57 protein-coding genes and 2 pseudogenes (1 of these 59 running past the window's edge) are annotated in these 54,911 nt (G+C 66.9%); 40 read left to right on the top strand and 19 right to left on the bottom strand.

Annotation, left to right across the window (positions count from 1 at the left end):
* From ACDP63_RS05915 to ACDP63_RS05895, 5 genes are all read right to left on the bottom strand, one after another.
* Positions 1-212, bottom strand: partial view of an acetyl-CoA C-acetyltransferase gene (locus ACDP63_RS05915; protein WP_024843663.1) — the beginning only. It extends 1,000 nt beyond the left edge of the window; the window shows 212 of its 1,212 coding nt (coding positions 1-212); its start codon is at positions 210-212; its stop codon lies beyond the left edge, outside the window.
* A complete protein-coding gene (locus tag ACDP63_RS05910) occupies positions 209-850 on the bottom strand; it encodes a glutathione S-transferase family protein (RefSeq protein ID WP_024843662.1) in 642 nt (213 codons plus the stop codon). The genes ACDP63_RS05915 and ACDP63_RS05910 overlap by 4 nt, the downstream gene beginning before the upstream one ends.
* 267 nt (positions 851-1,117) lie before the next feature.
* A complete protein-coding gene (locus ACDP63_RS05905; RefSeq protein ID WP_024843661.1) occupies positions 1,118-2,896 on the bottom strand; it encodes an acyl-CoA dehydrogenase C-terminal domain-containing protein in 1,779 nt (592 codons plus the stop codon).
* A 23-nt stretch (positions 2,897-2,919) separates the two neighbouring features.
* The gene (locus ACDP63_RS05900; RefSeq protein WP_024843660.1) at positions 2,920-3,309 is read right to left on the bottom strand and encodes a MerR family transcriptional regulator; all 390 of its coding nucleotides are present in this window, start codon (positions 3,307-3,309) and stop codon (positions 2,920-2,922) included.
* 91 nt (positions 3,310-3,400) lie between these two features.
* Complete coding sequence (locus tag ACDP63_RS05895) at positions 3,401-3,811, bottom strand: MerR family transcriptional regulator (RefSeq protein ID WP_024843659.1); 411 nt, start codon at positions 3,809-3,811, stop codon at positions 3,401-3,403.
* 137 nt (positions 3,812-3,948) lie between these two features.
* Here ACDP63_RS05895 and ACDP63_RS05890 point away from each other — a divergent pair, with 137 nt between their 5' ends.
* Genes ACDP63_RS05890 through ACDP63_RS05880 form a run of 3 tightly spaced genes read left to right on the top strand, consistent with a single transcriptional unit; the run spans position 3,949 to position 6,227 of the window.
* The gene (locus tag ACDP63_RS05890) at positions 3,949-4,392 is read left to right on the top strand and encodes a PaaI family thioesterase (RefSeq protein WP_024843658.1); all 444 of its coding nucleotides are present in this window, start codon (positions 3,949-3,951) and stop codon (positions 4,390-4,392) included.
* A 1-nt stretch (position 4,393) separates the two neighbouring features.
* Positions 4,394-4,897: a PaaI family thioesterase gene (locus ACDP63_RS05885; RefSeq protein WP_024843657.1), complete on the top strand. Its 504-nt coding sequence runs from the start codon at positions 4,394-4,396 to the stop codon at positions 4,895-4,897.
* A complete protein-coding gene (locus ACDP63_RS05880; protein WP_024843656.1) occupies positions 4,890-6,227 on the top strand; it encodes an MATE family efflux transporter in 1,338 nt (445 codons plus the stop codon). Before ACDP63_RS05885 ends, ACDP63_RS05880 begins: the two co-directional genes overlap by 8 nt.
* Before the next feature lie 46 nt (positions 6,228-6,273).
* Here the strand turns inward: ACDP63_RS05880 and ACDP63_RS05875 are convergent, their stop codons facing one another.
* Positions 6,274-6,588 (bottom strand): DUF1476 domain-containing protein, encoded by a 315-nt coding sequence (locus ACDP63_RS05875; protein WP_024843655.1) that lies wholly within the window; start codon positions 6,586-6,588, stop codon positions 6,274-6,276.
* A 147-nt stretch (positions 6,589-6,735) separates the two neighbouring features.
* Between ACDP63_RS05875 and purC the strand changes: the two genes are divergently transcribed.
* From purC to rnr, 9 genes are all read left to right on the top strand, one after another.
* Entirely contained in the window at positions 6,736-7,500 is a 765-nt protein-coding gene (purC, locus tag ACDP63_RS05870) for a phosphoribosylaminoimidazolesuccinocarboxamide synthase (RefSeq protein ID WP_024843654.1), read from the top strand.
* Between the two features lie 11 nt (positions 7,501-7,511).
* Complete coding sequence (gene purS, locus ACDP63_RS05865; RefSeq protein ID WP_024843653.1) at positions 7,512-7,751, top strand: phosphoribosylformylglycinamidine synthase subunit PurS; 240 nt, start codon at positions 7,512-7,514, stop codon at positions 7,749-7,751.
* 100 nt (positions 7,752-7,851) lie between these two features.
* Positions 7,852-8,724, top strand: a complete 873-nt coding sequence (locus ACDP63_RS05860; RefSeq protein WP_024843652.1) for a LysR family transcriptional regulator — start codon at positions 7,852-7,854, stop codon at positions 8,722-8,724.
* A gap of 75 nt (positions 8,725-8,799) precedes the next feature.
* Positions 8,800-9,279: a formate dehydrogenase subunit gamma gene (locus tag ACDP63_RS05855; RefSeq protein ID WP_024843651.1), complete on the top strand. Its 480-nt coding sequence runs from the start codon at positions 8,800-8,802 to the stop codon at positions 9,277-9,279.
* Positions 9,276-10,802, top strand: coding sequence for an NADH-ubiquinone oxidoreductase-F iron-sulfur binding region domain-containing protein (locus ACDP63_RS05850; protein ID WP_024843650.1), 1,527 nt, complete (start codon positions 9,276-9,278; stop codon positions 10,800-10,802). Before ACDP63_RS05855 ends, ACDP63_RS05850 begins: the two co-directional genes overlap by 4 nt.
* Positions 10,799-13,678 carry a formate dehydrogenase subunit alpha gene (gene fdhF, locus ACDP63_RS05845; RefSeq protein ID WP_024843649.1) on the top strand — a complete coding sequence of 960 codons (2,880 nt, stop codon included), beginning with the start codon at positions 10,799-10,801 and terminating at the stop codon, positions 13,676-13,678. The genes ACDP63_RS05850 and fdhF overlap by 4 nt, the downstream gene beginning before the upstream one ends.
* Before the next feature lie 4 nt (positions 13,679-13,682).
* On the top strand, positions 13,683-14,501 hold the full coding sequence (fdhD, locus tag ACDP63_RS05840) for a formate dehydrogenase accessory sulfurtransferase FdhD (RefSeq protein ID WP_024843648.1): 819 nt from the start codon (positions 13,683-13,685) through the stop codon (positions 14,499-14,501).
* Between the two features lie 6 nt (positions 14,502-14,507).
* Positions 14,508-14,729, top strand: a complete 222-nt coding sequence (locus ACDP63_RS05835; protein ID WP_024843647.1) for a formate dehydrogenase subunit delta — start codon at positions 14,508-14,510, stop codon at positions 14,727-14,729.
* A 44-nt stretch (positions 14,730-14,773) separates the two neighbouring features.
* The gene (rnr, locus tag ACDP63_RS05830; protein ID WP_024843646.1) at positions 14,774-17,038 is read left to right on the top strand and encodes a ribonuclease R; all 2,265 of its coding nucleotides are present in this window, start codon (positions 14,774-14,776) and stop codon (positions 17,036-17,038) included.
* A gap of 213 nt (positions 17,039-17,251) precedes the next feature.
* Here rnr and ACDP63_RS05825 read toward each other — a convergent pair whose 3' ends face one another.
* Positions 17,252-18,850, bottom strand: a complete 1,599-nt coding sequence (locus ACDP63_RS05825) for a phosphoenolpyruvate carboxykinase (RefSeq protein WP_024843645.1) — start codon at positions 18,848-18,850, stop codon at positions 17,252-17,254.
* A 225-nt stretch (positions 18,851-19,075) separates the two neighbouring features.
* Between ACDP63_RS05825 and ACDP63_RS05820 the strand changes: the two genes are divergently transcribed.
* The 6 genes from ACDP63_RS05820 (at position 19,076) to ACDP63_RS05795 (ending at position 22,373) form a co-directional block, all read left to right on the top strand.
* Complete coding sequence (locus ACDP63_RS05820; RefSeq protein ID WP_024843644.1) at positions 19,076-19,504, top strand: HPr kinase/phosphorylase; 429 nt, start codon at positions 19,076-19,078, stop codon at positions 19,502-19,504.
* Between the two features lie 9 nt (positions 19,505-19,513).
* Entirely contained in the window at positions 19,514-20,473 is a 960-nt protein-coding gene (gene rapZ, locus ACDP63_RS05815; protein ID WP_028709969.1) for an RNase adapter RapZ, read from the top strand.
* Between the two features lie 24 nt (positions 20,474-20,497).
* Positions 20,498-20,923 carry a PTS sugar transporter subunit IIA gene (locus ACDP63_RS05810; protein WP_409927852.1) on the top strand — a complete coding sequence of 142 codons (426 nt, stop codon included), beginning with the start codon at positions 20,498-20,500 and terminating at the stop codon, positions 20,921-20,923.
* Positions 20,920-21,210: an HPr family phosphocarrier protein gene (locus ACDP63_RS05805; protein WP_024843641.1), complete on the top strand. Its 291-nt coding sequence runs from the start codon at positions 20,920-20,922 to the stop codon at positions 21,208-21,210. The genes ACDP63_RS05810 and ACDP63_RS05805 overlap by 4 nt, the downstream gene beginning before the upstream one ends.
* Positions 21,211-21,219: 9 nt before the next feature.
* Complete coding sequence (locus tag ACDP63_RS05800) at positions 21,220-21,831, top strand: TetR/AcrR family transcriptional regulator (protein WP_024843640.1); 612 nt, start codon at positions 21,220-21,222, stop codon at positions 21,829-21,831.
* A gap of 98 nt (positions 21,832-21,929) precedes the next feature.
* Positions 21,930-22,373, top strand: coding sequence for a DUF2852 domain-containing protein (locus ACDP63_RS05795; protein WP_024843639.1), 444 nt, complete (start codon positions 21,930-21,932; stop codon positions 22,371-22,373).
* A gap of 33 nt (positions 22,374-22,406) precedes the next feature.
* Here the strand turns inward: ACDP63_RS05795 and ACDP63_RS05790 are convergent, their stop codons facing one another.
* From ACDP63_RS05790 to ACDP63_RS05770, 5 genes are read right to left on the bottom strand one after another with little or no spacing between them, the layout of a single operon-like run.
* Positions 22,407-23,786 carry a glutamate--cysteine ligase gene (locus ACDP63_RS05790; RefSeq protein ID WP_024843638.1) on the bottom strand — a complete coding sequence of 460 codons (1,380 nt, stop codon included), beginning with the start codon at positions 23,784-23,786 and terminating at the stop codon, positions 22,407-22,409.
* Between the two features lie 50 nt (positions 23,787-23,836).
* On the bottom strand, positions 23,837-24,352 hold the full coding sequence (locus ACDP63_RS05785; RefSeq protein WP_028709970.1) for a hypothetical protein: 516 nt from the start codon (positions 24,350-24,352) through the stop codon (positions 23,837-23,839).
* A complete protein-coding gene (locus tag ACDP63_RS05780) occupies positions 24,352-24,768 on the bottom strand; it encodes a GNAT family N-acetyltransferase (RefSeq protein ID WP_024843636.1) in 417 nt (138 codons plus the stop codon). Before ACDP63_RS05780 ends, ACDP63_RS05785 begins: the two co-directional genes overlap by 1 nt.
* Positions 24,765-25,913, bottom strand: coding sequence for a succinyl-diaminopimelate desuccinylase (dapE, locus tag ACDP63_RS05775; RefSeq protein WP_114669227.1), 1,149 nt, complete (start codon positions 25,911-25,913; stop codon positions 24,765-24,767). The genes ACDP63_RS05780 and dapE overlap by 4 nt, the downstream gene beginning before the upstream one ends.
* Before the next feature lie 28 nt (positions 25,914-25,941).
* Positions 25,942-26,715, bottom strand: a complete 774-nt coding sequence (locus ACDP63_RS05770; protein WP_028709971.1) for a sulfite exporter TauE/SafE family protein — start codon at positions 26,713-26,715, stop codon at positions 25,942-25,944.
* 155 nt (positions 26,716-26,870) lie between these two features.
* On the opposite strand from ACDP63_RS05770, the gene ACDP63_RS05765 reads away from it, so the two are divergent.
* From ACDP63_RS05765 to ACDP63_RS05755, 3 genes are all read left to right on the top strand, one after another.
* Positions 26,871-28,526, top strand: coding sequence for an acyl-CoA dehydrogenase family protein (locus ACDP63_RS05765; protein ID WP_024845458.1), 1,656 nt, complete (start codon positions 26,871-26,873; stop codon positions 28,524-28,526).
* A 77-nt stretch (positions 28,527-28,603) separates the two neighbouring features.
* Complete coding sequence (locus ACDP63_RS05760; protein WP_024845459.1) at positions 28,604-29,023, top strand: META domain-containing protein; 420 nt, start codon at positions 28,604-28,606, stop codon at positions 29,021-29,023.
* Positions 29,024-29,048: 25 nt separating this feature from the next.
* Positions 29,049-29,432: an META domain-containing protein gene (locus ACDP63_RS05755; RefSeq protein ID WP_024845460.1), complete on the top strand. Its 384-nt coding sequence runs from the start codon at positions 29,049-29,051 to the stop codon at positions 29,430-29,432.
* On the opposite strand, the gene recO is transcribed toward ACDP63_RS05755, so the two are convergent.
* Entirely contained in the window at positions 29,401-30,129 is a 729-nt protein-coding gene (recO, locus tag ACDP63_RS05750) for a DNA repair protein RecO (RefSeq protein ID WP_024845461.1), read from the bottom strand. The two genes, ACDP63_RS05755 and recO, sit on opposite strands and share 32 nt — an antisense overlap.
* 63 nt (positions 30,130-30,192) lie before the next feature.
* Here recO and ade point away from each other — a divergent pair, with 63 nt between their 5' ends.
* Positions 30,193-31,968 carry an adenine deaminase gene (gene ade / locus ACDP63_RS05745; protein ID WP_409927851.1) on the top strand — a complete coding sequence of 592 codons (1,776 nt, stop codon included), beginning with the start codon at positions 30,193-30,195 and terminating at the stop codon, positions 31,966-31,968.
* A 111-nt stretch (positions 31,969-32,079) separates the two neighbouring features.
* Here the strand turns inward: ade and ACDP63_RS05740 are convergent, their stop codons facing one another.
* The 3 genes from ACDP63_RS05740 to ACDP63_RS05730 are packed head-to-tail and all read right to left on the bottom strand — an operon-like array spanning position 32,080 to position 34,405.
* Positions 32,080-32,418 (bottom strand): hypothetical protein, encoded by a 339-nt coding sequence (locus tag ACDP63_RS05740; RefSeq protein WP_024845463.1) that lies wholly within the window; start codon positions 32,416-32,418, stop codon positions 32,080-32,082.
* A complete protein-coding gene (locus ACDP63_RS05735; RefSeq protein ID WP_256233525.1) occupies positions 32,418-32,552 on the bottom strand; it encodes a hypothetical protein in 135 nt (44 codons plus the stop codon). Before ACDP63_RS05735 ends, ACDP63_RS05740 begins: the two co-directional genes overlap by 1 nt.
* On the bottom strand, positions 32,549-34,405 hold the full coding sequence (locus ACDP63_RS05730; protein ID WP_024845464.1) for an extracellular solute-binding protein: 1,857 nt from the start codon (positions 34,403-34,405) through the stop codon (positions 32,549-32,551). Before ACDP63_RS05730 ends, ACDP63_RS05735 begins: the two co-directional genes overlap by 4 nt.
* A 396-nt stretch (positions 34,406-34,801) precedes the next feature.
* Between ACDP63_RS05730 and ACDP63_RS05725 the strand changes: the two genes are divergently transcribed.
* The 3 genes and pseudogenes from ACDP63_RS05725 (at position 34,802) to tnpB (ending at position 36,352) form a co-directional block, all read left to right on the top strand.
* The gene (locus ACDP63_RS05725; RefSeq protein WP_409927850.1) at positions 34,802-35,584 is read left to right on the top strand and encodes a 3-hydroxybutyrate dehydrogenase; all 783 of its coding nucleotides are present in this window, start codon (positions 34,802-34,804) and stop codon (positions 35,582-35,584) included.
* Between the two features lie 82 nt (positions 35,585-35,666).
* Positions 35,667-36,011: pseudogene (locus ACDP63_RS05720) on the top strand (transposase); the annotation flags it as partial.
* A complete protein-coding gene (gene tnpB / locus ACDP63_RS05715; protein ID WP_409927849.1) occupies positions 35,948-36,352 on the top strand; it encodes an IS66 family insertion sequence element accessory protein TnpB in 405 nt (134 codons plus the stop codon). The pseudogene ACDP63_RS05720 and the gene tnpB, both read left to right, overlap by 64 nt.
* A 269-nt stretch (positions 36,353-36,621) precedes the next feature.
* Here the strand turns inward: tnpB and ACDP63_RS05710 are convergent, their stop codons facing one another.
* Entirely contained in the window at positions 36,622-37,398 is a 777-nt protein-coding gene (locus ACDP63_RS05710; RefSeq protein WP_028710828.1) for an enoyl-CoA hydratase-related protein, read from the bottom strand.
* A gap of 7 nt (positions 37,399-37,405) precedes the next feature.
* Positions 37,406-38,428 carry a zinc-binding dehydrogenase gene (locus ACDP63_RS05705; RefSeq protein WP_024845467.1) on the bottom strand — a complete coding sequence of 341 codons (1,023 nt, stop codon included), beginning with the start codon at positions 38,426-38,428 and terminating at the stop codon, positions 37,406-37,408.
* A 167-nt stretch (positions 38,429-38,595) separates the two neighbouring features.
* Between ACDP63_RS05705 and ACDP63_RS05700 the strand changes: the two genes are divergently transcribed.
* Positions 38,596-39,762, top strand: a complete 1,167-nt coding sequence (locus ACDP63_RS05700) for an acyl-CoA dehydrogenase family protein (protein ID WP_024845468.1) — start codon at positions 38,596-38,598, stop codon at positions 39,760-39,762.
* Between the two features lie 18 nt (positions 39,763-39,780).
* Here the strand turns inward: ACDP63_RS05700 and ACDP63_RS05695 are convergent, their stop codons facing one another.
* On the bottom strand, positions 39,781-40,206 hold the full coding sequence (locus tag ACDP63_RS05695; protein ID WP_231486884.1) for a MarR family winged helix-turn-helix transcriptional regulator: 426 nt from the start codon (positions 40,204-40,206) through the stop codon (positions 39,781-39,783).
* Between the two features lie 163 nt (positions 40,207-40,369).
* On the opposite strand from ACDP63_RS05695, the gene ACDP63_RS05690 reads away from it, so the two are divergent.
* The 14 genes and pseudogenes from ACDP63_RS05690 to ACDP63_RS05625 all read left to right on the top strand — a co-directional run.
* Positions 40,370-41,272, top strand: a complete 903-nt coding sequence (locus ACDP63_RS05690; RefSeq protein ID WP_309473517.1) for an SDR family NAD(P)-dependent oxidoreductase — start codon at positions 40,370-40,372, stop codon at positions 41,270-41,272.
* An 11-nt stretch (positions 41,273-41,283) separates the two neighbouring features.
* A complete protein-coding gene (badI, locus tag ACDP63_RS05685; protein ID WP_024845471.1) occupies positions 41,284-42,066 on the top strand; it encodes a 2-ketocyclohexanecarboxyl-CoA hydrolase in 783 nt (260 codons plus the stop codon).
* 34 nt (positions 42,067-42,100) lie between these two features.
* Positions 42,101-43,324, top strand: a complete 1,224-nt coding sequence (locus ACDP63_RS05680; RefSeq protein ID WP_177209314.1) for an ABC transporter substrate-binding protein — start codon at positions 42,101-42,103, stop codon at positions 43,322-43,324.
* Between the two features lie 60 nt (positions 43,325-43,384).
* A complete protein-coding gene (locus tag ACDP63_RS05675; RefSeq protein ID WP_167521706.1) occupies positions 43,385-44,257 on the top strand; it encodes a branched-chain amino acid ABC transporter permease in 873 nt (290 codons plus the stop codon).
* Positions 44,254-45,225, top strand: a complete 972-nt coding sequence (locus ACDP63_RS05670; RefSeq protein WP_028710831.1) for a branched-chain amino acid ABC transporter permease — start codon at positions 44,254-44,256, stop codon at positions 45,223-45,225. Before ACDP63_RS05675 ends, ACDP63_RS05670 begins: the two co-directional genes overlap by 4 nt.
* Entirely contained in the window at positions 45,225-45,971 is a 747-nt protein-coding gene (locus ACDP63_RS05665; RefSeq protein ID WP_024845473.1) for an ABC transporter ATP-binding protein, read from the top strand. Before ACDP63_RS05670 ends, ACDP63_RS05665 begins: the two co-directional genes overlap by 1 nt.
* Complete coding sequence (locus tag ACDP63_RS05660) at positions 45,971-46,684, top strand: ABC transporter ATP-binding protein (protein WP_024845474.1); 714 nt, start codon at positions 45,971-45,973, stop codon at positions 46,682-46,684. The genes ACDP63_RS05665 and ACDP63_RS05660 overlap by 1 nt, the downstream gene beginning before the upstream one ends.
* Positions 46,685-46,692: 8 nt before the next feature.
* Positions 46,693-47,850, top strand: a complete 1,158-nt coding sequence (gene aliB / locus ACDP63_RS05655; protein ID WP_024845475.1) for a cyclohexanecarboxyl-CoA dehydrogenase — start codon at positions 46,693-46,695, stop codon at positions 47,848-47,850.
* Between the two features lie 28 nt (positions 47,851-47,878).
* Positions 47,879-49,534, top strand: a complete 1,656-nt coding sequence (gene aliA / locus ACDP63_RS05650) for a cyclohexanecarboxylate-CoA ligase (protein WP_409927848.1) — start codon at positions 47,879-47,881, stop codon at positions 49,532-49,534.
* Positions 49,531-50,295 carry an SDR family NAD(P)-dependent oxidoreductase gene (locus tag ACDP63_RS05645; protein ID WP_028710832.1) on the top strand — a complete coding sequence of 255 codons (765 nt, stop codon included), beginning with the start codon at positions 49,531-49,533 and terminating at the stop codon, positions 50,293-50,295. Before aliA ends, ACDP63_RS05645 begins: the two co-directional genes overlap by 4 nt.
* A gap of 9 nt (positions 50,296-50,304) precedes the next feature.
* Positions 50,305-52,353, top strand: coding sequence for a 3-hydroxyacyl-CoA dehydrogenase NAD-binding domain-containing protein (locus ACDP63_RS05640; RefSeq protein ID WP_024845478.1), 2,049 nt, complete (start codon positions 50,305-50,307; stop codon positions 52,351-52,353).
* 7 nt (positions 52,354-52,360) lie between these two features.
* Positions 52,361-53,563, top strand: coding sequence for a 3-oxoadipyl-CoA thiolase (gene pcaF / locus ACDP63_RS05635; RefSeq protein ID WP_024845479.1), 1,203 nt, complete (start codon positions 52,361-52,363; stop codon positions 53,561-53,563).
* A 17-nt stretch (positions 53,564-53,580) separates the two neighbouring features.
* The gene (locus ACDP63_RS05630; RefSeq protein ID WP_024845480.1) at positions 53,581-54,801 is read left to right on the top strand and encodes an acyl-CoA dehydrogenase; all 1,221 of its coding nucleotides are present in this window, start codon (positions 53,581-53,583) and stop codon (positions 54,799-54,801) included.
* Positions 54,802-54,811: 10 nt separating this feature from the next.
* A pseudogene (locus ACDP63_RS05625) lies at positions 54,812-54,911 on the top strand (electron transfer flavoprotein subunit beta/FixA family protein); the annotation flags it as partial.

Raw genomic sequence — 54,911 nt, 5'->3', positions numbered from 1 at the left:
GAGCGGGCAAGGCAGCCGCCCTGCTCCTTGACCTGGGTGACATTGCCCCAGATCACGTCCTCGACGGCATGGCCCTCGAGCCCGTTGCGCTCCTTGACGGCGTTCAGCAGCCGGGCGGAAAGCGCGACCGAGGTGACTTCGTGCAGGCTGCCGTCGGGACGGCCCTTGCCGCGCGGGGTGCGGGCGGCGTCATAGATATAGGCTTCGGTCATGCGTCCTCCTTCGCGGCCCGGTCCGCGGGATTGCCGGGCATCAGGTCATAGGGATGTTTCCAGCCGGGCAGCGCCGCGATACGCGTCAGCCAGGCGTCGATATGCGGCCATTCGGCGCGGGTGAAGCCGAAGGGCTCAGGGTAATAGAGATAGCTGCAACAGGACAGGTCGGCGATGCTGGGCGTCTCGCCCGCCAGCCAGGCGCGGCCGGCCAGGTGCCCGTCCAGCACCTTCAGCGCCGCCCTGCAGCGCCCCTGCAGCCAGGCGATGGCCTCGGCCGGGCGCTTCTCGGGCGGCAGGAAGTTCATCAGGAAGCGCAGCGCGCCGAATTGCGCCGAGCCCTTGTGGTTGTCCCAGAACAGCCAGCGCAGGATCTCGCTCCGGTCGCCCTCCATGAAGCGCCCGGTCCTCTCGGCCAGATGCATCAGGATCACGCCGGACTGGGTCAGCGTCAGGTCGTCCTCGACGAAGACCGGCGCCTCGGCCATCTCATTGAGCAGGCGATACTCTGCACCGCGCATGGCGCCGCCGAAGAAATCCACGAAGACCGGCTGCCAGGGATACCCGGTCAGCTGCATCATCAGCGCCACCTTGTAGGAATGGCCGGATTCCCCGAAGCAGTGAAGCTGGGCGGTCATGCTGTTTCCTTTCCTTCCGGCCTGGCGCCGGGCTTTCCGGTCGCATGGGTATTTGTGAAACGGTGAAGCGATTAACCTTTTCTCAATATTTCTGACCTAGGCTCGAGGGGCGGTACAGGCTGGGGAGCCGATGACCGCAAACGGTGAAAGCGCTCCGGACGACCCTGGCATTTTCGGAAAGCCCGGTCATCCGGGGCGCAGCATCGCCCTTTCACCGTTTTCCAAATACCCATGCGACCGTGCCACCCGGCGCCCCCCTCTCCCGTTTCAGAACCGATCCGCCGCCAGCGCCATCACCGGCGCGGCGCCCGAGCGGATGCGCGCCAGATGCGTCGCGGTCATCGGCAGCTGCCGCGCCATGTAATAGCGGCCTGTCGCCAGCTTGGTCTCGTGGAAGGCGGGATCCTCGGTGCCGGCCGCCAGCGCCGCCCTGGAAGCGGCGGCCATGCGCGTCCACATCAGCCCCAGCGCGACATGGCCGAACAGGTGCATGAAGTCGTAGGAGCCGGCCAGCGCCCCGTTCGGGTTCTTCATGCCCTGCTCCATGAAGAACATCGCCGCCGATTGCAGATCCTTCGAGGCCGCCTTCAGGGGATCGAGGAAATCGGCCTTCAGCGCCGCATCGCCCTCATGCGCCTTGATCTCGGACTTGACCAGCTCGAAGAAGGCCATGATCGGCCTGCCGCCCTCGGCCGCGAGCTTGCGGCCGACCAGGTCCAGCGCCTGCACGCCGTTCGCGCCCTCGTAGATCATGGCGATGCGGGCGTCGCGGACGAATTGCGACATGCCCTGCTCCTCGATATAGCCGTGGCCGCCGAAGACCTGCTGGGCCTGCACCGCCGTCTCGAAGCCCCTGTCGGTCAAAAAGCCCTTGATCACCGGCGTCAGCAGCGAGACGAGGTCGTGCGCCTGCTTGTCCCCGGCCAGCACGGCGCGGTCGATCAGATGCGCACCCCAGAAGGCCAACGCGCGGGCGCCCTCGAGGAAGCTTTTCTGGTCCATCAGGTTGCGGCGGATGTCGGGATGCACGATCAGCGGGTCGGCCGGTCCCGAGGGGTTTTCCTCGCCGGTCACGGCGCGGCCTTGCAGGCGCTCGCGGGCATAGGCCACTGCGTTCTGATAGGCGGCCTCGGCCACCGAATAGCCTTGCAGGCCGACGCCGATCCGGGCCTCGTTCATCATGGTGAACATGGCGCGCATGCCCTTGTGCAGATCTCCCAAGAGCCAGCCCTTGGCGCCATCGTAGTTCATGACGCAGGTGGCATTGCCGTGGATGCCCATCTTTTCCTCGAGATTGCCGACCGAGAGCGCGTTGCGCTCGCCCAGCGAGCCGTCCTCGTTGACCAGGAACTTCGGCACGATGAAGAGCGAGATGCCCTTGGTGCCCTCGCCGCCGCCCGGCGCCTTGGCCAGCACCAGGTGGATCACGTTCTGCGCCATGTCGTGGTCGCCGGCCGAGATGAAGATCTTCTGGCCGGTGATCCGGTAGCTGCCATCCTCCTGCGGCTCGGCCCTGGTGCGCAGCAGGCCCAGGTCGGTGCCGGCATGGGGTTCGGTCAGGTTCATGGTGCCGGTCCATTCGCAGCTGACCATCCGGGGCAGGTAGGTGGCCTTCTGCTGCTCGGTGCCATGGGCGTGGATGGCGGAATAGGCGCCGTGGGTCAGGCCCTGATACATGGTGAAGGCCATGTTCGAGGCCGAGAACATCTCGCCCGCCGCCAGGCCGATCACATAGGGCATGCCCTGGCCGCCGTATTCCGGGTCGCAGTCGAGCGCGGTCCAGCCGCCCTCGCGCATCTGCTCGAAGGCCTCGGCAAAGCCCTTGGGCGTGTGGACGACGCCGTTTTCCAGCCTGCAGCCCTCGCGGTCGCCGACGGGGTTCAGCGGCGCCAGCACCTCGGATGCGAGCTTGCCGGCCGCTTCCAGCACGGCCTGGGTGAAGTCGCGGTCAAGTTCGCCATAGCCCGGCAGATCCTGCTTCGAGATCTCGAGCACGTCATGCAGGACGAATTGCATGTCGCGGATGGGGGCGGAATAGGTGGTCATCGGTCCTCCCAGGGGATTTGCCGTCAGGCGTCGGATTTCAGGGCTTGCAGCGCAGTCTCGCCCTCGGCGATCTGCTGGCGCAGCTCGGCGATGGCCTCGCCCAGTTCGCGGTGCTGCCGCTCCATGTCGGCAAGCCGGTCGCGGGCGGTGGCGAGCGTGGCTTCGGTCTGGGTGATGTTGCGCTCGGCGGGGTCGTAAAGCTCCAGCAATTGCCGGATCTGTTCCAGAGAAAAGCCGAAACGCTTGCCGCGCAGGATCAGGGTCAGCCGGGCGCGGTCCGGGCGGCCGTAAAGCCGATGCTGGCCGCGGCGCTGCGGAAACAGCAATTCGCGGGCTTCGTAGAATCGCAGCGTGCGCGGCGTGACGTCGAAGGCGTCGCACATCTGGCGGATGGTCAACAGCTCGTCGCCCATGGCCGATCCTCTCCCCTTGGCCCATTCACTTGCCGGGAATATAGGGCGAGTTGACGTGCGCGTAAGGGGGGACGTGGCGTCAGCGCCGGGCTCAGCCCTTATTCGCCGTCCCGGAGCCGTTCTGGCCCATGCCGTCGAGGATCGCGATGGTCTCGTTGCGCAGCGCCAGCAATTCGGTCATCGAGGCTTCGAGTTCGTCGCGCTGCTGGCGCAGCACCTCGAGCTGGCGGTCGGCCAGCTCGATCCAGACCCGATACTGTTCCTGCGTGCCCTTTTCGCCATAGATCAGCAGCCATTGCCGGATGTCCTCCAGCGAGAAGCCGAAGCGGCGGCCGCGCAGGATCAGCTTCATCCGGGCGATCTCGCGCGGACCGTAGAAGCGCGAGCGGCCTTCCTTGCGGGGGCTCAGAAGCTCGATATATTCGTAATAGCGCAGCGTTCGGGGCGTCACGTCGAACCGTGCGCACATTTCCTTGAAGCCAATGTATTCGCTATCGGACATCGGATGAACTCTATGCTGCGGTTGCGGCGCAGCCTAGCGCGGGGGCGGATCAAACTCAACCATTGGTAGGGTGGGCTTGCCTGCGGGTCGCGGGCTGTTACCATTGCCGCCTGCAAGCCAAGCAAGAGGCCAGGGGCATGAGCGAAGCGTCGCCAGAGGACGAGCTTGAACAACGCCGGCGCATCGCGCGCCAGTTCATCGAGGTGATCCCCCATGCGCGGGCGCTTGGCATGCGGCTGGACCAGCTTTCCGCGGAGGGGGCCGAGATCTCGTTGCCCTGGCGCGAGGATCTGGTGGGCGACCCGCGCAGCGGGGTGATCCATGGCGGGGTGATCTCGGCGCTGATGGACACGTGCAGCGGCGCGGCGGTGATGGCGCATCCGGCCGGGGCGCGCTCGACCGCGACCATCGACCTGCGCATCGACTACATGCGCGCGGCGACCCCTGGCCAGACCATCCGGGCCCGGGCGAGCTGCTATCACATCACCCGCTCGGTCGCCTTCGTGCGCGCCTGGGCGATGGATGACGACGAATCCCGGCCCGTGGCCTCGGCCACCGGCGCCTTTACCGTCGAGAGGTGACATGGCCGGACGCAACGAACCCCTGGATGCCATCAAGTCGCGGCGCAACAACACGCTGAACGCGCTGGTCTCCAGCGTGCCCTATATCCGCTGGCTGGGCATCGGCTTCGACCGCCGCGGCGACGAGCTGACCGCGGTGCTGCCCTTCGACGAAAAGCTGATCGGCAATCCGATGCTGCCGGCGATCCATGGCGGGGTGACGGCCGCCTTCCTTGAGGTCACGGCCATCGTCGAGCTGACCTGGACCGCGATCTGGGAGGACATGGAGCAGGGCCGCATCGCCCCCGATGCCGCCGTGCCCGAAAGCCTGCCGCGGCTGCCCAAGACCATCGACTTCACCGTGGATTACCTGCGCTCGGGCCTGCCGCGCGACGCCTATGCGCGGGCGCGGGTGGTGCGGTCCGGCCGGCGCTATGCCAGCGTGCATGTCGAGGCCTGGCAGGACCAGCGCCAGAAGCTTTTCGCGCAGGCGACCGGGCATTTCCTGATGCCGCAGAATGGTTGAGGCGCTGCCCGGCCCGTCCGGGACGCGCGCGGCGGCCGAAATATCGAACCGCCGCGTCCTGGCCATCGCCCTGCCGGTGGTGCTGTCGAACGCGACGATCCCGATCCTGGGCGCGGTGGATACCGGCGTCATCGGCCAGCTGGGCGAGGCCGCGCCCATCGGCGCGGTGGGTCTGGGCGCGGTGATCCTGGCCTCGGTCTACTGGATCTTCGGCTTCCTGCGCATGGGCACCTCGGGGCTGGTGGCGCAGGCGCATGGCGCGGGGGACGAGGGCGAATCGGGCGCGCATCTGCTGCGGGCGCTGGGGATCGGGCTGACGGCGGGGCTGGTCTTCATCCTGTTGCAGGGGCTGCTTTTCGCCGCGGCCTTCCGGCTGGCGCCGGCCTCGGCCGAGGTCGAGACGCTGGCCCGGCAATACCTGGGGCTGCGCATCTGGGGGGCGCCGGCGGCCATCTCGCTTTATGCCATCACCGGCTGGCTGATCGCCATCGAGCGGACCCGTTCCGTGCTGGCGCTGCAACTGCTGATGAACGGGCTGAACATATTCTTGGACCTGTGGTTCGTGCTGGGGCTGGGCTGGGGCATCCGCGGCGTCGCGGGCGCGACGCTGATCGCGGAATGGTCCGGGCTGGCTTTGGGGCTGTGGTTCGCGCGCCATGCGCTGCATGCGGCAATTCAGCGCGCCGGGCTGCTGGCGCGCGAGCGGATCGAGGAACTGGCGCGGGTGAACGGCGACATCCTGATCCGCTCGGTGCTGCTGCAAGGTTCGTTCACCACCTTCATGTTCCTGGCGGCGGGGCAGGGCGACGTGACCCTGGCCGCCAATCAGGTGCTGCTGCAATTCCTGTCCATCGTCGCCTATGGGCTGGACGGTTTCGCCTTTGCCGCCGAATCGCTGGTCGGGCAGGCGGTGGGGGCGCGGCGGCCCGACCGGCTGCGGCGGGCGGCGGCGCTCAGTTCGGCCTGGGGCGTCGCGGGGGCCGGGCTGCTTTCGGCCGCCTTCCTGCTGGGCGGGCCGGCCATCATCGACCTGCTGACCACGGCGCCCGAGGTGCGCGCCCAGGCGCGGGAATTCCTGCCCTGGCTGATCGCGGCGCCGCTGATCGGCATCGCCTCGTGGATGCTGGACGGCATCTTCATCGGTGCCACCCGCACGCGCGAGATGCGCGACGCCATGCTGGTCGCGGTCGGGATCTATGCGGTGCTGGTGGCGGTGCTGCCGCCGGTTTTCGGCAACCACGGGCTGTGGGCGGCGCTGATGGCCCTGAACGCGCTGCGCGGCCTGACCATGTGGCGGCTTTATCCCAGGGTCGCGGCGGCCGCGGGCTGAGATGCGAAACGCCCCGGAATCCGGGGCGTCGGCATGTTGGGAAGGCTCAAAGCTCGCTGATGATCTGCTCGCGCGCGGTGACGCGCAACTCGGCCATCTTGGCGCGGATGGTTTCCTCGTCGGCCTGGCCGGCCAGGTCGGCCACCAGCTTGCGGAACACGTCCTCGTCGCCCGGCTCGTCGAAATCCGAGGTGACGACGGTCAGCGCATAGGCGCGGGCATCGTCGCCCGTCTTGCCCAGCAGGCCGGCCGCCCATTCGCCCAGCAGGCGGTTGCGCCGCGCCTCGGCCTTGAAGTTCAGTTCCGCATCATGGGCGAATTTCGCCTCATGCGCGCGCTCGCGGTCGTCAAAAGTGGTCATGGCGGCCTCCGGCTTGGGATTATCCCGTGGATATTGCGCAGGATATGCCCATGCGGGCGCGCCATCGCAAGCCCGTATTGCCCATGACCCCGTTTCTGGCCTATAGCCGCATAAAGATTGTCACCTTGCGGACGGGAGACGCGCAGCATGGCACCAAGGCGCAAGAAAATCTACGAAGGCAAGGCGAAGATCCTTTACGAAGGCACCGAGCCCGGCACGCTCATCCAGTATTTCAAGGATGACGCCACCGCCTTCAACGCCCAGAAGAAGGCCACGGTCGAGGGCAAGGGCGTGCTGAACAACCGCCTGTCCGAATTCTTCATGACCGGGCTGACCAATATCGGCGTGCCGAACCACTTCATCCGCCGCATCAACATGCGCGAGCAGCTGGTGCGCCAGGTCGAGATCATCCCGCTGGAGGTGATCGTGCGCAATTTCGCCGCGGGCTCGATCTCGAAGCGCCTGGGCATGGAGGAGGGCACGCCGCTGCCGCGCCCGATCGTCGAATACAGCTTCAAGAACGACGAGCTGGGCGACCCTTTCGTGTCCGAGGAATACATCATCGCCTTCGGCTGGGCCAGCCAGCAGGACCTGGACGACATCGTGTCGCTGGCGTTGCGGGTGAACGATTTCCTGTCGGGCGTGTTCTTCGGCGTCGGCATCAAGCTGATCGACTTCAAGATCGAGGTCGGCCGGATCTGGGACGGCGACTTCATGCGCCTGGTGGTCGCCGATGAGATCAGCCCGGATTCGTGCCGGCTCTGGGACGTCAAGACCGGGCAGAAGCTGGACAAGGACGTGTTCCGCCGCGACCTGGGCAGCCTGACCGATGCCTATACCGAGGTGGCGCGCCGGCTGGGCCTGATGCCCGCCAACACCACCTCGCTGACCAAACCCACCCTGATCAACTGAGAGGCCCGCAGATGAAAGCCCGTGTCACCATCATGCTGAAGGATGGCGTTCTGGACCCCCAGGGCGAGGCGATCCGGCACGCGCTCGGCGGGCTGGGCTTTGCCGGCGTCTCGGGCGTGCGCCAGGGCAAGGTGATCGAGCTGGACCTGGCGGCATCCGATGCCGAGGCGGCGAAGGCCGAGGTGGCGCGCATGTGCGAGGGCCTGCTGGCCAATACCGTGATCGAGAAATACGCGGTCGAGATCGTCTGATCCGCCGGATGATCCGCCGGGCCGGGGGCTTCGCGCCCCCGGACCCCCGTGGGGTATTTGGAAAACGGAGAAGGCCGGCCGGGCGGGGAGGGCGGGTCCGGTGATCGACAAGCTTTCCATGTTCATGGCCCTGGCGCGCGAGAAGCATTTCGGCCGCGCCGCCGAATCGCTGGGCATCACCCAGCCGACGCTGTCATCCGCCATCCGGGCGCTGGAGGAGCAGCTGGGCGTGCAGCTGGTGCGGCGCGGCTCGCGTTTTCAGGGGCTGACGCCCGAGGGCGAGCGCGTGCTGGGCTGGGCGCGGCGCATCGTCGCCGATGCCCGCGCCATGCAGGCCGAGATGCAGGCCAGCCGCAAGGGCGTGTCGGGGCGGCTGCGCATCGGCGTGATCCCCACCGCCATGCCGCGCATCGCCGAGCTGACCGGGCCCTTCCTGCGCCGCCATCCCAATGCCGGGGTCTCGATCCTGTCGCGCAGCTCGGACGAGATCCGCGACCAGATCGAGGCGCTGGAGCTGGATGCCGGCGTGACCTATCTGGACAGCGAGCCGCTGGGCCGGGTGCAGAGCCTGCCGCTGTATCGCGAGACCTATTGCCTGATCGACCGCGGCGCCTTGGCCGGGCCCGCGGATTGGGCCGAGACCGCCACCCGGCCGCTATGCCTGCTGACGCCGGACATGCAGAACCGCCGCATCGTCACCCGCCACCTGGTCGAGGCCGGGGCGGATGCGCTGCCGCGGGTCGAATCGACCTCGATGCTGGCGATCCTGTCGCATGTGGCGACCGGCGAATGGGCTGCCATCCTGCCGCGGGCGCTGGCGCGCGGCCTGCCTCTGCCCGAGGGGGTGCGGGCGCGCGACCTGACCGGCGACGGGCATATGGTCGGGCTGGTCGTCGCCCGGCGCGAGCCGCATCCGCCGCTGGTCGAGGCGCTGATCCGCATCGTTTCTTCGATTGATAGTTTCAATCAATAAACGATATATCACGATTGTATCGTCTATCACCGGTCTCTAGTCTGGACAAAACAGCAAAGCCCGGATCACCCAGCCATGACCTTGCCAGCGACCGACGCTGATTTCCTTTTGCGCCTTGACGACATCATCGCCGCCCACAAGGGCCGCGAGGGGCCGCTTCTGCCCATCCTGCACGACATCCAGGAGGAATGGGGCCATATCCCCGAAGCGGCGCAGCCGGTGCTGGCCGAGGCCCTGGGCATGACCCGCGCCGAGGTTTATGGAGTCGTCAGCTTCTATCACGACTTCCGCGACCATCCGCATGGCCGGCATGTGCTGCGGCTGTGCCGGGCCGAGGCCTGCCAGTCGATGGGGGCCGAGGCCCTGGCCGATGAGGTGCGCGCCGCGCTGGGAATCGACTGGCACGAGACCACGCCGGACGGGCGGCTGACGCTGGAGCCGGTGTTCTGCCTGGGGCTTTGCGCCTGCGCGCCCTCGGCGCAGATGGGCGACAGGCTGCTGGGCCGGGCGAATCTGGCCAAGGTGCAGAAACTGCTGGCGGAGGCGGGCGCATGAGGGTCTGGGTTCCCCGGGATGCCGCCGCCCGCGCCCTGGGCGCCGACGCGGTGGCCGAGGCGCTGGGGCGCGAGTTCACAGTCACCCGCAACGGCACCCGCGGCATGATCTGGCTGGAGCCGCTGGTCGAGGTCGAGCGTGACGGCGTGCGCCATGGCTATGGGCCGGTCGGGCCCGAGGATGCGGCCTCGGTCGCCGAGGCGATCCGCACCGGCGGCGATCATCCGCTGGCCCTGGGACCGGTCGAGGAATTGCCCTGGATGAAGGCGCAGACCCGGCTGACATTCGCCCGCGTCGGCGTGATCGACCCGCTGTCGGTCGCGGAATACGAGGCGCATGGCGGCCTGGCCGGCTTGCGCCGCGCCATCGGCATCGGGCCGGAGCGGATCGTCGCGGAGGTCACCGAATCGGGCTTGCGCGGCCGCGGCGGCGCCGGTTTCCCGACCGGGATCAAGTGGAAGACCGTGGCCGGCGCCAAGGCGGCGCGGAAATACATCGTCTGCAATGCCGACGAGGGCGATTCGGGCAGCTTTGCCGACCGCATGCTGATGGAGGGCGATCCGCTGGTGCTGATCGAGGGCATGGCCATCGCCGGCATCGCCACGGGCGCGGTGCAGGGCTATGTCTATATCCGCAGCGAATATCCCGACGCGATCCGGCTGATGGAGGCCGCCATCGGCAAGGCCCGGCAGGCCGGCATCCTGGGCCAGTCGGTGCTGGGATCAGACCATGCCTATGACATGGAGGTGCGGGTCGGCGCCGGCGCCTATGTCTGCGGCGAGGAGACCAGCCTGCTCAACAGCCTGGAGGGCAAGCGCGGCGTGGTCCGCGCCAAGCCGCCGATCCCGGCGCTGGAGGGCTTCCTGGGCCGGCCGACGGTGGTCAACAACGTGATCTCGCTGGCCTCGGTGCCCTGGATCCTGACCCATGGCGGGGCGGAATATGCCAAGCTGGGCATCGGGCGGTCCAAGGGCACGATCCCGATCCAGATCGCCGGCAACGTGAAATATGGCGGGCTGTTCGAGGCCGCCTTCGGCATGAGCCTGCGCCAGATCATCGAGGAGATCGGCGGCGGCACCGCCTCGGGCCGGCCGGTCAAGGCGGCGCAGGTGGGCGGGCCGCTTGGTTCCTATATCCCGCATTGGGATTTCGACGTGCCCTTCGGCTACGAGGAACTGGCGACGAAAGAGGGCCTCTTGGGCCATGCCGGCATCACCGTCTTCGACGACAGTGCCGACATGCTGAAGCTGGCGCGCTTCGCCATGGAGTTCTGCGCCGTGGAAAGCTGCGGCAAATGCACGCCCTGCCGCATCGGCTCGATCCGGGGGGTCGAGACCATCGACCGCATCGCCCAGGGCGACGAGACAGGGATCCCGATCCTGACCGATCTGTGCAACACGATGAAATGGGGCTCGCTTTGCGCGCTGGGGGGCTTTGCGCCCTTCCCGGTCATGTCGGCGCTGACCCATTTCCCCGAGGATTTCAGCGGGCGCCGCGAGCCCCGCAAGGAGGCCGCCGAATGAAGGATTTCATCATTCCCGATCGCGACATGGGCACGCCCGCGGTCAGGTCCGACGTCACCGTGAACCTGCTGGTGGACGGCATCCCGGTCAGCGTCCCGGCCGGGACATCGGTGATGCGGGCCGCGGCCGTGGCCGGGATCTCGGTGCCCAAGCTCTGCGCCACCGATCATCTGGAGGCCTTCGGTTCCTGCCGGCTTTGCGTGGTGCAGATCGAGGGGATGCGCGGCCTGCCGGCGTCCTGCACGACCCCGGTGGCCGAGGGCATGGTGGTCCATACCCAGACCGACGAGGTCGCCCAGGTCCGCAAGGGGGTAATGGAGCTTTACATCTCGGATCACCCGCTCGATTGCCTGACCTGCGCCGCCAATGGCGACTGCGAATTGCAGGACATGGCCGGGGCCGTCGGGCTGCGCGAGGTGCGCTATGAGCCGGGCGCGAACCATTTCGCCCGCCGCGACGCCGAGGGGCCGAACCCGGAATACCGGCCCAAGGACCAGTCGAACCCCTATTTCACCTTCGACCCGGCGAAATGCATTGTCTGCTCGCGCTGCGTGCGCGCCTGCGAGGAGGTACAGGGCACCTTCGCGCTGACCATCGAGGGGCGGGGCTTCGACAGCCGCGTCTCGGCCGGGATGGCGTCGGACGATTTCCTGTCCTCGGACTGCGTCAGCTGCGGCGCCTGCGTGCAGGTCTGCCCGACCGCGACGCTGATCGAGAACAGCGTCATCCAGATCGGCACGCCCGAGCATATCGTCAAGACGACCTGCGCCTATTGCGGCGTCGGCTGCTCTTTCGACGCGCATATGCGCGGCGAGGAGGTGGTGCGCATGGTGCCCAGCAAGGACGGCAAGGCCAACCACGGCCACAGCTGCGTCAAGGGCCGCTTCGCCTGGGGCTATGCCACGCATCGCGAGCGCCAGACCCAGCCGATGGTGCGCGAGCGGATCACCGATCCCTGGCGCGTGGTCAGCTGGGACGAGGCGCTGGACTTCGCCGCCACCCGCCTGCGCCGGGCACAGGCGGATTTCGGGCGCGATTCCATCGGCGTCATCACCTCGTCGCGCTGCACCAACGAGGAAACCTACCTGGTGCAGAAGCTGGCCCGCGCCGTCTTTCACAACAACAACACCGACACCTGTGCCCGCGTCTGCCATTCGCCGACCGGCTACGGGCTGAAGACCACCTTCGGCACCTCGGCGGGCACGCATGACTTCGATTCGGTTGACGATACCGATCTGGCGCTGATCATCGGCGCCAACCCGACCGACGGCCATCCGGTCTTTGCCTCGCGGTTGCGCAAGCGGCTGCGCGAGGGGGCCGGGCTGATCGTCCTCGACCCGCGCCAGATCGACCTGCTCAAGTCCCCGCATATGGGCGAAGGGCTGCACCTGCCCCTGCGGCCCGGCACCAATGTCGCCGTGCTGACCGCCATGGCGCGCGTGATCGTGGCCGAGAAGCTTTATGACGAGGCCTTCATCCGCGAACGCTGCGACTGGGACGAGTTCCTGGCCTATGCCGAGTTCCTGATGGACCCGCGCCATGCGCCCGAGGAGGTCGAGAAACTGTCCAAGGTGCCGGCCGAACTGATCCGCAAGGCCGCCCGCGCCTATGCGGCGGCGCCGCGCGCCAGCATCTATTACGGGCTGGGCGTGACCGAGCATTCGCAGGGCTCGACCACGGTGATGGCGATCGCCAACCTGGCGATGCTGACCGGCAATATCGGCAAGCCCGGCACCGGCGTAAATCCGCTGCGCGGCCAGAACAACGTGCAGGGCTCCTGCGACATGGGCAGCTTTCCGCATGAATATCCGGGCTATCGCCATGTCTCGGATCCCGAGACGCGGGCGATCTACGAACGCGCCTGGGGGGTGGAGCTGTCGCCCGAGCCGGGCCTGCGCATCCCCAACATGTTCGACGAGGCGCTGGCCGGCCGCTTCAAGGGACTTTACTGTCAGGGCGAGGACATCGTGCAATCCGACCCCGACACGCGCCATGTCACCTCGGCGCTGTCGGCAATGGATATCGTCATCGTGCAGGATCTGTTCCTGAACGAGACCGCGAACTATGCGCATGTCTTCCTGCCCGGCTCCAGCTTCCTGGAAAAGAACGGCACCTTCACCAATGCCGAGCGGCGCATCAACATGGTCCGCCGCGCCATGACGCCCAAGAACGGCTATGAGGATTGGGAGGTCACGCAGCTGCTGGCCAACCGCATGGGCGCGGCCTGGTCCTATACCCACCCGCGCGAGATCATGGCCGAGATCGCGTTGACCACGCCCAGCTTCGCCGGCGTCAGCTACGATCTGCTGGACCGCGAGGGCTCGGTGCAATGGCCCTGCAACGACAAGGCGCCGCTGGGCACGCCGGTCATGCATATCGACGGCTTCGTGCGCGGCCGGGGTAAGTTCGTCCATACCGAATATGTCGCGACCGAGGAACGCACCGGGGCGCGCTTCCCGCTGTTGCTGACCACTGGGCGGATCCTGTCGCAATACAATGTCGGCGCCCAGACCCGGCGGACCGAGAACGTCGTCTGGCACCCCGAGGACATCCTGGAGATCCATCCCTCGGATGCCGAGAATCGCGGCGTGCGCCAGGGCGACTGGGTGCGGCTGGCCTCGCGCTCGGGCGAGACGACGCTGAGGGCGCATATCACCGAGCGGGTGGCGCCGGGCGTGGTCTATACCACCTTCCATCACCCGACGACTCAGGCCAATGTGGTGACGACGGACAATTCCGACTGGGCCACCAACTGTCCCGAGTTCAAGGTGACGGCCGTGCAGGTCAGCCCCTCGAACGGTCCGTCGGATTGGCAAGAGGAGTATCGCCATCATTCCGACCTCGCCCGCCGCATCCTGCCCACCGCTGCCGAGTGACGGCATGCGCGACGTGAAGGCCGGCGTGCTGCGCTGGGACGGCGATGGGGATGGGCCGGGCGGCTGGCGCCCGGTCGAACCGCCCCCCGCGCCGCAGGAATGCCCGGTGGCCATCGTCATCGACGGCATGAGCCAGGCGGTGCTGATGGCGACGCCGCATGACCTGCGCGATTTCGCCCTGGGCTTTGCCCTGACCGAGGGGCTGATCGCTGCGCCAGAGGATGTCGAGGGTTTCGAGGAGGCCGAGGTTTCCGCCGGCGGCTTCCCGGCGCGCGAGGCGCGGCTGTGGCTGCGCCCCGGCCTTGCCGCCCGGCTGGCCGAACGGCGGCGCAGCATGATCGGCCCGGTCGGTTGCGGGCTTTGCGGCGTGGACAGCATCGAGGCGGCGCTGCCCCGGATCGTGCCGGTCGCCTCGGACTGGGCCATGGCGCCCGAGGACGTGGCCCGCGCCATGGCCGCGCTGACCCAGGGCCAGGTCTTGCGGCATCGGACCCCGGCCATTCACGGTGCCGCCTTTTGGGACGGCGCCCGCGCCGTGACCCGCGAAGATGTCGGCCGCCACAATGCGCTGGACAAGCTGGCGGGCGCGCTGGCGCAGGCCGGGCGGTCGGCGGGGCAGGGCGCCGTGGTCATGTCCTCGCGCCTGTCCGTCGACCTGGTGCAAAAGGCCGCCCGCATCGGCGCGCCGATCCTGATCGGCGCCAGCGCGCCGACGGCCCTGGCGCTAGCCTGGGCCGAGCGCGCCGGCATCACCCTGATCGCGCGTGCGCGCCACGCGAGCTTCGATCTTTACACCCATCCCCGGCGCATCGCCGGAAGCTGAGGCGACATGTCCCACGACCATTCCAAACTGATCCGCATGGCCACGCAGATGGCGCAATTCTTCAGCAGCCAGCCCGACCGGCCGGCGCCCGAGGCGGTGGCCGCGCATATCAACGATTCCTGGTCGCCGCGGATGCGGCAGGATTTCGTGGAGCTGATCCGCGCCGGGGCCGAGGCCGATCCCGTCGTGCGCGAGGCGGCGGAGTTCGTCCGCCTGCCTACCGGCTGATTTTGCCCCTGCCACCCCGTCTGGCGCCGTGCTAGCGTGGCGGCATGGCACAGCTACCTTCCCGGCAAGAGATTCTCGACTGGGTGTCCGCCCATCCGGACGCCACCGCCAAGCGCGACATCGCGAAAGCCTTCGGCATCAAGGGTGCCGAACGCATCGAGCTGAAGCGGCTTCTGAAGGAGCTGGAGGCCGAGGGCCTGCTGGAACGCCGCCGCCGCCACTATCACGATGCCGAGCGGCTGCCGCCGGTCACCGTGCTGCAATTGCTGCCGCCCGACCGGGACGGCGACATCTTCGCCAAACCCTTGGAATGGCAGGGCGAAGGGCCGGTACCGCGGATTCTCTACGCGGCGCTGAAATCCGATCCCGCCGTGGCGCCGGGCGAGCGCATCCTGGCCCGGCTGATCGAGATCCGGGGCGAGGATCACGACTATCAGGCCCGGCTGATCCGCCGCATCGGCACGGTGCAGCACCGCGTGGTCGGCATCTTCCGCGCCGCGACCGGCGGGTCCGAGGCGGGCGGCCGCATCCTGCCCATCGACAAGGGCCAGGACAAGGAATGGCAGGTGCGCCCCGGCGACGCGCATGGCGCGAAAAGCGGCGAACTGGTCGAGGCCGAACAGGTCGGCCCGCGCGGCCGCATCGGCCTGCCGCTGGCGCGGATCGTCGAGCGGCTGGGCGACCCCTCGGCGCCCAGGGCGGTCAGCCTGATCGCCATCCACCAGCACGGCATCCCCGACGATTTCCCCGACGAGGTGATCGCCGAGGCCGATGCCGCCCGCCCCGCGACGATGAAGAACCGCGAGGATCTGCGCCACCTGCCCTTCATCACCATCGATCCCTCGGATGCGCGCGACCGCGACGATGCCGTCGCCGCCGAGACGCATGAGGACGGCGGCGCGACGATCTGGGTCGCCATCGCCGATGTGGCGCATTACGTCCGCCCCGGCTCGGCCCTGGACCGAGAGGCGAAGAACCGCGGCAATTCCACCTATTTCCCCGACCGGGTGGTGCCGATGCTGCCCGACATCCTGTCGAGCGACCTGTGCTCGCTGCATCAGGGCGTGGACCGGCCGGTGATCGCGGTCAGGATGCGGCTGGACGCGCAGGGCAACAAGACCGGCCACAGCTTCCACCGCGGCATGATCCGCTCGGCCGCGAGCCTGGCCTATGAACAGGCACAGGCGGCGGCGGACGGCAACCCGGACGAGCAGACGGCGCCGCTGCTCGACGCCGTGATCCACCCGCTCTGGCACGCCTACGGGTTGCTCAAGGCCGCGCGCCAGCGCCGCCAGCCGCTGGAACTGGACCTGCCCGAGCGCCGCATCGAACTGACCCCGGACGGGCGGGTGAAATCGGTGAATTTCCGCGAACGCCACGACGCGCACCGGCTGATCGAGGAATTCATGGTCCTGGCCAATGTCGCCGCCGCCGAGGAGCTGGAACGGCTGCGCCGGCCGCTGCTCTATCGCGTGCACGAGGAGCCGACGGTGGAAAAGCTCGACGCGCTGCGCGAGGTGGCCGAAGCCTCGGGCTTCACCCTGGCCAGGGGCCAGGTCTTGCAGACCCGGCACCTGAACCGGCTGCTGGAACAGGCCGAGGGCTCGGAATTCGACGAACTGATCAACATGACGGCGCTGCGCTCGATGCAGCAGGCCTATTACAACCCCGAGAATTTCGGCCATTTCGGGCTGGCCCTGCGCTCCTATGCGCATTTCACCTCGCCGATCCGGCGCTATTCCGACCTGATCGTGCACCGGGCGCTGGTCATGGGCCATAAGTGGGGCGATGATGGGCTGTCGGCGCAGGATATCGAGATGCTCTCGGATACCGCGCAGCATATCTCGGAGACCGAGCGGCGCTCGATGGCGGCCGAGCGCGACACCACCGACCGCTATCTCGCCGCCTATCTGGCCGACCGGGTGGGGGCCGAGTTCACCGGCCGCATCAGTGGCGTGCAGAAATTCGGCGCCTTCGTGCGGCTGGACGAGACCGGGGCCGACGGGCTTTTGCCGATCCGCGAGATCGGCCGGGAATATTTCCATTACGACCCGGATGCGCAGGTGCTGATGGGTTCGGAAACCGGACTCGAGATCGGCATCGGCCAGCGCGTGACCGTGCGGCTGACCGAGGCGGTGCCGCTGACGGGCGGGCTGATGCTGGAACTGCTGGAAGTCGAGGGCCGGCCGCTGCCGCAAGGCTCGGGCGGCAGGCGCGGCAAGGGGCCGATGCGCAAGCGTGCCACCCAGGCACGGCTGGCCGAGATCAAGCGCGCCCAGAAACGCCGGCGGGCGCGGCATCAGCGTTGAAGCAGGGGGCCTTGCCCCCGCGCGTTCCGCGCTCCCCCAGGGTATTTGGAAAACGGAGAAAGCCGCGAGGGGTGCAGGGCTTCTTTCTTGCCTAAATATCCTGCGGGGGAGTCGGCCGCAGGCCGGCGGGGGCGCAAAGCCCCCTTAGGCGGTGCCGAAAGCGAAAAGGGCGGCCCCATTGGACCGCCCCTCGCATCATCCCTCCGTCAGCCTTCAGCCAATGGCGGCGGCGCGGACGTCGTCGTCGATCTTGTCGGCATATTGCGCAAAATTGTCGCTGAACATGCCGACCAGCTTGCGGGCCTGGGCGTCATAGGCGGCGCCTTCTGCCCAGGTCTGGCGCGGGTCGAGCAGCTTGTCCTCGACGCCGGGAACCGAGACCGGAACCTCGAAGCCGAAATTCGGATCCTTGCGGAACTGGGCGTTGTTCAGCGAACCGTCCAGCGCCGCGGTCAAGAGCGCGCGGGTCGCCTTGATCGGCATGCGCTTGCCGGTGCCGAAGGCGCCGCCGGTCCAGCCGGTGTTGACCAGCCAGCAGGCCGCGCCCGTCTTGGCGATCTTTTCCTGCAGCAGCTTGCCATAGACTTCCGGGCGGCGCGGCATGAAGGGGGCGCCGAAGCAGGTCGAGAAGGTGGGCGTCGGCTCGGTCACGCCGACCTCGGTGCCGGGCGTCTTGGAGGTGAAGCCCGACAGGAAGTGATACATGGCCTGCGCCGGGGTCAGCCGCGCGATCGGCGGCAGCACGCCATAGGCGTCGCAGGTCAGCATGATGACGTTCTTCGGCTGGCCGCCCAGCGAGGTCGCGGACGCGTTCGAGATCTGCTCCAGCGGATAGGCGCAGCGCATGTTGTCGGTCAGCGAGTTGTCCTCGAAGTCCAGCTCCAGCGTGTCGGGGTCGTAGACCATGTTCTCGATCACGGTGCCGAACTTGAAGCAGGTGGCGTAGATCTCCGGCTCGGCCTCGGCCGAGAGATTGATGGTCTTGGCGTAGCAGCCGCCCTCGAAATTGAAGATGCCGTGGTCGGACCAGCCATGCTCGTCATCGCCGATCAGCACGCGCGAGGGATCGGCCGAGAGCGTGGTCTTGCCGGTGCCCGACAGGCCGAAGAAGATCGCCGAATCGTCCGGGTTGCCGATGGCGTGGTTGGCCGAGCAATGCATGGGCATGACGCCCTTTTCCGGCAGGATGTAGTTCAGCAGCGTGAAGACCGATTTCTTGTTCTCGCCGGCATAGGCGGTGTTGCCGATCAGGATCAGCTTCTTTTCGAAATTGAGCGCGATCACCGTCTCCGAGCGGCAGCCATGCTTGGCCGGGTCGGCCTTGAAGGACGGGCAGTTGATGATGGTGAAATCGGGCACGAAGCCGGCCAGTTCGGCTGCCTCGGGGCGGCGCAGCAGGTGGCGGATGAACAGCCCGTGCCAGGCCAGTTCGGTCACGACCCGGACGTCGAGGCGCAGGGCAGGATCCGCGCCGCCGTAGAGGTCTTGCACGAAATAGTCCTTGCCCTTCATGTGCTCCAGCATGTCGGCATGGAGCCGGTCGAAGGCCTCGGGCTCCATCGGGCGGTTGTTTTCCCACCAGATGCTGTCTTCCACCGAGGCCGTGCGCACCACATGCTTGTCCTTGGGCGAGCGGCCGGTATGCGCCCCGGTCGAGACCAGGAAGGTGCCGCCCAGACCCAGCTTGCCCTCGCCGCGCTGGATCGCCGCCTCGACCAGCGCCGGTTCGAGCAGGTTGTAGTGGACATTGCCGAGCCCCGTGATCCCCTGGTCTTCGAGACGGCAATTCGGATTGACGCGCGGTTCGGTCATGACACCTTTGCTCCTGCTGATAGTCCGGGCCGGCAGCGGCCGTTGCGCGTCCTATAACACGGCATTTCCCAGGCGAAAGCGCACATATGGACAGGGTTAGCGCAATCACACACGGTTAGCGCAATCATTTGGCGGATCGTGGTCTTGGCTTCAGGAAAACGCCACAAAGACTCCTGATCCGGGGCCGGGCTCCGGGGCGATTCGCGTCGAAAGGGGGAGAGCGCCATGATCCTGCATGCAAGCTGCATCGCCCATCGGGAACGGGGCCTGCTGATCCTGGGCCCCTCGGGCGCGGGCAAGTCCACGCTGGCGCTGCAGATGATGGCCCTTGGCGCCGTGCTGGTGGCGGATGACCGCACCGTGCTGCGCCGCGAGGGGGTGCGAATCCTCGCCGATGCGCCCGATTCGATCCGCGGCCGGATCGAGGCGCGGGGCGTCGGCATCCTGCATGCCCGGGCGCATGGGCCGGTGGAGGTGGCGCTGGCGGTCGATCTGGCGCGCCCCGAGCCCGACCGGCTGCCGCCCGACCGGCGGCTTGACCTAATGGGCAGGTCCGTGCCCCTTGTCCTTGGGGCCGCCCGCGTTCATCTTGCATCGATACTGTTGCAATATCTTGTCGCCGGCCGGGCGGATACGGATTTGCACGAAAGCTAGGATCGGACCATGCCGGAGGCGGCAAGCGCCATGGAGAGCCAGGAAGAACGCGCCCAGCGGCTGGTGCTGATTACCGGCCCGTCCGGGGCCGGGCGTTCGACGGCGATCAACGTGCTGGAGGATCTGGGCTACGAGGCGATCGACAACCTGCCCCTGTCGCTGATCCCGCGGCTGCTGGACGGGCCGGCGCGGCCGATGCCGCTGGCCCTGGGGTTGGACGTGCGCAACCGCGACTTCTCGGTCGCCAACCTGATCGAGCTGATCGACCGGCTGACCCGGCTGCCCGAATACGCACCCGAGGTGCTGTTCCTGGACTGCACGACCGAGCAGCTCTTGCGGCGGTTCAACGAAACCCGGCGCCGCCATCCGCTGCGCGCCGAAGGCTCGCCGCTCGACGCCATCATCGCCGAGCGCGACATGCTGGCCCCGATCCGCGCCCGCGCCGACGTGCTGGTCGATACCTCGGACCTGTCGCCCCATGACCTGAAGGCGGAACTGGCGCGCTGGTTCGACACCGAGTCGGGGCGGCGGCTGACCGTCTCGGTGCAGTCCTTTTCCTACAAGCGCGGCGTGCCGCGCGGGGTGGACATGATGTTCGACTGCCGCTTTCTGACCAATCCGCATTGGCGGCCGGACCTGCGGCCGCTGGACGGGCGCGATTCGCCGGTTCAGCATTATGTGATGGCCGATTCGCGATTCGACGAGTTCTTCCGCCGGGTGCAGGATCTTGTGCTTTTCACCCTGCCTGCCCATCTGGATGAAGGGAAGGCGCACCTGGCGATCGGCTTCGGCTGTACCGGGGGGCGACACCGTTCTGTCACAATGGCGGAAAAAATGGCAGATGCGCTTGCGAAAGCAGGCTGGCAAGTGTCAATTAGACATCGGGAACTTGAACGCCGTGAAAAGGCGCCGGCACTTGGGGATGATGGCCATATGCGGGCCTCTCGCACAGCTTTGGCGCAAGGTTGAACGGCTGGTGCGTGGTGGGGCGAATTGATCGGGATTGTCATCGTGGCGCATGGTGGGCTGGCCAGGGAATATCTCTCGGCCGTCGGGCATGTGGTGGGACCGCAGACCGGGATCAAGGCCGTGGCGATCGAGGAAAACCATGACCGGGGCGAGAAGCAGGCCGAAATCTGCGCCGCCGCGGATGCGGTGGATGCGGGCGACGGCGTGGTGGTGGTCACGGATCTGTTCGGGGGCTCGCCCTCGAACCTGTCGCTGCTGGCCTGCGCGACGCGGAACCGCTCGATCCTTTACGGGGCGAACCTGCCGATGCTGGTGAAACTGGCCAAATCGCGCAAATTGTCGGTGGCCGATGCGGTGACGCTGGCCAAGGATGCGGGACGCAAGTACATCAACAGCTATGATGTCCTGCCTGCCGATGTGCTTCCCATTCCCAAACGTGCCGCTTCATGAATGACATGACCAACGGGGCCGTCACCCGCGAATTGGCGATCATCAACGAAAAGGGCCTGCATGCGCGGGCCAGCGCCAAGTTCGTCGAGACGGTCGAACGTTTCGACGCCCAGGCCACCGTCGAAAAGGACGGCATCAGCGTCTCGGGCGATTCGATCATGGGCCTGCTGATGCTGGCCGCGCCGCGCGGCAGCGCGATTCGCGTCACCACCCGCGGGGCCGAGGCGCGGGAGCTGGCCGATGCGCTGACTGCCCTGGTCGAGGATTACTTCGGCGAAGGCATGTAAGGGCCGGACATGGCCCGCACCTCCTATCACCATGGCAACCTGCGCCAGGCCCTTGTCGAGGCCACGGTGCAGCTGATCGAGGAAAAGGGCCCGCAGGCCTTTACCCTGGCCGAGGCCGCGCGGCTGGCCGGGGTCAGCGCCGCCGCGCCCTATCGCCATTTCGCCGGGCGCGAGGATTTGCTGGAGGAGGTCGCACGCCAGGGTTTCGAGGAATTTGCCGACCGGCTGGAGGCCGCCTTCGACCAGGGCCGCCCGCGCCCGCTGACCGCCTTCCTGCGCATGGGCCAGGAATACCTGGCCTTTGCCGCCCAGCGGCGCGGCTTCTACATGGCCATGTTCGAATCGGGCCTGTCGATCGCCGGCAATGCCGGGCTGTCGCAGGCCTCGGAACGGGCGCGCGGCATCCTGGTGCGCGGGGCCGAGGCGCTGTTCGCGCAATTGCCCGACGGGCGCCGCCCGCCGCCGGGCATGGTCGCCGACCATGTCTGGGCGCTGAGCCATGGCGTGGTCGAGTTGTTCGGCCGCGGCAAGCCCGGCTCGCGCTCGCCCATCTCGGCCGCCGACATGCTGGAAAGTGGGGCCCTGATCTATCTGCGCGGGCTGGGCGTGATCCCCGACTGAATTTTTTCCATGAAAATTTTCGACGCTTCCCTTGAAGCCGGCCGGCCCTGCTCCATCTATGTAAATGTGATTAACATTCACATCGGAAAGGGACCGCAATGAACACTGACATCGCCCCGCGCCCCTCCGTCCTGGACCGGATCGGTGCCGTGCTGGCCGGCATCCGGGACTGGCTGGACGAACGCGGAAAGGGCGCCTGGATCGCCGCCATGATCCTGGCCTTCATCGCCTGCTGGCCCTTGGGCCTTGCCATCCTGGGTTACATGATCTGGAGCAAACGCATGTTTTCCTGCCGCCACCGCCATCATCATCACCGCCACGGCCACAGCCATGGCCGCGGATATGCGGCGCCGACCGGCAATACCGCCTTCGACGCCTATCGCGAGGAAACGCTGAAGCGGCTGGAGGACGAGCATCGCGAGTTCCTCGACTTCCTGCAAAAGCTGCGCGAGGCCAAGGACAAGGCCGAGTTCGACCAGTTCATGCAAAGCCGCAAGGAACCGGATCAGCCGCAGGCTGCAAGGATCGAGCCGCAGGCGTGATGCGAAAAGGGCCGGGGATCACCCGGCCCTGCTTCAATAGGAATATTCGGCATAGATCCGGTTCAGGTCGCCCGCCCATTCGCCGTGGTATTTCCCCAGCAGCTCGTCGGCCGGCACCCTGCCGGTCTCGACGCTTTCCTTCAGCGTGTTCAGGAAATGCGTCTCGTCCGGGACCAGCCCGCCCGAGCCGGTCCGCGCCCGCGCCTTGAGCCCGGCCTCGGAAATCGCCAGCACCTCGCGTGCCAGATCGCGCATCTTCATGCCGTCCACCTCGGCATCCAGCGCCCGCAGGCCCGCGCCCTGCCGCCAGGATTCGCGCGTCTCGGCGTCCCAGCCCTTGACCAGATCCCAAGCCGCATCCAGCGCCGAGGCGTCGTATAGCAGCCCGACCCACAGCGCCGGCAGGGCGCAGAGCCGTCGCCAGGGGCCGCCGTCGGCGCCGCGCATCTCGATGAATTTCTTGACCCGCGCCTCGGGGAAAACCGTGGTCAGGTGGTCGGCCCAATCCGACAGCGTCGGGATCTCGCCCGGCAGCGCCGGCAGGCGGCCGGCCAGGAAATCGCGGAAGCTCTGCCCCAGCGCGTCGATGTATTTGCCGTCGCGATAGACGAAATACATCGGCACATCGAGCACGTAATCGACCCAGGCCTTGTAGCCGAACCCGTCCTCGAAGGCAAAGGGCAGCATGCCGGTCCGCGCGGCGTCGAGGTTCTGCCAGATATGCGCGCGCCAGCTTTTCCAGCCGTTCGGCTTGCCGTCGAGGAAGGGCGAATTGGCGAAAAGCGCATTCGCCACCGGCTGCAGCGCCAGCGCCACGCGCAGCTTCTGCACCATGTCGGCTTCCGAGGCGAAGTCCAGGTTCACCTGCACCGTGCAGGTGCGATACATCATCTGCGTGCCCAGCGTGCCGACCCGGCCCATGTAATCGGTCATCAGCCGGTAGCGCCCCTTGGGCATCATCGGCATCTGCTCCTGTGTCCAGACCGGCGCGGCGCCCAGGCCGATGAAGCCTGCACCCAGATCGTCGGCGACGGCCCTGACCTCGGCCAGGTGCTGGTTCACCTCGTCGCAGGTCTGGTGGATGGTCTCCAGCGGCGCGCCGGACAGTTCCAGTTGTCCGCCCGGCTCCAGGCTGACATTGGCGCCGTCGCGTTCCAGCCCGATGATATGGCCGGCCTCCAGCACCGGGGTCCAGCCGAAGCGGGCCTGCAATCCCTCCAGCATGGCCTTGACCGAGGGTTGGCCGGGCGCGGCCTCGTAGGGCAGGGGCATCAGGTCGGCATGGCGATAGCCGAATTTCTCGTGCTCGGTGCCGATCCGCCAGCTTTCCCGCGGCTTTTCGCCCGAGGCGATGTATTCGACCAGTTGTTCGGGACGCTCGATCGGGCCGCCGCCCTGTTGGGGAATGGACATCGGTGGCCTTTCGTTTGCCTTTGCCCGTCACAGGTGGCAAGGCGGGCGGCTCAAGTCAAGCGGGCGCGGACCGGCCTCGTCCAAACGGTCTGGATCGTCGGCGCATCCGGCGCCAAGGCCGAGGCGAGGCGCCCCATCTCGATCCCCGGCAGCGTGGCGAAGGCGCCGGCCAGCCGCTCGGCCCCCGCCGCATCGACCGGGATCAGCAGCGCCTGGCCGTCGCCGCTTTTCAGCCGCCAGTGCCGGCGGCCGTTCAGTCGCATCAGCCGGATCTCGGCCAGCTCGCGCAGCGCGATCTCGCCGCCCAGCAGCCGGTTGGGCGACAGGTAGCGGATCGCGCCCTCGTCCAGCTCGACCATGCCGGGGCCGAGCGTGTCGTGGCGGAAGCGCATCCGCCGCCGTGCGTCCAGCGCCCAAAGCGCCGAGGCCGCGGCAATGACCGCGCCGATGGGCCACAGGATCCAGCCACCCAGCGAAAACACCCACAGCCCGAACCCGGTCGCGGCCAGCGCGGCGCCGGTTTCGGCCCAGGGGCGCAGCTTTTCGGCCAGTTCCGGGCGGATCATCAAAGCTCCAGCGCCATGTCCCGGTGCGGGATGCCGGCATCGTCGTATTCGGGGCCGTAGGCGGCAAAGCCCAGCCTTTCGTAAAAGCCGATGGCATGGGTCTGGGCGCCCAGCTTGGCGCGGGTGACGCCGGGCATGGCGCGCAATTCCTCAAGCGCCGCGCGGATCAGCGCCGCGCCGACCCCGGTGCCCCGCGCGGATTGCAGCACCGCGACGCGGCCGATCTTGCCGGTCGCGCCCTGGACCAGGATGCGCGCGGTGCCCACCGCTGCGCCCGAAGCGTCGCGGGCCAGCAGGTGGATCGCCTCGCCGTCGCGGCCGTCCCATTCCTCGGCCTCGGGGACGTTCTGCTCGACGATGAAAACTGCGCGGCGGATGGCGCGGCAGGTGTCGAGATCGGTGGTCTTCTCGATCATGCGAAGTAACGCTCCAGGATGCGGCGATAGATCCGGGCAAGCTGGCGCACCTGCTCGGCCGGCACGCGCTCGTCCACCTGATGCATGAAATGCCCCACCAGCCCGAATTCAAGCACCGGGCAATGATCCTTGACGAAACGCGCATCCGAAGTACCGCCCGAGGTGGACAGCACCGGGGTCAGTCCCGTCTCCTCGCGCACCACGCCGGCGACCAGGTCGACGAAGGGGCCGGGCCGGGTCAGGAAGCTTTCGCCCGACACGTCGGTCGAGATGGCGAAATCCACCTTGGTATCGGCCGAGATCGCCGCCGCGCGGGCGCGGATCATCCGGTCGAGGCTCTCCGAGCTATGGGCGTCGTTGAAGCGGATGTTGATCACCGCCCGCGCCCGTTCCGGGATCACGTTCGAGGCCGGGTTGCCGCAATCCACCGTCGTCACCTGCAGGCCCGAGGGGTCGAAATGCTCGGTCCCCTCGTCCAGCGGCGCCTCGGTCAACTCGTAGAGCAGCCGCAGCAGCGCATGCAGCGGGTTGCGGGCGCGATGCGGATAGGCGGCATGGCCCTGGATGCCATGCGCCTCGATCTGCAGGGTCATCGAGCCGCGGCGGCCGATCTTGATCATCTCGCCCATGCGGTCGGGATTCGAGGGCTCGCCGACGATGCAGACATCCATCCGCTCGCCATTGGCTGCCATCCAGTCGAGCAGTGCGCGGGTGCCGTGCTTGCCCGGCCCCTCCTCGTCGCCGGTGATGGCCAGGATCACCGCGCCGTCCGGCGGCGGCGTCTCGGTCACGAAGCCAATGGCGGCTGCGGCGAAGGCCGCTACGCCGGATTTCATGTCGGTGGCGCCGCGGCCCCAGATCCAGCCCTCGGCCTCGTGCCCGGAAAAGGGCGGATGCGTCCAGCTGACCGGATCGCCGGGCGGCACCACGTCGGTATGGCCGTTGAAGCCGAAGGTCCGTGCGCCCTTTGCCCCCCAGCGCGCGAACAGGTTCGGCACCCCCTCGCGGTCGACGCGGTGGCATTCGAAGCCCGCCGCGCCCAGCAGATCGGCCAGCAGCACCAGCGCGCCGCCCTCGTCGGGCGTGACCGAGGCGCAGCGGATCAGCCGGGCGGTCAGTTGGGCGGGATCGGGGATCGTGGTCATGGCGGGCCTTTCGCTTTTGGCTATCTGGTTACACCGCCGGGCCTGCAAGCTCCAGCGCACGGCGCAGCAGGTTGGCGCCGGTCAGCGCCAGCAGGATCAGCGTCCAGCGCCGGAACCGCGCCGCGTCCAGCCGGTCATGCGCCAGATAGCCCAGCCCCATGCCGACCAGCGCCGGGACGACAAGGATCGCCGAAAACGGCAGGGTCCGGGCGTTCAGCAGCCCCGATTGCAGATGCGAAAGCGTCAGCACCGCCGCGCCGATGAAGAACACCACCCCCTGCACCCGCATCTGCTCCGCCTTGGGCACGTGCAGCGACAAGAGCAGCACCAGCAGCGGCGGCCCCCAGATGCCGGAAATGCCGCCGATCAGCCCGCCGGTCACGCCGGTCGCGATCTCCATGCGGCGGCGGTGATGCACCGGCAGGACCAGGCTGCGCCCTAGGATCTGCCACAGCGCGAAACCCGTGATCGGCAAGCCGATCAGCGCATACATCAGCCATTGCGGCACCCGTGTCGCGAAAAAGGCGCTGACCGGGATGAACAGCACCACCATGCCGACATGCCAGCGCCAGTCCCGCGTCGCCTGCCAGGCCGGGCGCCAGCCGCCGCGCAGGGCCTGGCGGATGTTCGTCACCAGCACCGGCAGGATCACCGCGGCGACCGCCTGCTGCGCGGGCAGAAAGGAACCCAGCGCCGCCAGCATGATCATCGGCATGGCAAAGCCGATGGCGCCCTTCACGAAGCCGGAAAACAGCGTGATCGCGATGGCGGTCCAGAAATGAAAGGGATCGAGGCCGAACATGGCCGCAGGTTGCTGCGCCGAGCCGCCCGCCGCAAGGGCCGTTCGCGCGCAATGAGCGAGACATTTTAGTTCGCATTGTGCCAATATTGCGCATGATAGTTGCGCTGCGGTTGCGAAGCCGTTAGTCATGCTGCAACGCCGCAAAGGAGTCTGCCATGAAGGACATGCCCGCGATGCCAGCCGATACGCCTTCCGCCCTGCTTGCGCTTGCAGGCGAGGCCCTGCCGGAACTCGAATCCCTGCAATCCCGCGCGACCGAGGCCTTGCGCACGCTGGTCGCGCCCTCGGGCAAGCCGCAGCCGGCGCTTCTGGAACAGCACCAGCACGCCGCCCATGCGCTGTCCTGGCTGGCCACCTATGTCGAATCGATTCGCCAACTGACCGGCTGGGCCGGGCGGCTGGCCGAAGCGGGCAAGCTGGGCCGGATCGAGGCGCTGATCCTGCAGATCGGCCTGGGCGAATACCTGAGCCAGATCGCCGGCGGCATCCCGATGAGCCAGACCGAGTTCGCCCGGCTCTCGGACCTTAGGATCGACTGGCAGCCGGGCGAGGCGGCGGCGGGGCTGATGCGCGGCAATACCGCACCGGCGCGGGCCGAGCTTGCGCGGCTGATGCAGGACAACCAGGGCCGCGCCACCTTTGGCGCCACCGGGCTCGACGAGGATCTGGAGATGATCCGCGACCAGTTCCGCCGCTATGCCGAGGAACGGGTGATCCCCAACGCTCATGAATGGCACCTGAAAGACCAGTTGATCCCGATGGAGATCATCGAGGAACTGGCCGAGCTGGGCGTCTTTGGCCTGACCATCCCCGAGGAATTCGGGGGCTTGGGCCTCTCGAAGGCGTCGATGGTGGTGGTGACCGAGGAACTGTCGCGCGGCTATATCGGCGTGGGCTCGCTGGGCACGCGCAGCGAGATCGCGGCCGAGCTGATCCTGTGCGGCGGCACCGAGGAGCAGAAGACGAAATGGCTGCCGAAGCTCGCCTCGGGCGAGATCCTGTCGACGGCGGTCTTTACCGAGCCGAATACCGGCAGCGACCTGGGCAGCCTGCGCACGCGGGCGGTCAGGGACGGCGAGGATTGGGTCGTCACCGGCAACAAGACCTGGATCACCCATGCGCAGCGCACCCATGTCATGACGCTGCTGGCGCGCACCGATCCCGAGACGACGGATTGGCGCGGGCTGTCGATGTTCCTGGCCGAGAAGATCCCCGGCACCGACGACGATCCCTTCCCGACCCCCGGCATGACCGGCGGCGAGATCGAGGTCTTGGGCTATCGCGGCATGAAGGAATACGAGCTCGGCTTCGACGGTTTCCGGGTGAAGGCCGAGAATCTGCTGGGCGGCGAGCCGGGGCGCGGTTTCAAGCAGTTGATGGAGACCTTTGAATCGGCGCGCATCCAGACCGCCGCCCGTGCCGTGGGCGTGGCGCAATCGGCGGCCGAGATCGGCATGCGCTATGCCATCGACCGCAAGCAGTTTGGCAAGTCGCTGATTGAATTCCCGCGCGTCGCCGACAAGCTGGCGATGATGGCGGTCGAGATCATGATCGCCCGGCAGCTGACCTATTTCAGCGCCTGGGAAAAGGACCACGGCCGGCGCTGCGACCTCGAGGCCGGGATGGCCAAGCTGCTCGGCGCCCGCGTTGCCTGGGCGGCGGCGGACAATGCTTTGCAGATCCACGGCGGCAACGGCTTTGCGCTGGAATACGCCATCAGCCGCGTTCTGTGCGATGCACGCATCCTCAACATCTTCGAGGGCGCGGCCGAGATCCAGGCCCAGGTTATTGCACGCAGGCTACTGGACTAGGATGAAATTCCGGCCCCTGCTGGACAGCGGGGGCGGTTCGGGCATTATGGCAGCAACGCGACATAACGGAGTTGCCCATGACCCGCATCCCGATGATTTCCGTGGCCTTCGCCGCCACGCTCGGCCTTGCTGCCTGCGAGCCCGCCACGCCCGACATGCCGGGCTCGACCATTCCGACCGGTCCCTATGTGCTGGTCGGCATCGGTTCCGACACCGTGCCGCAGCGCAATGTCGGCATGACCATCGAGGCGGATGGCTCGATCTCGGGGCAGGCGCCCTGCAACCATTACTCAGCCAAGCAGAACGCCGTGCCGCCGGCCTTTTCGCTGGGGCCGCTGACCACGACGGAAATGGCCTGCAGCGGGCTGGCCGGCCGGCTTGAGACGCGCTATTTCCAGGCGCTGTCGGCAGCCGATGGCATCACCTTCGAGGGCGGCGTGCTGACCATCAAGGGGCCGACCTACCTGACCTATGAGCCGGGCTATCGCAAGGAATGATCCCCAAGCCGGAAGGAGGCAAATCATGCGGAAACTGATGCTGGCGCTGTCCCTGGGATTGGCCGCCTGTGGTGCGGAACCGGACGCCGCCGCGCAGATCCCCGGCGAATATACGTTGATCGCGGTGGAGGGTGTCGAGGTTTCGGGCACGCCCACCCTGCGCATCGCCGAGGACGGCGCGGTCTCGGGGCAGGGGCCCTGCAACCTGTTCACCGGCCGCAACAACGCGACATTGCCGGCGCTGGACCTGGGCGCGTTGGCCACGACGCGCCGCGCCTGCCTGCAAGAAGGCGGCGAACATGCGTTCTTCCAGGCGCTCGGCGCGGTGCGCGAGGCCAGGCGCGAGGGCGAGGAACTGGTGATGACCGGCCCGGACGTCACGATCCGCTGGCGGGCCGCGGCGCAGTAAGCCGGGCGACCAGCCGGGCGCGTGCGGGCGGCAGGGGCTTGCCCGCATGGCTCTCGGCCAGCCGCGCTTGCAGGAAATGCCCGGTCAGGGCCAGCGCGTCCTCGATCCCGCCATTGCCGCGCCCGCCCAGCATGGCGGGCAGCGGCAAGAGCCGCGGTGCCCAATCCCCTGCCGCCTGGGCCGAAACCGCCCGGCCCGAGCGCGGGCTGACATAGGCCAGCCCCTCGCGCGATCCCGTCACCGCGCAGCGGGTCAGGTCCAGCCCGAAGCCCAGCTCGTCCAGAAGCCGCATCTCCCAGCGCAGATAGGCCTCGGCCCAGTCCCCGCCCGCGTCCATCAGGTCCAGGAGCGCCTCGGTCGCGGCGGCCAGGCGGGGATGGGGGTCGCGCTCGGGCAGGGCAAAGGTCAGAAGCGCGGTGACGGCGTTCACCCCGGCCAGCGCATCGGCCCCGGCCAGCAGGCCGGGCCGCGCCCGCGCCGGCTCGACGGCAAAGGTGCCCAGCTGATCCTCCAGCCGCGCCCGCCAGCGCAGGCTGACCCGGTTGCCCGGCTGCAGCATGGCGGCCCGCCTGGCACTGGCCCCGCCCGGCACCAACCCGCGCAGCAACCCCGCCTCTTGTGTCAGCACGGTCAGGATCGCGGCGCTTTCGCCGTGCCTTTGCCGCGCCATCACGCTGGCCTCGCCGCTCCATTCCATCGCGCCGCCTTTCCTTTCGCGCCACCCTGCCGCAATCTGGGGGCAACGGACAAGGAGGCAGGCATGTTGAAACCGTGGATCGAGGCGCAGGCGCGGCTGGTCGAGGTGGCGGCGGGGCGGGCGCCCGCCGATCTGGTCATCCGGGGCGGGCAATGGGTCAATGTCCACAGCCGCGAGGTGATCCCCGGCATCGACGTGGCGGTGGCGGACGGCCGGGTGGCCTATGTCGGGCCGGATGCCGGACCGTCCGTGGGGCCCGATACGCAGGTGATCGAGGCCGAGGGCCGCTACATGGTTCCCGGCCTGATCGACGCGCATATGCATGTCGAATCGGGGATGCTGACGCCCGCGGGCTTTGCCGCCGCAGTGATCCCGCATGGCACCACGACCATCTTCCACGACCCGCACGAGATCGCCAATGTGCTGGGCCTCGAAGGCGTGCGGCTGATGCGCGACGAATCGCTGCTCCAGCCGATCAGCATGTTCACGCAGATGCCCAGCTGCGCGCCCTCGGCGCCCGGTCTGGAAACCACCGGCCAGCCGATCACCGAGGGCGAGGTGGCGCAGGCCATGGGCTGGGAGGGCATCGTCGGCTTGGGCGAGATGATGAACTTTCCCGGCGTTGCCGCCGGCGACCGGCAGATGCTGGCCGAGATCGCCGCCACCCGCGCCGCCGGCAAGACGGTGGGTGGGCATTACGCCAGCCCCGACCTGGGCCGGCCCTTCCACGCCTATGTCGCCGGCGGCGCCAATGACGACCACGAGACCACGACCGAGGCGCAGGGCATCGCCCGCGTGCGCCAGGGCATGAGCTGCATGATGCGGCTGGGCTCGGCCTGGTATGACGTGGAAAGCCAGATCACCGCGATCACCGAAAAGGGGCTCGACCCGCGCTTCTTCATCCTGTGTACCGATGACAGCCATTCCGGCACGCTGGTCCATGACGGGCACATGAATCGGGTGGTGCGCCATGCCATCGACTGCGGCTGCGACCCGCTGGTGGCGATCCAGATGGCGACGATCAACGCGGCGCAGCATTTCGGGCTGGAGCGCGAGCTGGGCAGCATCACGCCGGGGCGGCGGGCGGACGTGATCCTGGCCTCGGACCTGCGCAGCCTGCCCATCGAGGCGGTGATCGCGCAGGGGCGGCTGGTCGCCGAAGGCGGCAAGCTGCTGGTCGATTGCCCGCGCATCGCCTGGCCCGATGAGGCGCGCAATTCGGTGCATCTGGGGCGCAGCCTTGCCGGGGCGGATTTCGCTCTGCGCGCCATGGGCGACAGCGCGCGGGTGCGGGTGATCGGCGTGGTCGAGAACCAGGCCCCGACCCGCGCGCTGACCGCCGATCTGCCGATCCGCGACGGCGTGATCGAGGCCGAGGGCGAGACCTGCCATATCGCGCTGGTCGAACGCCACCGGGCGACGGGCGGCGTGGTGAACGGCTTCGTCTCGGGCTTCGGCTATCGGGGCCGGATGGCGGTGGCCTCGACCGTGGCGCATGACAGCCATCACATGATCGTCGTCGGCACGGATCGCGACAGCATGGCGGCGGCGGCGAACCATCTGGGCCGGATCGGCGGCGGCGTCACCGTGTTCCGCGACGGTGCAGAACTGGCGACCGTGGCGCTGCCCATCGCCGGGCTGATGTCCGACCGCCCGGCCGAGGAGGTGGCCGAGGCCGCGCAGGGGATCGTCAGGGCGATGCAGGATTGCGGCTGCCGGCTCAACAACGCCTATATGCAGCATTCGCTGCTGGCGCTGGTGGTGATCCCCGAACTGCGCATCTCGGATCTGGGCATCGTCGACGTGACCCGGTTCGAACTGGTCGATCTGCTGGTCTAGCCGTCCGCCGCCAGGGCCGAGCGACCCGGGCTCCGGCCCGGAATCGCCGGCCCGCCCCGGTCCTGCACGGCGGCGCGGCGCCGGGCGCAGGATCGCCCCGTTTCCTTCGCCTCAGTCGCCGTCGTCGGGCACTTCGTCGTCATCGCCGAACCGGGCGTCGTCGTCATATTCGTCCTCGCCCTCGCCGACATATTTCGAGGACAGCTTGATCGAGTGATTGTCGTGGATCGGGTCCATGACGATGTCCGCGGGAATCTCGCCCGCCAGCCATTCGCGGATCTCGTCCTTGGTCTCGTCGATCTCCTGCCCGGTGACCTCGGCGATATAGGCGATGAAGGCGCGCTGGTCGCCGTCGATCTCCTCGAGGTCGCTTTCATCGGCCGCAGGCCATTTCTCGACGATGGCCTCGAAGAAGGCGGGCCAGTTGTCGCGGACGTGAACCCATTTCATCAGTAGCCTCCTCCGCCCAGGCCGCCCTGCACCAGGCGCGAGGCGCCGGTGATGTCCTCGCCCACGCCGGCCACGGTATTGCACGCGGCGAGCGCAAGGACGGCCAGGATGGCTGCGATCCGACTGAATTTCATTTTCTTTCCTCCTGCCACCAGGTTTCTGGCATGAAGCCGGGCCAGTCACCGTAAAGCGGCGTGTTTTCAGGATAATCCAGGTCGGCACGATGGGCCAAGCGGGAAATCCGTGAATAGCTGACCGGGATGACATAGCGTCCGGCGGTTAAGATTCGGTCAAGGGCCCTGACCGCTGCGACGAAATCCTCATGCGTGCGGGCATGACCCATCTCGGCGATCATCGCCTCGGCGGCGGGGCTGTCCATGCCCATCCAGTTGCGGCTGCCCGGCTTGGCCACGCCCTCGCGGCCCCAGTAGAGCCGCTGCTCGTTGCCGGGCGACAGCGACAGCCCGCGTTCATACCAGGTCATGTCGAACTGGTAATTGTTCGTCCGCTCGACATATTGCGCGGCATCGAGCTGCGTCACCGTGGGCCGGATGCCCAGGTTGCGCAGCGATTGCACGAAGATGTCGACGATCTGCCGCATCTCGGCGCTGGTGCGCATGGCGCTGCCGGACTGGTTCAGCAGGATCTCGAAGCTGAAGGGGCGGCCTTCCGCATCGCGCAGCTCGCCCTCCTGCACGGTCCAGCCGGCCTCGCCCAGCAGGTCCAGCGCGGCGCGGATGCCCTTGCGGTCGATGGCGCGCTCGCCGCCCTCGGGCAGGGCATAGCCCTCGATGGTGCCGGGCGGCAGCTGGTCGGCAAAGGGCGCCAGCAGTTCGGCCTCGCGCCCGGTGGCGGGGCCGGGCTGCATCGCCAGGTCGGAATTGGCGAAATAGCTGGTGATCCGCGGATCCTTGCCGCCGGTCAGCGTCATGTTGATGAAGCGATAGTTGAAGGCCTCGATCATCGCCTGCCGCACCCGCCAGTCGGCGAACAGCGGGTTGCGGGTGTTCATCACCAGCCCCATGATCCCCGAGGGGCGGCCATGCGCGATCTCGGATTTCACCATCCGGCCTTCGCGCATGGCGGGAAAGTCGAAATTGCGTTCCCAGCGTGCGGCGACCAGTTCGCGCCAGACGTCGATCTCGCCGGCCTTGAACGCCTCGAACATGGCCGAGGCATCGCCGAAATAGTCATAGCGGATCACGTCGAAATTATGCAGCCCGCGGCTGACCGCCAGGTCGCGGCCCCAATAGTCCGGGTTGCGGCGGAAGGTGATGGCGCGGCCCGGATCGACCTTGTCGATGACATAGGGGCCCGAGCCGATGGGTACCATCAGGCTGGACCGGTCGAAATCGCGCCCCTGCCATTGCGCCTTCTTCAGGATCGGCCGCATGCCCATCAGCATGGAAAGCTCGCGGTCGGCGGCGTTGAAGGTGAAGCGGACCGAGCGCGGGCCGGTCTGTTCCATGGTCTCGACCTTGGACCAGACGGCGGTATAGCGCGGATGCCCCTTGGTCCCCAGCACCTCATAGGACCACATCACGTCCTCGATGGTCACGGGCGTGCCGTCCGAGAAGCGCGCCTCGGGGCGCAGGGTGAATTCGACCCATGTCCGGTCGGCATCGGTCTCGACGCTTTCGGCCAGCAGGCCGTAGAGCGTGAAGGGCTCGTCGATCGAGCGCATCATCAGCGACTCGGCCACCAGACCCGGCTGGGTGAAGATCGGCCAGACCGGGTTGCCCATCAGGATCCAGGGGTTGAGCGAATCGAAGGTGCCCGTCTCGGCCAGGCGAATCGTGCCGCCCTTGGGCGCTTGCGGGTTGGCATAGGGCAGGTGGGTGAAGCCCGCCGGCAGCGCAGGTTCTCCATACATTGCAATGGCATGCCGGGGCTCGGCAAGGCTTGCCAGCGGCATGGATGCAACACACAGGCACAGGGCGATTCGCCGCCAGATCGCGGATTCGTTAGCAAACTTGAAGAATCGCATGCTCGATGGCCCTGTTTTCCGGGTCGTTGGTCCTGCCTCGGCGCAGATTAACCGTCCGTTCACCTTGAAGCAAACTTACGCCTTGGACTCATGGGGCGAAAAGCGTATAGATAAGGCACTGCTCGATAGGTTTCTTGCCTGTATGAAACCTGCCTCATGACTTGCGCCCGCCTCGTGCGGGCGCTTTTTTCTTGGGGATTCCGCGATCACGCCGCGGCTTTCGGGGCGCGTTTCTGGCGGATGAATCAGGCGCGCAAAAATGTGATCGAAAGCGCCCTTTGCCGGCTGGTTGCGGGCGGCCCCGCGCCTTGCCGGACCGCCGGTCTCCGACCTTGTGCGGTGCGGGCTTTTTCCCCATGCTGCGGCGGCAACAGCAACGCAGGCGTGGAGGCAGCGATGTTCCAGAAATTCCTTGGCGGCAAGACGGCGGTGGTGACGGGCTCCAATTCGGGGATCGGGCTTGGCATCGCGCATGAGCTGGCGCGGGCGGGCGCGGATCTCGTGCTGAACAGCTTCACCGACGCGGCCGAGGATCACGCGCTGGCCGAAAGCCTTGCCGCCGAGCACGGCGTCAAGGTGCGCTATATCCAGGCCGACATGTCCAAGGGCGCCGACTGCCGCGCCCTGATCGAGAAGGCCGGCGCCTGCGATATCCTGGTGAACAATGCCGGCATCCAGCATGTCGCGCCGATCCCGGACTTCCCGGCCGAGAAATGGGACGCGATCATCGCCATCAACCTGAGCTCCGCCTTTCACACCACGGCGGCGGCGCTGCCGCTGATGCGCCAAGCCGGCTGGGGCAGGGTGATCAACATCGCCTCGGCGCACGGTCTGACGGCCAGCGAATACAAGTCGGCCTATGTCGCCGCCAAGCACGGCATCGTCGGCCTGACCAAGGTGACGGCGCTGGAGACCGCGAAGGAGCCGATCACCTGCAACGCCATCTGCCCCGGCTATGTGCTGACCCCCATCGTGGAAAAGCAGATCCCCGACCAGATGAAGACCCACAACATGAGCCGCGAGGAGGTGATCGCCAAGGTCATGCTGCAGCGCCAGCCTTCGGGGCAATTCGCCACGGTCGAGCAGATGGGCGGCACCGCGGTCTTCCTGTGCTCGCCGGCGGCGGATCAGATCACCGGGACGACGATCTCCGTCGATGGGGGGTGGACGGCGCTTTGACGGGCCGTTGCTTTAGTCATGGCTCGGCGCGGGTTCTGGAGCAGGATTCACCGTTAGCACAGCGATGCGGGGGTGATGATGCCTGGCGCTGTTCGGCTACATCGATCTTGAGGACCGGATCCCGCCGCGTCATCCGCTGCGCAAGATCCGGCAGGTGGTCAACCAAGCGCCGGCCAGCCTCGGCGCTGAATTCGACCGGCTCTACATCGACTTTGGTCGCCCCTCGATCGCGCCGGAGTGCCTGATCCGCGCCAGCCTTCTCCAGATCCCGTTCTCGGTCCGGTCCGAGCGGTAGCTGATGGAGCAGATGCAGTATGACCGGCTGTTTCGCTGGTTCGTCGGGCCCGGCATTGAAGAAGCCGTATGGGTTCCGACGGTCTTTGCCAAGAACCGCGACCGTCTGCTGAACACCGCGAGGTTGCGCCGCCCTTGTGCGCGCATGGGCTACCAGTTCATGACATTCCCGTCCTGCCGGCTGCGGATCATGGGCGCGACCAGGCCCATCGACTTTCGCAAGGGGAGGAAGGGTGTTTGGCTGTGCCGGCGTCATCGATGCTGCGCAGGGATCCATTCACGGGCAGGGTGTTCGTGTCCCGGGCCCGCCGGTCGGACAGGCTGAAACTGTTTTACTGGGACGGCACGAGTCCGTTGATGGCCTGCACCCGGCTGGAGGATGCGCATTTCACCGCACGGTGCGATCGTCTTATCCAGCATTGTAACATCATCGAAACCGGCAACGACGGCTGGCGCATCAAACCCCGAGCCTGACGCCCTCGAAACGCAGGTCCGCGTCGGCTATGCGAGTTGGAAAGCTACGCTGCCATGGGCCTGTTCACCATATCGCCAGAGCCCCTTTCGGACGCCGATTGGCAGCCAGACCTCGGACACGGCATGCCGAAACAGTTTTCTGGCAGTCTTGCCGACAAGAAATCGGCGGCAGAACCGGCAACGGCCCTGATTCTCCTTCCGCGGATTAGCCGAAAGCCTGGCCCCGCTGCCATGCGGACGGTGCGGGTGGCCCGAAGCTTTGGCGCGGCTCAACGGTTATGAAACGTGGGTCTTCGTTTTTCGGCAAAGGCGTTCATTCCTTCGCGGCGATCATCAAGTGCGAAGGTCGCGTAAAGCAGCCGGCGCTCGACATAGAGGCCCTCTTGCAGGTGGGTTTCGTAAGCCTTGTTCACGGCCTCCTTGGCCAGTTGCAGCACCGGGCGCGATAGGGTTGCCAGACGGGCGGCGATTGCAAGCGCCTCCTTGATCTCCGTGCCGGCGGGGACGACGCGGCTGACAAGGCCCATGGTCAGGGCTTCGGCAGCGTCGATTGCGCGGCCGGTCAGGATCATGTCCATGGCGGCGGCTTTGCCGACCTGCCGGGTCAGCCGCTGCGTGCCTCCGGCGCCGGGAATGATGCCGATGCCGGTCTCCGGCAGCGCGAACCGGGCGGTCTCGGACGCGATGATGATGTCGCACATCAGTGCAATCTCACAACCGCCGCCAATCGCATGGCCGGAAACGGCCGCGATGACCGGCTTGCGCACCCGGCTGATGCCCTCCCAGGTCGCGGTGATCAGCTGTTCCTCGTAGACCTCGGCGAAGGTCTTGTCCTTGATTTCCTTGATGTCCGCGCCGGCGGCAAAGGCGCGCTCGCATCCGGTGACGACGATTGCGCCAATGTCGGGATCCGCGTCGAATGCGGCTGCGGCCTGCGACAGTTCCGCTGTCAGCTGCCGGTTCAATGCGTTCAGCGCCTCGGGGCGGTGCAACGTGATGATGCCGACGGCGTCTTGGGCCGAGACAAGGATGTTTTCATAGGTCATGGCTGCCTCACGCGATGTGAACAAGGATCTTGCCCATGCGGGCGGGGTCTTCGAGGTGGTCGAAGGCCGCCGACATCTCGGCCAACGGAAAGGCGCGGTCGATCAGCGGAACGAAACCTCCTGCCTCCCAGGCGCGGATCAGCCGGCGGAACTCCTCCAACGAGCCCATGGTCGAGCCGTGGACCGACAGCTGCCGCACGAAAAGCCGCTGGATGTCGGCCGACGGATGCGCCCCCGTTGTGGCCCCGCAGGTCACCAGATGGCCGCCGCGCGCCAGGCTGCGCAGCGAGGCGGCCCAGGTTCTTTCGCCGACATTGTCGATGACCAGATCGGCGCCTTCGCCACCCGTCAGGCGCAACACCGCCTTCGGCACATCCTGGCCGCGGTAGTCGATGGCCTCGATCCCGAGATTGCGGAAATGCGCCAGCTTATCGTCGCCGGTGGTGGTGACGATCACCTGCGCGCCCGCCATGCGCGCCAGTTGCATCGCCGCATATGCGACGCCGCCGCCCGCGCCTTGCACCAGAACGGTCCGGCCGGGCGCAGCCGGCATCTGGCCGAAGACCATGCGCCAGGCGGTAAGATAGGCCACGCCCAGCACCGCCGCCTGGTCCATGTCGGCATGAGGCGACAGCCTGACCAGCGACCGTGCCGGCAGGACCACCTGTTCGGCGAAGGTGCCGTGGCGATGCTCGCCCAGGATGCGGGCGGAATGGCAAAGCGGCTGGTCCCCGGCAAGGCAGGGCCGGCAGGCGCCGCAGAACTCGTAGGGATAGAGGATGACCCGGTCCCCCGACGCCAGCCCGGAATCGCCCGGCGCCTCGATCACCTCGCCCACGCCATCCACGCCCATGATCAGCGGAAGGTCGTGGGTGATGCCGGCACCATTGTCGCGCATGTAGAGATCGACCCGATTGACCGAGGCCGCGACCATGCGCACCCGCGCCCAGCCTTGCGGACAATCCGAGGCCGGCAGGTCGTCCAGGCTGACCCCGTCGAGACCCCGCTTATGCAGAACGATAGCTTTCATGCAGATTCCTCCCCCTCCGGCGGAAAGGTAAATGCATTGTCATAATATGGCAATAGGTTGCATATCGGCGCCACAAACTTTGACAGCTAATGCTTATAAATTCTGGCTTGATGGATGTTCTCCATGAGATTATATATAAATATATTGTCATAAATGCGGAGGATGAGATGGCGATGGATCCCGATACGCTCGCGCAGCTTTGCGCGACCTTGCGCCGCTTCGTGGACGAGCAGCTGATCCCGGCCGAGGCCGAGGTTGCCGAAACCGACGCCATTCCCGAGCGGATCGTTGCCGGCATGCGTGAGCTGGGCCTGTTCGGGCTGACCGCACCCGAGGAATACGGCGGGCTGGGCCTGACCATGGAGGAGGAGGTCATGGCCATCTTCGAGCTCGGCCGCGCCGCGCCGGCCTTCCGCTCGATGTTCGCGACCAATGTCGGCATCGGCATGCAGGGCATCGCCATCGACGGCACCCCCGAGCAGAAGGCGAAATACCTGCCGCGGCTGGCCTCGGGCGAGTTGATCGGCTCGTTCGCGCTGACCGAGCCGGATGTCGGCTCGGACGCCGGTTCGATCAAGGCGACGGCCCGGAGGGACGGCGACTTCTATGTGCTGAACGGCACCAAGCGTTTCATCACCAACGCCCCCCACGCCGGGCTGTTCACCGTCATGGCGCGCACCGATCCCGGGCAGAAGGGCGCTGCCGGCGTCTCGGCCTTTGCGGTCGAGCGTGACGCGCCCGGCCTGTCCCTGGGCAAGCCGGAAAAGAAGATGGGCCAGCAGGGCGCCCATGTCTGCGACGTGATCCTGGACGATTGCCGCGTGCCGGTCTCGGCGTTGATCGGCGGGGTCGAGGGGCAGGGGTTCAAGACGGCGATGAAGGTGCTGGACAAGGGGCGGCTGCATATCGCGGCGGCCTGTGTCGGCCTGGCCGAGCGGATCATCGACGACATGCTGGACTATGCCGTCGCGCGCCGGCAGTTCGGCCGGCCGCTGGCGGATTTCCAGCTGCTGCAGGCGATGTTCGCCGATTCCCGCGCCGATGCCTATGCGGCACGCTGCATGGTGCTGGACGCGGCGCGCAAGCGCGACGATGGCCGGGATGTCGGGGTCGAGGCCTCCTGCGCCAAGATGTTCGCCTCGGAGGCGGTGGGCCGGATCGCCGACCGCAACGTGCAGGTGCATGGCGGCAATGGCTATATCCGCGAATACCGGGCCGAGCAGCTCTATCGTGACGCGCGGCTGTTCCGCATCTACGAGGGCACGACGCAGATCCAGCAGATCATCATCGCCAAGGCGATGGCGGCAGAGGCGCGGGCGCGGGCCGGTCTCTAGCGTGGCCGGGGCGGCGGGCTATTCCGCCGCCTTCCTGTCCGGCCCGGCCTCCGGGTCGATATCCTTGAAATTGCGCAGCATCTTGTCGAGGTAATGGATCATGTGGATCCGATCCTCGGTCGAGAAGCCGCGCAGCGCCTTGTCGTAGTAATCCGAGATCACCGGCCGCATGTCCTCGTCCCAGAGGCTGCGGCCCTTGTCGGTCAGGCGGATCAGGCGCGAGCGGTTGTCGTTTTGGTCCACCGCGCGCTCGATGTAATCCATCGCCTCCAGCCGCGTCAGCACACCGGTCAGGTTCTGCCGGCTGACCAGCAGGAAGGCCGCCAGATCGCCCACCGGGACGCCGTTCTCGAAGGCGGGGCGGGTCAGCGCCCCCAGCACCGCCCATTGCTGCGTGGTGACGTGGTGCTCGTCCAGCGCCCGGGTGCCGGTCTTGTGCAACATGTTGGCGCATTGGTAGAGGCGGAAAAAGAGCCGATTGCTCAGCCCCGACCCCAGATTCCCGATTTTCCTGCCACTTTTCGCCATGCCGCCAATCTGGCCGCAGTCGGGGCCAAGGTCAAGCCGTGCCGATGCGGCAAAATAAAGTAAATATATTGACATAAATTTGCGACTGCTGCAGGATGCTGTCAGGGAGGCCGTCCAGGGATTCGGACAAGGCAGTGCAACAGAAATATCGCAAGAAAATGCGATTTCTCTGGCCGAGACCCTGTGGCCTGAAGTCAGGAAGGAGATCGCTTTGCGTGGCCTGAAAGGGAAAGTAGTTGTCGTAACTGGCGGCGGTGGTGGCATCGGTTCGGCCACCTGCCTGCGCTTCGCCGAGGAGGGAGCCCGGGTCGTCGTGGCCGATGTCGGTGCCGAGGCGGCCGGTCAGGTCGTCGAAGCGATCCGCGGGGTTGGAGGCGAGGCTACTGCGATGGTGGTGAACCTGATCGATTACGAGGCCTCCGCCGCCGCTGTCGCCCGGGTCGAGGCCGAGTTCGGCCCCATCGATGTGCTGGTGAACAATGCAGGTTGGGATCTGTTTACGCCGTTCCTGAAATCCGGCCCGGATTTTTGGAACAAGATCATCGATATCAACCTGCGCACGGTGCTGAACATCACCAAGCCGGTGCTGGAATCGATGGTTGCACGCGGTGCCGGCGGACGCATCGTGTCGATCGGATCGGACGCCGGCCGGGGCGGTTCGTCGGGGGAATCCGTCTATGGCGCCTGCAAGGCGGGGGTCATCGCCTTCATGAAGACCCTGGCGCGCGAACATTCCCGCTACGGCATCACCTTCAACACCGTCTGTCCGGGCGTGACCGAAACCGGGATGCTGGAAAACTTCATGGAAGCGGCCGGCGACAAGGAAAAGCTGCGCGTGGCATTTGCCAAGGCTGTCCCGCTGGGGCGGCTGGGCAAGCCCGAAGATCTGCCAGGCGCGATCCTGTTTCTGTCCAGCGACGACGCGGCCTTCATCACCGGTCAGGTGATCTCGGTCTCGGGCGGCCTGACCATGCACGGATGAAAGGGAAAGCCATGACCTATGAAGACATCATCTATGAGGTGAAGGACGGCGTCGCCACCATCACCATCAACCGCCCCGACAGGATGAACGCCTTTCGCGGCCAGACCTGCGAGGAACTGATCCACGCCTTCAACAAGGCCGGCTGGGACAAGTCCATCGGGGTTATCGTGCTGACCGGCGCCGGGGAGCGGGCTTTCTGCACCGGCGGCGATCAATCCGCCCATGAGGGGCAGTATGACGGGCGCGGCACCATCGGCCTGCCGATGGAGGATCTGCATTCCATCATCCGCGACGTGCCCAAGCCGGTGATCGCCAAGGTGCGCGGCTTTGCCGTGGGCGGCGGCAACGTGCTGTGCACGATCTGCGATTTCACCATCGCGGCGGAAAGCGCGCAGTTCGGCCAGGTCGGACCCAAGGTCGGCTCGGTCGATCCCGGTTTCGGCACCGCCTTCCTGGCCCGCGTGGTGGGCGAGAAGAAGGCGCGCGAGATCTGGTACATGTGTCGTCGCTACAAGGCGGCCGAGGCTCTGGCGATGGGCCTGGTGAACACGGTTGTCCCCGATGACCAGCTGGACGCCGAGGTGGACCGCTGGTGCGCCGAGATCATGGAGAAATCGCCCACCGCCATCGCCATCGCCAAGCGCAGCTTCAACATCGACACCGAGCATCAGCGCGGCATTGCAGGGCTCGGGATGTATGCGCTCAGCCTCTATTACGACACCGAAGAAAGCAAGGAAGGCGGCATTGCGTTCAAGGAGAAGCGCAAGCCAGATTTCCGAAAATTCTCAAGATAAATAAATGGTTATCAAGCAACTTGGGGAGGAGTTCATGCTTGAGAAGAACAAGAAAACCGTTGTCGCTGCGGTGCTGGCAGCCCTGGCCACATCTGCCGGGGCGCAGGACGGGCCGGTCAAGGTCGGCTTTGCCGCCGACCTTACCGGGGCCTGCGCTGCCCTGTCCGAGGACGGGCTGAACGGCGCGAAGATCGCCGCCGAGGAGATCAACGCGGCTGGCGGCATCCTGGGCCGTCCGGTCGAACTGATTGTGCGCGACACCCAGACCAAGCCCGACGAGGGCGCCAAGGTCGCGCGCGACCTGATCACCAAGGACAGGATCGACGTGTTGACCGGTGTCTGTTCTTCAGCGGTGATGCTGGCGGAAAGCGCGGTCTCGGCCGAGTTGAAAGTGCCGTTCTATGCCGCCATCGGCTCGACCCAGCGGGCCAATATCGAACTCTACCAGCCTTATTTCTGGCAGGTGCAGGCCAGTGCCACGATGGAGGCCTATGCTGCGGCCGAATATGTGGCGAAGAAGCCCGAATGGAAGAAGATCTCGGCGCTTGGTTCCGACTACGAATGGGGCCATACCTCGGTCGCGGCCTTCACCGAGCGACTGAAGGAGCTGCGCCCCGATATCGCCTTTGCCGATCCGATCTATGCCAAGGTCGGCGAGACCGCGATGGCGCCCTATATCACCGCCACGCTGGCGCAGCAGCCCGATGCGGTCTTCGCCCCGCTGTTCGGTCCCTCGCTGGGCGCGACGCTGAAGCAGGGGCAGGGGTTCGGCTTTTTCCAGAAGACCAATCTCGTGACGCTGATGACGGTGGACACGTTGCAATCGCAAGGCGCCTCGATGCCCGCCGACAACGTCTATGGCATCGCCCGCGCACCGTTCTTTGCGCTGGAACAGTCGCCAGAGGTAACCGCCTTCATCGAGACCTATCGCGCCGCCTATGGCGAATATCCGACCGACTGGGCGATCAATGCCTATGACGGGCTGCATTTCTATGCCGCCGTGGCCGAAAAGGCCGGCACCGTCGAAGCCGATGCGATCATCGCCGCGCTGCCGCAGGTCAGCTTCGACGGGCTGCGCGAAAAGGGCCTGACCATCCGCGCGCTGGACGGCCAGATGAACGCGCCGGTCTATGTCGGCAAGGCGGCCAAGGTCGAAGGCTACGATTTCCCGATCCTGACCGAGGTGGAAAAGTTCGAGGGCGCGCCACTGATGCCTGCCGAGGATCTGATCCTCCAGGCCCGTGGAGCTGCCAGGTAGGCCACTCTGCGAACCCGTCCCGGCGGGATGATCCGCCGGGACCAGCCAGAGGAAATCCAGATGGTTCTGATCCAGCTCGTCAATGGGCTCATGGAAGGCATGACGCTTTTCCTGATCGCCTCGGGCCTGACGCTGATCTTCGGCGTCACCCGCATCATCAACTTCGCCCATGGCTCTTTCTACATGCTGGGCGCGTTCCTGACCTATGAGCTGGTGCCGTTGATCGCGCCGGGCACGCTCTGGGGGTTTTTCGTCGCCGTGGCGGCTTCGGCGGCGGCCGTCTCGGCCCTGGGCGTCCTGTTCGAGACGACTGTGCTGCGCCGCATCTACGGCAAGGATGGTATCCTGCAGCTGATCGTCACCGTGGCGCTGGTGCTGATCATCCGCGACCTGGTGCGCATGACCTGGGGCGCGAACAGCGTCTCGGTGCAGATGCCCGATGCGCTGATGGGGGCGCTGGTGGTGGGCGACACCTATTTCCCGCTGTTCCCCATCGCGATCTTTGCCGCCGGGCTCATCGTGGTGCTGGCGATGATCTGGGTGATCTACTTCACCCGGGCGGGCATCCTTCTGCGCGCGGGCACCGATGACCGCGGCATGGTCGCGCTTCTGGGCGTGAACGAGAAGCTGATCTTCACCGCGGTCTTTGCCGCCGGGGCGTTTCTTGCCGGTCTGGCCGGGGGGCTGAGCGCGCCCTATGGCGAGGTGAATTACCTGCTCGACACCACCATCATCGTCTCGGCCTTCATCGTCTGCGTGATCGGGGGGCTGGGCAACCTGTACGGCGCTTTGGCCGGTGCGTTGGTGGTCGGCGTCACCAAGGCGATCGGGGTGATGTATTTCCCCCGCCTGTCGATGGTCCTGATCTTCCTGATCATGGCCGCCGTTCTCATCGCCCGCTCGATGGGCCGTCAGGGAGGCCCGGCACGATGACCGCGCAGGATCTGAAAACCCTCTGGGCCAGGGTGGCCCGTGCCACCGTCAGCTGGCAATTCGTGGTCCCGGCGCTGGCCGCGGTCCTGGCGATCAACTGGATGGCGTCGACCTCGACCTCGACCATGATGACCGAGATCATGATCATGGCGCTGTTCGCCTCGTCGCTGAACCTGCTGATGAGCTTCGGCCACATGGTCAGCTTCGGCCATGCCGCCTATTTCGGCCTTGGCGCCTATGGCTTCACCCTGGCCGTTGTGCGGGGCGGGGTGCCGCCGGAACTGGCGCTGGCTATCGGCCCGCTGGCCGCGGCACTTGGCGGGCTGGTCTTCGGCGCGCTCTGCGTGCGGCTGACGCAGATCTATTTCGCGATGCTGACGCTGGCCTGCGCGCAGATCACCTATACCGTGCTGTTCCAGTGGTATGACTTCACCGGCGGCGATACCGGCATCACCGGTTTCATGATCCCGCGCTTTGGCCTTTCCGAAAAGGGCTATGCGACGGCGGTGCTGGCGGTGGTCACGCTCTGCCTGCTGGCGCTGTGGGGGATCGTGAAATCCCCGCTCGGCCTGTCGATCCGCGCCGTGGGGCAGGATCGCTACCGGGCCGAGGCGCTTGGCCTGGGTGCGCGGCGGGTGCAGCTGGTGGCCTTCGTCATCGCCGCCTTTTTCGCCGGGGTCGCGGGCACGCTTTATTCGGTGCTGCATGGCGCGGCCTTCCCCGACTATGCCGGTCTGGGCATCACGCTGGACGGGCTGATCATGGTCGTCATCGGCGGCTTGAACAGCTTTGCCGGCGGTATCTGGGGCGGCATCATCTACGAATTGCTGGCCACCTTCGTCTCGAAGGTGATCCACGAATGGGAACTGGTGCTGGGCCTGATCCTGCTGGCGATCTGCCTGGTGGCCCCGGCCGGCTTCGCCGGTGTCTCGGCCCGGCTGCGGGCGATGCTCGGGGGGATCCGCTGATGCAGCCGATCCTCTCCGCCCGCCACATCCGCAAGGCCTATGGTGCCTTCATCGCGCTGAAGGACATCTCCTTCGACATCCCCAGGGGTGAACGCCACGCCCTGATCGGCCCGAACGGGGCGGGGAAATCCACCTTCATCGCCTGCATCGCCGGGCAACTGCCGGGGGTGGAGGGCGAGATGATCTTCAAGGGCGAGAACATCCTGGCGCTGCCGCCGGCGCGGCTGGCCAAAAGGGGGATCGGCCGCACTTTCCAGATCAGCCGCGCCTTTCTGCACATGTCGGTGCTGGAAAACATGATGGCGGCTTACGTCATCGCTTCGGGCAAATGGGCCTCGCTCTCGGGCCGGGTCTATGCCGAAAAGATCGACCGTGCCCACGCCATGCTGGAAACCGTGGGCCTGGCCGAACGGTCGCGGGATACGGTCGCGGACTTGAGCCTCGGCGACCGCAAGCGGCTGGAATTCGGCATGGCGCTGGCCGCTGACCCGGACCTGCTGCTGCTGGACGAGCCCACCGCCGGCATGTCGATCAAGGAACGCCACTTCCTGATGGAGATGGTGGCCGAACGGGTCGATGCCACCGGCAAGACGCTGATCTTCGTCGAACACGACATCGACGTGGTGATGAAGATCGCCCGGCGCGTCACCGTCATGGTGCGCGGCGCGATCCTGGCCCAGGGCAGCCCCGAGGACATCAAGGCCAATGACGAGGTGCAGGCCGTCTATCTGGGAGGGGGGCACTGATGATGCTGCGCATTTCAGACCTGCACGCCGCCTATGGCAAGGCCGAGGTTTTGCACGGGATCGACCTGGAGGTCGCGCCTGGCGAGGTGGTCTGCCTGATCGGGCGGAACGGGGTCGGCAAATCCTCGACGATGAAGTCCATCGTCCGTGACCAGATTGCCGTGACGGGGGGCGAGATCGTCTTCGATGGTGCCCCGCTGGCCGGGATGCGCCCGCATGAGGTGATCCGCCGCGGCGTGGGCTATGTGCCCGAGGACCGGCGCGTCTTCGCCTCGCTTTCGGTACTGGAAAACCTGAACGTGCCGCGGCCGGTCGCCGCCGCCGCCGGCCGCCGCCGCTGGACGGTGGACGAGGTGTTCCGCCTGTTCCCGCAATTGCACGACTATCGTCACCGCAAGGCAGGGGTGATGAGCGGGGGCGAGCAGCAGATGCTGTCCATCGCCCGGTCGCTGCTGACCTGCCCGAAGCTTCTGCTGCTCGACGAGCCGCATGAGGGGCTGGCGCCCAAGATCGCCGAGGAGGTGGTCGACGCCATCGTCGCGCTGAAACGCGAGGGGGTGTCGATGATCGTGTCCGAACAGGCGCTGAACACGATCCGTCGCTGCGCCGACCGGGTCTATGTCATCGACCGGGGCATGATGGTCTGGAACGGCAGCGTGGACGGCTTCTATGCCGACCCGGAAATCACCCGCAAATATCTGATGGTTCAATGAGGCAGCCCATGTATCCCACCATCTTCGACACCGAGGAACTGAACGCACTGCGCGACCTCGCCCGCAAGTTCGCCGCCGAGAAACTGGCCCCCGGCTATCAGGCGCGTGAGAAGGCGGGCGGCTTCGGCCCCGATCTTCTGCGCGAGATGGGCGGCCTTGGCCTGATCGCGCCGGAACTGCCCGAGGAATTCGGCGGCCTCGGCTCCGGCGCCATCTATTCCGGCGTCATCATCGAGGAAATCGCCCGGGGCGATTTCAACATGGGCTATGTCAACATCCTCGCCTCGCTGAACGGGCAGATTCTTGCGAATTTCGCCAATCCCGAGATCAAGCGCGAATGGTTGCCCAAATTGATCGGGGGCGAGTTGATCGTCGCCATCGCCCTGACCGAGCCGCGTGGCGGTTCGGATGCCGCGAACCTGGGCTTGCGGATGGAACGCGACGGCGACCATTATGTCATCAACGGCGAAAAGACCTCGATCTCCTGCGCCGATCAGGCGAAAGGCGCGGTGGTCTTTGCCCGCACCGGCAGGCCCGAGGACAGGGCGCGCGGCATTTCCGCCGTCTTCGTGCCGATGGACACGCCCGGCATTTCCACCACCCGCTTCACCGACCTGGGCCAGCACGCCATCGGCCGCGGCTCGATCTTCTTCGACAACGTGCGCGTGCCCGCCGATCACCTGCTGGGAGACGAGGGCAAGGGCTTCGTCCAGGTCATGCAGGGCTTCGACTTCTCGCGTTCGCTGATCGGTCTGCAATGCCTGGGCACCGCGCGGCAATCGCTGGACGAGACCTGGGACTATATCGGCGGGCGCAGGGCTTTCGACAAACCGCTGGCCGCCTTCCAGGGCATCACCCACCAGCTTGCCGATTTCGACACCAAGGTCGAGGCGGCGCGGTTGCTGTCGCTGAACGCGCTGTGGCTCAAGGACAACGGTCTGCCGCATGTGGCGGAGGCTGCGATGGCGAAATGGTGGCCGCCGCTGCTGGCCTACGAGGCGATCCATGCCTGCCTGCTGATCCATGGCCATGCCGCCTATTCCAACGAATTGCCGTTCGAGCAGCGGCTGCGCGACGTGCTGGGCCTGCAGATCGGCGACGGCACCGCGCACATCATGAAGAACATCATCGCCCGCGAGCGGGCCGGCAAGGCCGTCACCGGCTGAGCCGGGAGAAAAAGGGGAGGAAGAACCCATGAAATTCGATGCCGTCCTGATCGAACCGCGCCGCGCCCGGATGGAGGCCGAGGGTCTATGGCCCGGCAAGACGCTGCTCGACTATTTCGAGGATTGTCTGCGCGAAAAGCCGCAGGCGGTGGCGCTGACCAGCATCGTGACAGCGACCGGCGACCGCCGCGACCTGACCTGGACCGAGCTTGACGCGCTGTCCTGGCGCGTGGCGGCGGGGCTGCGCAGGCTCGGCCTTGGCCGCGACGACGTGCTGGCCTGCCAGCTTTCCAACAGCTGGGAGCTCGTCGCGCTCTACATCGGCTGCCGCAAGCTGGGCGTGGTCTTCAATCCGGTGATGCCGATCTTTCGCGAACACGAGCTGCTGTTCATGCTGAAGCATGGCGAGGCCAAGGCCTTTGTGGTGCCGAAACTGTTTCGCGGCTTCGACCACGAGACCATGGCCGAGAGCATGCGCCCCGATCTGCCCGACCTGCGCCATGTCATCGTTGCCGGCGGCGATGGACCGAACAGCTTCGATGCGCTGTTGCTGGATCCGGCGCTGGAGGTGGGCGCGGATCTGCGCGCCGTCTCGGCTCGTGACCGGGGCGATGCGAACGACGTTTGCCAGCTGATCTACACCTCGGGCACCACGGGCGAGCCGAAGGGCGTGATGCATACGGCCAACACGATGTATTCCAACCTGGTGGCCTATGCCGACCGGCTGCATCTGGGCGCGGATGACACCGTGCTGATGTTCTCGCCGATGGCGCACCAGACCGGCTTCATGTATGGGTTCCTGATGCCGGTGATGCTGTGCGCCCGCATGATCCTGATGGACAGCTGGGACAAGGATCTTGCCGCACGGCTGATCCAGGACGAGTGGGTCAGCTTCACCATGGCCTCGACCCCTTTCCTGATGGACCTGACCTCGGCGGTCGAGGAAGGCGCCACCGATCCTTCCTCGCTGCGCATCTTCCTTTGCGCCGGCACCGCGATCCCCGGACCCCTGGTCGAACGGGCGCAGCGGATATTGGACGCCAAGGTCATTTCGGCCTGGGGCATGACCGAGAACGGCGCCGTCACGGTGGTCGCGCCCGAGGATCCTGACGAGCGTTCGGTCCAGACCGACGGCTTTGCCCTGCCGGGGATGGAGCTGCAGATCCGCGACCCCGACGGCATGCCGCTGGGCCCGGGGCAGGAGGGAGAACTGTTCGTGCGCGGCTGTTCGAACTTCGCCGGTTATCTCAAGCGTCCGCAATGGAACGCTACCGATGCCGAGGGCTGGTTCGATACCGGCGACATCGCGCGCATGGATGAGCAGGGCTATATCCGGATCTGCGGCCGTTCCAAGGACGTGATCATCAGGGGCGCCGAGAATATTCCGGTCGTCGAGGTCGAGGCGCTGCTTTACAAGCATCCGGCCGTGCAGCAGGTCGCCATCGTTGCCTATCCGGACGAAAGGCTGGGCGAGCGTGCTTGCGCCTTCATCGTGCCGAAGCCCGGCCAAAGCATCGACCTCCCGGCGATGGTGAACTTCCTGTCCGGCCTTCATCTGGCCAAGCAGTATTTCCCCGAGCGGCTGGAAATTCGCGACCGCCTGCCTTCGACCGCATCGGGCAAGATCCAGAAATTTGCGCTGCGCAACGAACTGCGGGCCGAATACGAGGCCATGAAGAAATGACCCGTATCGCGGGACCGCGTGTCGTGCTGACAGGGGCAGGCGGCCCGATGGGTCGCGCCGTCGCCCGGCGGCTGTTGCAGGACGGGGCAGAGGCTCTGGCCCTGACCGACATCTCGGGCACACGGCTGGCGGAAACCGTGGCGCTTCTGGGCACCGAATATCCTGCCGCGCGCATTGTTTCGTTGCGTTGCGACATTACCGCCGCAGCTGAGGCCGAGGCGTTCTGCGCCCTGGCGCAGGAAGGCTTCGGCGGCGCCGATGTGCTGGTCAATACCGTGGGCGGTATCCGCTCGCCCCGGCTCTACACTCCGTTCCTGGAAATGGACGAGGCGCAGTTCCGCTCGACCTTCGAGCTGAACCTGATGGGCAATTTCCACCTGATCCGGGCCTTCGCGCCGGGGATGGTTGAGCGCAGGTTCGGCCGGATCGTCAACTTCGCGACGGTGGTGTTCGGCGGCGAGGCGGGGCAGGTGGATTACGCAGCCGCCAAGGCCGCCATCGCCTCGCTGACACGCAGCCTTGCGGCCGAACTGGCCCCCGCCGTGACCGTCAACGCCGTCGCGCCGGGGCTGACCCGCACCTCGGTCACGCAGAACATGCCCGAGGCCGAGGCGGCGCGGCTGACCGCGCTGGCCTTCAATCGCCGCATGGCCGAACCCGAGGAAATCGCCGAAGCGGTGGCCTTCTTCGCCTCGGACGCGGCCCGCTTTGTCACCGGCGAAATCATGGCCGTCTCCGGCGGCATCCACCCGCATCTCTGAAAGGCAGACATGAGCGACGCGGTTCACCTTTCCCTTGCCGACGACATCGCGGTGATCACCATCGACAACCCGCCGGTGAACGTCGCCTCGCGCGCGGTGCGCGCGGGGCTGATGATGGCGCTGGACCGGGCGGAAGCCGCCGGCGTCGCGCGCGTGGTGCTGACCGGCGCGGGAAAAACCTTTGTCGCCGGGGCGGATGCGAAAGAGTTCTCGGCCCCGCCGCGGCCACCGCATCTGCCCGATATCGCAAACCGGATCGAGAACTTCCCGGTGCCGGTTGTGGCCGCGATCAACGGCGCGGCACTGGGTGGCGGGCTGGAACTGGCGCTGGCCTGCGCCGCGCGGGTGGCGGCGTCCCGCGCGACCCTGGGCCTGCCCGAGGTGACGCTGGGCGTGGTCCCCGGTGCGGGCGGCACGCTGCGGTTGCCGCGGCTGGTCGGGCTGGAGCAGGCGCTGTCGCTGATCCCCGAGGGCCGGGTGATCGGTGCGGCCGAGGCGCTGCGGATCGGCCTCGTCGATGCCGTGACCGACGATCCTGTGGCCGCGGCGCGGATATTGGCCCTGCCGGATCGTCCCGCGACCGGCGCGCGGCCCGCGCCCGCCTGCGATCCCGTCGCCATCGAGGCTGCCCGAAAGCAGGCCGCCCGGCGCAGCCCGCAGCAGATCGCCCCGCAAAGGGCCATCGACCTGATCGAAGCTGCCGTGCGCCTGTCCTTGGCCGAGGGGCTGGCGCTGGAACGCCAGAACTTTCTGGATCTGAAGACCGGCGATCAGGCCGCTGCCTTGCGCTATGTCTTCTTTGCCGAACGCGCCGCAATGGGGCAGGGCAAGGCCCAGGGGGCGGATGTCCGTTCGGCCGTGGTTGTGGGCGGCGGCACGATGGGCGCGGGCATTGCCTATGCCCTGGCCGGTATTGGCGTCACCGTCACGCTGGTTGAGACCGACGCCGCCGCTGTGGAACGAGCCCGTGCCAATATCGCGCGGTTGTTCGACGATGCGGTCAAGCGTGGCAAGGCCAGTGCGGAACGGGCCGCTTCGGACATGGAGCGGCTGTTCACCTTCTGCGCCGGTTATGACGATCTGCCCCCGGTGGACATTGCCATCGAGGCCGTGTTCGAGGATCTGTCGGTCAAGCGCCAGGTTTTCGCCGCGCTGGATGCGGCCCTGCCGGAAACCGCGATCCTGGCAACCAATACCTCCTATCTGGACCCTGACCGGATCACCGAGGGGCTGCGCAATCCCACGCGCTTCCTCGGCCTGCATTTCTTCAGCCCGGCGCATGTGATGAAGCTGGTCGAGGTGATCCGGGCGCGGGACACCGGGCCGGAAACCCTTGTCACCGCCCTGCGGCTCGCGGCGCGGCTGAGGAAGATTCCGGTGCTGGCCGGGGTCTGCGACGGCTTCATCGGCAACCGCATCCTGACCCGTTATCGCCAGTGCTGCGACGTGATGCTGATCGAGGGCGCGCTGCCGGCGCAGATCGACGCAGCGATGCGCGGCTTCGGCCTGGCGATGGGGCCTTACGAGGTGCAGGACCTGTCGGGGCTGGACATCGCCTATGCCAACCGCAAGCGGCTGGGCTGGAAGACCATGCCGGGCTTTCGCTACATCCCCATCGCCGACCGCATCGTCGAGGAGACCGGCCGCCTGGGCCGCAAGACCGGCGCCGGCTGGTATGACCATACGGGCGGCAAGGCCGTATCCTCGGCGCTGATCGACGGGATCGTGGTGGAGGAAAGCGCGCGGGCGGGGATTGTACGGCGTCGATTCACCGACGCGGAGATCGTGGCCCGTGCGACTGCCGCGATGGTCGAGGAGGGCTTCCGTATCCTTGGCGAACGGATTGCTGAACGCGCGGCCGACATCGACCTCGTGATGATCCACGGCTACGGCTTTCCGCGCTGGCGCGGCGGGCCGATGCATTGGGCGGGCCGCGTCGGCCTGTCTGAAATCCTGCGGCGGATCGAAGGTTATGCCGCCGAAGACCCACTGTCCTGGAGCGTTCCCGACCTGCTGGCCCGCGCCGCGGCCGAAGGCAAGACCCCCGAAGAATTGTGAGGATCCGATGACCGACGCTTTCATCTGCGATTATATCCGCACGCCGATCGGCCGCTATGGCGGGGCGCTGGCCCCGCTGCGCACCGACGATCTGGCCGCGCTGCCGCTGGCGGCGCTTCTGGCGCGCAATCCGGGCCTCGACCCAGCGGCGGTGGAGGAGGTCTGGCTGGGCTGCGCCAACCAGGCCGGCGAGGACAATCGCAACGTCGCGCGCATGGCGCTATTGCTGGCGGGCCTGCCGGAAACCGTGCCGGGGGTGACGGTGAACCGCCTCTGCGGCTCGGGGCTCGAGGCCGTCGCGGCTGCCGCCCGCGCGATCCAGTCGGGCGACATGGATCTGGCCATCGCCGGGGGCGTCGAAAGCATGACCCGCGCGCCTTTCGTGCTGCCCAAGGCGCCGGGTGCCTGGAGCCGCGCGCACGAAATCCATGACACCACCATCGGATGGCGCTTCGTCAATCCGCGGATGCAGGCGCAATACGGCACCGACTCCATGCCCGAGACTGCGCAGAACCTGGCCGACGATCACGCGATCAGCCGCGAGGATCAGGACGCCTTCGCCCTGCGCTCGCAGCAGAAAGCCGCTGCGGCGCAGGCGAGCGGCCGGCTGGCGCAGGAAATCCTGCCGGTGACCGTTGCGCTCGGGCGCGGCAAGACGGCCGAAGTGACTCAGGACGAACACCCCCGCGCCACCACGCTTGAGGATCTGACCCGCTTGAAGCCGATCACCCGGCCTGACGGGTCGGTCACTGCCGGCAACGCCAGCGGCGTGAACGATGGTGCGGCGGCGTTGATCGTGGCGTCGGAGGTGGCGGTGAAGCGCCACGGCCTGACGCCACGCGCGCGCGTCGTGGGTGGCGCCTCGGCCGGTGTCGCGCCACGCGTGATGGGCTACGGCCCGGTGCCTGCGGTGCGCAAGCTGCTGGAAAAGGCCGGGATCGGCATCGAGGCGGTGGCGCTGATCGAGCTGAACGAGGCCTTCGCAGCGCAGGCGCTGGCCGTTACCCGTAGCCTGGGCCTTGCGGACGACGACCCCCGCGTGAACCCCAATGGCGGCGCCATCGCGCTTGGCCATCCGCTGGGCATGTCGGGCGCCCGCATCGCCGGTTCCGCCGCCTTCGATCTGTCGCAGGGCACCGGCCGCCACGCCCTTGTCACGATGTGCATCGGCGTCGGCCAGGGCTCGGCACTGCTTCTCGAACGTGTTTGATTCCCGGAGGATTTCTGATGACCGATAGACCGAAACCCAGCCCGAAGGACGTCCCTGAACTGTCGCGTTTCGACTGGGAGGACGCCCTCCGGCTGGATGGGCAGCTGACGGAGGACGAGCGGGCGATCCGCGATGCCGCCCGGGTCTATGCGCAGGAAAAGCTGCAGCCGCGTGTGATCGAAGCTTTCGCGAAAGAGGAAACCGACCCCGAAATCTTCCGTGAAATGGGCGCGATGGGCCTGTTGGGCGTCACCATCCCCGAGGAATATGGCGGCATCGGCGCGAACTACGTCAGCTACGGCCTGATCGCGCGCGAGGTTGAGCGGGTCGATAGCGGCTATCGCAGCATGATGTCGGTGCAGGCCTCTCTGGTGATGTATCCGATCTATGCCTACGGATCCGAGGAACAGCGCCGCAAATATCTTCCCAAACTGGCTTCGGGCGAGTTCATCGGCTGCTTCGGCTTGACGGAGCCCGATGCGGGATCCGACCCCGCCGGGATGAAGACCACGGCGAAGAAGACCGCGGCTGGCTATGTTCTCAACGGCACGAAGATGTGGATCTCGAACAGCCCCATCGCCGATGTCTTCGTGGTCTGGGCTAGGTCCGAGGCGCATGGCGGCAAGATCCGCGGCTTTGTGCTGGACAAGGGAACCAGGGGCCTGTCGGCGCCCAAGATCGGCGGCAAGCTAAGCCTGCGCGCCTCGATCACCGGCGAGATCGTGATGGACGGTGTGGAGGTGGGCGAGGACGCGCTTCTGCCACATGTCGAGGGGCTGAAGGGTCCGTTCGGCTGCCTTAACCGCGCCCGCTACGGCATTTCCTGGGGGGTGCTGGGCGCAGCCGAGTTCTGTTTCCATGCCGCGCGACAATATGGCCTCGACCGCAAGCAGTTCGGCAAGCCCTTGGCGAACACGCAGATCTACCAACTCAAGCTGGCAAATATGCTGACCGAGATCAGCCTGGGCCTTCAGGCTTCCTTGCAGGTGGGGCGCCTGCTCGACGTTGCGAATGCCGCGCCCGAGATGATCTCCGTCGTCAAGCGCAACAACTGCGGCAAGGCGCTGGAGATCGCGCGGGTTGCCCGCGACATGCATGGCGGCAATGGGATTTCCGAGGAATTCCAGGTGATCCGGCACATGGTCAATCTGGAAACCGTCAACACCTACGAAGGCACCCATGACGTGCATGCCCTGATCCTGGGCCGCGCGATCACCGGGCTGCAGGCGTTCTATTGAGGAGCATCCGATGAAGATCCTCGTGCCAGTGAAGCGGGTGATCGACTACAACGTGAAGGCGCGGGTTCGCGCGGATGGCACGGGTGTCGATCTGGCGAATGTGAAGATGT

Origin of the sequence: Paracoccus sp. P2 (assembly GCF_046335115.1) — a bacterium.
In the GTDB taxonomy this organism is placed as follows: domain Bacteria; phylum Pseudomonadota; class Alphaproteobacteria; order Rhodobacterales; family Rhodobacteraceae; genus Paracoccus; species Paracoccus pantotrophus.
This window is presented reverse-complemented; position numbering and strand designations above follow the sequence as displayed.

Bases quoted from the DNA above. Each gene is read 5' to 3' on its own strand.
- ACDP63_RS05910 (WP_024843662.1), bottom strand. From the start codon at position 850: ATGACCGCCCAGCTTCACTGCTTCGGGGAATCCGGCCATTCCTACAAG.
- ACDP63_RS05905 (WP_024843661.1), bottom strand. From the start codon at position 2,896: ATGACCACCTATTCCGCCCCCATCCGCGACATGCAATTCGTCCTGCAT.
- ACDP63_RS05900 (WP_024843660.1), bottom strand. From the start codon at position 3,309: ATGGGCGACGAGCTGTTGACCATCCGCCAGATGTGCGACGCCTTCGAC.
- ACDP63_RS05895 (WP_024843659.1), bottom strand. From the start codon at position 3,811: ATGTCCGATAGCGAATACATTGGCTTCAAGGAAATGTGCGCACGGTTC.
- ACDP63_RS05890 (WP_024843658.1), top strand. From the start codon at position 3,949: ATGAGCGAAGCGTCGCCAGAGGACGAGCTTGAACAACGCCGGCGCATC.
- ACDP63_RS05885 (WP_024843657.1), top strand. From the start codon at position 4,394: ATGGCCGGACGCAACGAACCCCTGGATGCCATCAAGTCGCGGCGCAAC.
- ACDP63_RS05880 (WP_024843656.1), top strand. From the start codon at position 4,890: ATGGTTGAGGCGCTGCCCGGCCCGTCCGGGACGCGCGCGGCGGCCGAA.
- ACDP63_RS05875 (WP_024843655.1), bottom strand. From the start codon at position 6,588: ATGACCACTTTTGACGACCGCGAGCGCGCGCATGAGGCGAAATTCGCC.
- purC (WP_024843654.1), top strand. From the start codon at position 6,736: ATGGCACCAAGGCGCAAGAAAATCTACGAAGGCAAGGCGAAGATCCTT.
- purS (WP_024843653.1), top strand. From the start codon at position 7,512: ATGAAAGCCCGTGTCACCATCATGCTGAAGGATGGCGTTCTGGACCCC.
- ACDP63_RS05855 (WP_024843651.1), top strand. From the start codon at position 8,800: ATGACCTTGCCAGCGACCGACGCTGATTTCCTTTTGCGCCTTGACGAC.
- ACDP63_RS05850 (WP_024843650.1), top strand. From the start codon at position 9,276: ATGAGGGTCTGGGTTCCCCGGGATGCCGCCGCCCGCGCCCTGGGCGCC.
- fdhF (WP_024843649.1), top strand. From the start codon at position 10,799: ATGAAGGATTTCATCATTCCCGATCGCGACATGGGCACGCCCGCGGTC.
- fdhD (WP_024843648.1), top strand. From the start codon at position 13,683: ATGCGCGACGTGAAGGCCGGCGTGCTGCGCTGGGACGGCGATGGGGAT.
- ACDP63_RS05835 (WP_024843647.1), top strand. From the start codon at position 14,508: ATGTCCCACGACCATTCCAAACTGATCCGCATGGCCACGCAGATGGCG.
- rnr (WP_024843646.1), top strand. From the start codon at position 14,774: ATGGCACAGCTACCTTCCCGGCAAGAGATTCTCGACTGGGTGTCCGCC.
- ACDP63_RS05825 (WP_024843645.1), bottom strand. From the start codon at position 18,850: ATGACCGAACCGCGCGTCAATCCGAATTGCCGTCTCGAAGACCAGGGG.
- ACDP63_RS05820 (WP_024843644.1), top strand. From the start codon at position 19,076: ATGATCCTGCATGCAAGCTGCATCGCCCATCGGGAACGGGGCCTGCTG.
- rapZ (WP_028709969.1), top strand. From the start codon at position 19,514: ATGCCGGAGGCGGCAAGCGCCATGGAGAGCCAGGAAGAACGCGCCCAG.
- ACDP63_RS05805 (WP_024843641.1), top strand. From the start codon at position 20,920: ATGAATGACATGACCAACGGGGCCGTCACCCGCGAATTGGCGATCATC.
- ACDP63_RS05800 (WP_024843640.1), top strand. From the start codon at position 21,220: ATGGCCCGCACCTCCTATCACCATGGCAACCTGCGCCAGGCCCTTGTC.
- ACDP63_RS05795 (WP_024843639.1), top strand. From the start codon at position 21,930: ATGAACACTGACATCGCCCCGCGCCCCTCCGTCCTGGACCGGATCGGT.
- ACDP63_RS05790 (WP_024843638.1), bottom strand. From the start codon at position 23,786: ATGTCCATTCCCCAACAGGGCGGCGGCCCGATCGAGCGTCCCGAACAA.
- ACDP63_RS05785 (WP_028709970.1), bottom strand. From the start codon at position 24,352: ATGATCCGCCCGGAACTGGCCGAAAAGCTGCGCCCCTGGGCCGAAACC.
- ACDP63_RS05780 (WP_024843636.1), bottom strand. From the start codon at position 24,768: ATGATCGAGAAGACCACCGATCTCGACACCTGCCGCGCCATCCGCCGC.
- dapE (WP_114669227.1), bottom strand. From the start codon at position 25,913: ATGACCACGATCCCCGATCCCGCCCAACTGACCGCCCGGCTGATCCGC.
- ACDP63_RS05770 (WP_028709971.1), bottom strand. From the start codon at position 26,715: ATGTTCGGCCTCGATCCCTTTCATTTCTGGACCGCCATCGCGATCACG.
- ACDP63_RS05765 (WP_024845458.1), top strand. From the start codon at position 26,871: ATGAAGGACATGCCCGCGATGCCAGCCGATACGCCTTCCGCCCTGCTT.
- ACDP63_RS05760 (WP_024845459.1), top strand. From the start codon at position 28,604: ATGACCCGCATCCCGATGATTTCCGTGGCCTTCGCCGCCACGCTCGGC.
- ACDP63_RS05755 (WP_024845460.1), top strand. From the start codon at position 29,049: ATGCGGAAACTGATGCTGGCGCTGTCCCTGGGATTGGCCGCCTGTGGT.
- recO (WP_024845461.1), bottom strand. From the start codon at position 30,129: ATGGAATGGAGCGGCGAGGCCAGCGTGATGGCGCGGCAAAGGCACGGC.
- ade (WP_409927851.1), top strand. From the start codon at position 30,193: ATGTTGAAACCGTGGATCGAGGCGCAGGCGCGGCTGGTCGAGGTGGCG.
- ACDP63_RS05740 (WP_024845463.1), bottom strand. From the start codon at position 32,418: ATGAAATGGGTTCACGTCCGCGACAACTGGCCCGCCTTCTTCGAGGCC.
- ACDP63_RS05735 (WP_256233525.1), bottom strand. From the start codon at position 32,552: ATGAAATTCAGTCGGATCGCAGCCATCCTGGCCGTCCTTGCGCTCGCC.
- ACDP63_RS05730 (WP_024845464.1), bottom strand. From the start codon at position 34,405: ATGCGATTCTTCAAGTTTGCTAACGAATCCGCGATCTGGCGGCGAATC.
- ACDP63_RS05725 (WP_409927850.1), top strand. From the start codon at position 34,802: ATGTTCCAGAAATTCCTTGGCGGCAAGACGGCGGTGGTGACGGGCTCC.
- tnpB (WP_409927849.1), top strand. From the start codon at position 35,948: ATGGGTTCCGACGGTCTTTGCCAAGAACCGCGACCGTCTGCTGAACAC.
- ACDP63_RS05710 (WP_028710828.1), bottom strand. From the start codon at position 37,398: ATGACCTATGAAAACATCCTTGTCTCGGCCCAAGACGCCGTCGGCATC.
- ACDP63_RS05705 (WP_024845467.1), bottom strand. From the start codon at position 38,428: ATGAAAGCTATCGTTCTGCATAAGCGGGGTCTCGACGGGGTCAGCCTG.
- ACDP63_RS05700 (WP_024845468.1), top strand. From the start codon at position 38,596: ATGGCGATGGATCCCGATACGCTCGCGCAGCTTTGCGCGACCTTGCGC.
- ACDP63_RS05695 (WP_231486884.1), bottom strand. From the start codon at position 40,206: ATGTTGCACAAGACCGGCACCCGGGCGCTGGACGAGCACCACGTCACC.
- badI (WP_024845471.1), top strand. From the start codon at position 41,284: ATGACCTATGAAGACATCATCTATGAGGTGAAGGACGGCGTCGCCACC.
- ACDP63_RS05680 (WP_177209314.1), top strand. From the start codon at position 42,101: ATGCTTGAGAAGAACAAGAAAACCGTTGTCGCTGCGGTGCTGGCAGCC.
- ACDP63_RS05675 (WP_167521706.1), top strand. From the start codon at position 43,385: ATGGTTCTGATCCAGCTCGTCAATGGGCTCATGGAAGGCATGACGCTT.
- ACDP63_RS05670 (WP_028710831.1), top strand. From the start codon at position 44,254: ATGACCGCGCAGGATCTGAAAACCCTCTGGGCCAGGGTGGCCCGTGCC.
- ACDP63_RS05665 (WP_024845473.1), top strand. From the start codon at position 45,225: ATGCAGCCGATCCTCTCCGCCCGCCACATCCGCAAGGCCTATGGTGCC.
- ACDP63_RS05660 (WP_024845474.1), top strand. From the start codon at position 45,971: ATGATGCTGCGCATTTCAGACCTGCACGCCGCCTATGGCAAGGCCGAG.
- aliB (WP_024845475.1), top strand. From the start codon at position 46,693: ATGTATCCCACCATCTTCGACACCGAGGAACTGAACGCACTGCGCGAC.
- aliA (WP_409927848.1), top strand. From the start codon at position 47,879: ATGAAATTCGATGCCGTCCTGATCGAACCGCGCCGCGCCCGGATGGAG.
- ACDP63_RS05645 (WP_028710832.1), top strand. From the start codon at position 49,531: ATGACCCGTATCGCGGGACCGCGTGTCGTGCTGACAGGGGCAGGCGGC.
- ACDP63_RS05640 (WP_024845478.1), top strand. From the start codon at position 50,305: ATGAGCGACGCGGTTCACCTTTCCCTTGCCGACGACATCGCGGTGATC.
- pcaF (WP_024845479.1), top strand. From the start codon at position 52,361: ATGACCGACGCTTTCATCTGCGATTATATCCGCACGCCGATCGGCCGC.
- ACDP63_RS05630 (WP_024845480.1), top strand. From the start codon at position 53,581: ATGACCGATAGACCGAAACCCAGCCCGAAGGACGTCCCTGAACTGTCG.